Genomic DNA, 54,250 nt, shown 5'->3' on the forward strand with positions numbered 1-54,250 from the left:
GGCGTACCGGGACCGGGTGCTGCCGCCGGACGTCCGGGCGCGGGTCGGCATCGAGATGGCGTCGCCGCTCGGCTGGCGCGAGTTTGTCGGGACGGACGGGGCGCTGGTGACGATCGGCCGCTTCGGCGCGTCGGCGCCGGGCAGCCGCGTGACGGCGGAGTACGGCTTCACGCCGGAACATGTCGCGGAAACGATGAAAAGCCTTCTTTAAAAAATGATAAGATAAAACGGAATATTTGGCTGGAGCCGGAGAGTAAGAGCACGGCTTCTTCATTCAGACAGAAAAATCCGTCCGGGAAACACAACGATGTTTTCCGGACGGATTTTATTTGAAACAGCAGCTGCCGGGTTCAGAAGCCGTGACAATCGGTCTAATCGGATAACGGAAGATGACTGTTGCTGATCATGCTGACGATCCTGACGAGACGGTTATCTGATGCTGCGGTCCGGCAGAAAAGAAAAATGTTTCTGTTTATCCCTTTTCCTGAGCGACACACGAGATCTCAATGCTTGCCTGTTTCGGCAGAGCACCGATCTGAACGGCGGACCGTGCAGGCAGCACGCCTTCGGAAAAATAGCGGGCATAGACTTCATTAACAGCCGCGAAATCTCCGATGTCGGCGAGATAGACCGTGGCACTGACAACGTCCGGGAAACCGAGTCCCGCTTCATTCAGGATTGCGCGGATGTTCTGAAAAACCCGATCCGCCTGCTCTTCAATGGCACCCTCGACAATCTTTCCTGTTTCGGGATCAAGCGGGATCTGTCCGGAAACGAACAGAAAGCCGCCCGTGCTGACAGCCTGAGAATAAGGACCGACCGCTTTTGGCGCCCGGCCGGTGGCTATTTGCTTTTTCATCATTGCACCCCCAAAAGATGAAAATCGGACTTCAAAATAATCCGTCCGTCACGCTTGGTTTTATGAATAATCTTATTTTAACACATCGTGCAGCGGCCGGGGCCAAACTATTTCCGTTTCTCTTTTTTCGCAGGCCGGGCATCAAGACCGATCTGACCCGTATTCTGAAGTTTTCCGATCCGTCTCACCATCCAGGACTCTGCCTTGCTACTTATTGGATGTAGGAGGTGATAGAGAATGGCGACCAGTACAATCACGGAATCGGCCATGGTCCTGACATTCGACAACGGACTGAACGAAAAAGGCGAACCGGCTTATGTAACCAAATCATTCAGAAACATCAAGCCGAACGCCTCGTACGATGCGCTGCTTGCGATCGCGCAAAAGCTCGGACCGTTGCAGCAGCACGCGCTGATCTCGGTCGAACGCAACGATACGGCCAAGATTACGGCCTGACCCGGTAATCGGATCGAAAATTTTTAAGAATAGGAGGCAGCCTAATGAAAAGACTGAATCTGGTTTTTCTCAACCAGCAGGGCAGGAATGTGACACTGACGCTTAATGATCCGGTTGAACCGGCCGATCCTGCAGCCATCAAAGCCGCCATGGCTGAGATCCTTGCACAGAATGTTTTCATATCGGCAAGCGGTGAGCTGACTCAGGCGAAATCGGCACGAATCTCGGAAAGTATTACAACGCCTATCTCGATTGCCTGATCGAACGGGCAGAAAATCGGACATTATCCAAAGCCGGAGAGAAAAGCAAAAGTCTCTTCGGCTTTTTCTGAAACTGAAAGCAGGCGAAGGAGCTGTTCGCGACTTTTTCCTGAAAGGAGGACTGTCGGATGGACATGTGGTTCGCTATGATTAAAGATGTCGGTTTTCCTGCCGTTGTAACCTTTTATCTGCTGTACCGGATCGAAGGCAAGCTCGATGAACTGATTCAATCGGTCCGGACGCTGCCGCTCATGCAGGCTGCCGGACGGTCGGAAGAAAGCGATCTTCAGAAACTGAAAGTACAGGGATAAAGAAAACTTGCCGATTGGCAAGCCTTTAGGCGAAGCCAGAGGCCTAGTTTCACTTAGGATAAAGAAAAAAGCGTCCGGTCGGACGCTTTTTTAGCGGCAGAAGCGATCACGGGCACCGTGATTTTTTGAAGAAGGCCGCCTAAAAAAGCATGGCCGTTTTTTTAAGGATCGGCCAACTTCCGATCAATAGATTAAGTTTTGTCAGATGATCCGTGACAAAGTTATGATTAGTAAGTGTTGTGAACGCCGGGAGGGCGCCACTATAATGAAGACAGGGAGGAGGAATCAGGCAAGGATAGATAGAAAGATGAAAGCGCTGTTATCCGGGCGCCTGGCAACATTCCGGATCTGTATCCGATTTTACGGAGGGGAAAGGCAAGGGTCCCCTCCTTTACAGACAGCTTAAAATAATGCGGACCTGGATCGGAAAGAATAACGATGCAAACTTAGATCCGGAGAGAATGACGATTGGTCAACGTTCATACAAACGAAGGAGGTTGAATGTTATGCCGGAAGGCAACGGTATAAAAACAGGCGTTCAGAAATTCGGCAATTTTCTCAGCTCAATGATTCTGCCGAATATCGGCGCATTTCTTGCTTTTGGTATTGTTACAGCATTATTTATTCCGACGGGGTGGCTGCCCAATAAAGCACTGGCTGAACTGGTCAATCCTTTTGTCAATTATTTGCTTCCGTTATTAATCGGCTATACAGGAGGCAAGATTGTCAACGGCCATCGCGGAGGGGTTGTCGGCGCAATCGCAACGACGGGCATTATCGTCGGCACCGACGTTCCAATGTTCCTCGGTGCCATGATTATGGGACCGCTCGGCGGTTATCTGATTAAGAAATTCGATCAACTGGTTAAGGGAAAAATTAAAACGGGCTTTGAAATGCTCGTCGATAATTTCTCGGCAGGAATCTTAGGGGCTATTCTGGCAATTATCGGGTTCGTTGCGTTCGGCCCCATTGTCGATGTAGCGAGCAACGCTCTTGCCGGCGGCGTCGGCTGGCTGATTAATATGGGACTGCTCCCGCTGGCGAGCCTCTTCATTGAACCCGGCAAAGTCCTGTTCCTGAACAACGCGATTAATCACGGCGTTTTGACGCCGATCGGGCTGCAGCAGGTCAAAACGGCCGGCCATTCCGTATTGTTTTTGCTCGAAGCGAATCCCGGCCCCGGCATGGGCGTCCTGATGGCGTATTGGTTCTTCGGGAAAGGGAATGCCAAAGAAACGGCACCCGGCGCAGCCATTATCCATTTCTTCGGCGGTATTCATGAAATCTATTTCCCATATGTTCTGATGAAACCGCAGCTGATTATCGCAACGATTCTCGGCGGCATGAGCGGCGTCTTCACATTGGTGACGCTGCACGGCGGGCTGGTCGGACCGGCATCTCCGGGCAGCATCATCGCGGTCCTGATGGTTACGCCAAAATCTCTGCCGATTTTTCTGGCCAACATAGCCGATGTTCTGGTAGCCTTTGCTGTATCTTTCCTGATTTCTTCCTTTATACTGAAACTGGATAAAGGCGAAGCCGGCGATCTCAGCGAAGCAACCAGGAAGATGGAGAGTCTGAAAGGCAAAAAGAGCCGTGTATCAGGGATGCTGGCAAATGGTCAAACGATTGATCCGAATAAAATTGAAAAAATCGTTTTCGCTTGCGATGCCGGCATGGGCTCAAGTGCCATGGGTGCCTCTCTGCTGAGAAAAAAGGTGAAAGCCGCCGGGCTCAATATTGATGTAACGAATGCTTCGGTCAGTTCCATACCGGGAGATGCTCAGATCGTCATCACGCAGTCCGGACTGACGGATCGTGCCAAAGAAACCGCACCCGACGCATATCATGTGTCGGTAGACAATTTTCTGAGCAGTCCTGAATATGACGAACTGATTGATCGGCTGAAGAAAAGGACACAGAAGGAAGACATAAAGCAGGAAACAACTTCTGAAAATATATTGGCTGATGAAAATGTACTGAAAAAAGAAAACATCTTTTTGAACAAATCTTTTTCCAGCAAAGAGGAAGTCATCCGCTTTGCGGGGCAGGCACTGGTTGACGGCGGTTATGTCAATCCGTCCTATGTTCAGGGAATGCTTGAACGTGATCGGGAAATGTCCACTTATATGGGAAATGAAATTGCCATTCCCCACGGCACTGAAAAAGTGAAGAAAGAAGTGCTTTCTTCAGGAGTCATTATCGTTCAGGTCCCGGACGGCGTTGATTTTGACGGGAACAAGGTTCGTCTTGTTTTCGGAATAGCCGGGAAAAACAACGGCCATCTGAACATTCTCTCTAAAATTGCCGTTGCCTGTGCCGATATTGCCAGCGTCCGGAAAATGGCCGGGGCTAAGACGGCAGATGAACTGATAGCGGTCATTAATGATACAATCATGCAAAATGGCTGACTTTCGATGCATCAAAAAAGTGTGAGAGTAAAGGAAAAAGAAATGGGTTGGTCCGATGTTTATTACCAACAGAGAAAAAACGATTTTGGAACTGTTGATTAAAACGGGCGGAAGACACACATCATTATCTATTGCGACCTATCTTCAGGTCAGCGTTCGTACGATTCACCGCGACCTGAAAAAATTAGAAAGCAGTCTGGCGCATTTTGGCCTGAAACTGCAGGTAAGAGAGAACGGCAGTCTGTACATTGACGGATCCGACGAAGCCATTTTTAAACTTGTTCAGACGCTCTCGAAGGTTCAGCCGCTGGATCTTTCGGTTAAAGAACGGAAACTCCTGCTGCTGCTGAATCTGCTCGGGGCCCGCGGCCCGATGAAAACCGGACCGCTCGCCAAGGATCTGGGTGTGTCCGTCACAACGCTCCACGCTTATCTGGATGAACTTGCGGACTGGATCGGAGATTTTGATCTGGAAATCAGCAGGAAGCGTGGCGTCGGCGTTCAATTGGAAGGCTCCGAAAGTGCAAAAAGGAAAGCACTCGGCAGCTTCTTCCTGTTCTACTTTAATGAAGAATTGATTGAAGCGATCTTTCAGCTTTCCGGGACGGACCGGGAATCGGATAAACTGATTTTACATTACTTCAAAGCGGATTATCTGGTCGAAATCGAACGTGCGATTAAAGAGGATATCGGGAAAATGTATGCCGAGCTGGCGGACAGTGATTATGTGGGGTTCATGATTCAGGTGTGCATTGCTTTGCAAAGATTTGAATCGGGCTTTTTCCTGACAAAGGATGACGCTGAGCATGAACGGTCCGATGAGAGGGAAGCGCTGCCCCTGATAGAAAAAATCAGCCGTGTCTTTGCCGAGCGCTTGTCGATCACGCTTTCCGAACCGGAAAAAACTTTTCTTACGGTTATTCTGAAAGGCTCGCATCTGCAGGATGCGGAATCCGTCTATTACGACAGCGTAATCACGGGCAAAGCCGTAAAAAAACTGATTCAGCATGTTTCTCGGCAGCTAAACATAGATCTGACAGGCGATTTCTCGCTTTTCCAAGGATTGATGGCTCATCTTGAACCGTCGCTGTTCAGAATAAGAAAGAATCTCGGTTCGTTCAATCCGCTGACCGAACAGGTCAGAAAGCAATACCCCGCGCTGTTCTCTGTGACCGGCAGCTGCCTCGAAGAAGTTTTTAAACACATTGCCTTTCCGGATGATGAGGTTGCCTACGTGGTCCTTCATTTCGGATCGGCGCTGGAACAAAGAAAGCAGATCATGGAAGTCCGGACGCTGGTCGTTTGCCCGACCGGCATCGGCGCGTCGAAAATGCTGGCTACACGCCTGGAAAAGGAGATGCCCGAACTTCTATCGGTGACGATTGCTTCGATCAAGAAAATGGGGCAGATGGATCTAAAAAATTTTGATCTGATTCTCTCAACCGTGCATTTGCCGAGGCAGGAAATTCCCTGCATCTTTGTTAATCCGCTGCTGAGTAAAGAAAACATTGCCGAGATTCATGAGGCAATCGGACAATCGGCTAAAAAAAAGATTAGACCCGTCTATTTATCACAGAATAAAAAGGGGACTGCGTTTTCGCCGCAGAAAAAGCCGTCTTCTCTTTATGACCTGATCGATCAGATTGACGCGGCGGAACAGGCGATCAGAAAAATTTTAAAAAATTTTTCGGTGATGCGCATTCTGAATGCGGACAGCATGGAAACTGTCATAAAGCCGGCTGTGGATCAAATTTTTCGCAGCCATCTGATTCGTGACGCAGAGGCCGTGTATCAAAAATTACTGGCCCGGGAGAAAATGGCGGGGCTCGGCATTCCGGGCACCAATATGGCTCTGTTCCATTGCCGGGATCAGTCGATTCAAACGCTGTCCTTTCAAATTGCCCATTCGGACCGCCCCGTTACATTAAAAGGGATGGACGGCCGAAACGTCAATGTCAGCAATTTTCTGCTGCTTCTCGTTCCGGAACATTTGACGCTGGTCCAGCAGGAAGTGGTCAGCACGATCAGCTCATCATTGGTCGAAGACAGAGAAAGCACGCTGATTTTTGCCTCAGCCAATGAGAGGGTTATCCGTACAAAAATGGAAGAGACATTCTATCAATTTCTGCTCAATAAATTTACAAAGGACTGATGATTTTATGGACCGTGTTGTGCATTTTGGTGCCGGAAATATCGGAAGAGGGTTCATTGGAGCGCTCTTTGCTCAATCGGGCTATCATGTCACCTTCGTCGATATTGCCGAACCGATCATCGATGCATTGAATGAAAAGGGGACCTATAAGGTCAGAACGGCTGAGGAAAATCAGGAGACCTTCGATATCCGCAATGTCTCCGGTATTAATAATAAGACCGATCCGGAAAAGGTTGTCGCAGCGATCGGACAGGCAGTCTATATTACGACGGCGATCGGCCCTAAAGTTCTGCCTTTCATCGCTCCGCTGATCGCACGCGGGCTCACGGAACGGCTGAAAACGTCAGATGAGAAGGTCTATATCATTGCGTGCGAAAATCAGATCAATGCAACCGATCTTTTGAAGAAAGAAGTCCTGAAGGCTCTGGATATCGGGACTCTGGATAAGCTTGAAGGGCGGGTGTATTTTCTCAATTCCGCAGTTGACCGCATTGTTCCGATTCAGCATAATGAGGAACTGCTCGATGTCCTGGTCGAATCTTATCACGAGTGGATTGTCGAAACGGCGGAGAAAGTGCCTCCGGTAAAGGGGATGCAAATCGTTTCCGATCTTGCGCCTTATATCGAAAGAAAACTGTTTACCGTAAACACCGGACATGCGGTCACCGCCTATTTGGGCTATCTGGCCGGGAAGAAGAAGATTCATGAGGCGCTGCTCGATCCGACCATTTACGGGCAGGTCAAGGCAACCATCGAAGAAACCGGCGCCTATCTGATCAAACGTTATCGGTTTGAACCTGCAGTGCACGAAAAGTATATCGAAAAAATCCTTCAGCGCTTTCAGAACCCTAAACTCAATGATGATGTGACTCGTGTCGGGCGTTCGCCGATACGAAAACTCGGACCTGAAGACCGACTGGTTAAACCGGCAAGAGAGGCTGAGAAACTCGGGCTTTCTTTTGAACATCTTGCGGGAGCGATTGCCGCCTGTCTGCGATTCGATGCGGAGACGGACAGCGAAGCGGTTGAACTTCAGAAAGAGCTGAAAGAGCATGGCGTGCTCTGGGTTCTGCACGAAATCAGCCATCTGGATGAAACGGATGCCGTAACGAAAGCAGTTGTTCGCCTCTATCAGCAAAATCAATGAACAAATTCAGAATATCCGTATAAAAAGAGGCTGCCTCAAGGGCCAGTCTGCAATGAAAAATGAGTGCGCCGGGAAATCCTGTCGCACTTTTTTTATATACATACGCGGCGAAACGGGCTCGAACGCCCATATCAGGTCCGTCTTAAATGCGTGAAGCCATCTGGAAATTAGAAAGGACAAGTCCTTGGGCGGTCATCTTTGGACACGCAGTTGCTATATGTCCACCCTTGGAAATATGTTCAAAAATATCGTTGAAAAGTGTATCGAAGGGCAATATCTTAAAGAGGCGGGGGCTTACATCCACGGCTTGAAATCTGCGGCATTGCCTGTTTTCCGGCAGATTATTGCGGGAATTCGTAAAAGTTCTCGCGGGAGCGACTGATCTGCGGCGGCTCCGCGAAGAGCGTCGCCGTGATATGATGGTATAATCAGGGAAACGCCGCAGGCATTCAGGAAAGGCACTTTCGAATCGGCGGAAAACGGATCAGATTGAGCCTTCCGGTTTACGGAGCCATAGCGGCTACTAAGTGACCAGAGAGGGTGGAGCCTGATGCGGACTGTAAAAGTGAAAAACATAGAGATCGGTGCCGGAGTTCCAAAGATTGCCGTTCCGATCATCGGCCGGGATCTGCCGGATCTCCGGCGGGAAATCGCCATACTGAAAAGAGTGCCTGCGGATCTGGTTGAGTGGCGTGCCGATTTTCTCGATGCTGCGGGTGAAGAGAGCGAAGTAATGGACACGGCGTCGGCGATCCGTCGGCTGCTGCCGGATCTTCCGATTCTGTTTACGTTTCGTACAGCGAAAGAAGGAGGAAATCGGCAGGTTGGCTCCGACCGTTATGCTGCGTTGAATAAAAGGATGATCGGGAGCGGTCTGATTGATCTCGTCGATGTGGAGCTAAACAGCGGCGACACGGTGGTTCGTGAACTTGTCGAAACGGCTCACCGGTCCGGAGTAGCGGTGATTCTGTCCAATCACGAATTCCAGCGGACGCCGAGCGAAGAGACAATGATCCGCCGGCTCTGCGCGATGCAGGAAAGGGGTGCCGATATTTCGAAGATTGCCGTTATGCCGCAGACAAGCGCCGATGTTTTAAAACTTTTAAAAGTCACGAATCTGATGAAAACGACATTTGCCGATCGGCCGTTCATTACGGTTTCCATGTCGGGGAAGGGTGCCATCAGCCGGCTGACAGGGGAACTGTTCGGTTCGGCACTGACTTTCGGGTCCGCGGAGACAGCGTCCGCTCCGGGACAAATCGGTGCCGGGAAGCTGGCAGAATGGCTGGCGTTTGTCCATGACCAGCTGACGGAATAAAAGCTCAATCGGTTGGATCCTGAAAATGAGCCGCCTGTTGCCGGAACTATTTAAAGAGGAGAGCCGAGGCGCTCACTCGCTCAGCTTTCTTCTTATAAGCTGCCGTTCTGTGAAGTCGGCACGGCAGCACCGCGCTGGTTGGCCGGGAGAGCTGAATAGGCTGAAAACATTGGATTAAGAAAAGCCCAGGCAACATTGCCGCATCTAATTTCTATCGGTCACTATGCTATAGGCAATCAGCCTCCCGCTGCTATGTTATAATTGTTGAAAAAGAAATCATGATGCCGGGAGAATAGGATGCAGCCAGACCTAATACCGAATGTGCCGCCACAAAGAGTTCATCGATTATATTTCTCCATAACAGCTAAGTTCTGGATCAGCCATCTCTTATCTATATGCTGGGTCACTTTCTCTATTTATATCTCACTGCCATGGTTGGAAGATCTTTCACAGATTATCACATTTCCCGGTGCGCTCTTCGTCATTACCGGAATTGCGTATGTCCCGGGGTATATGAATGCGTTCCTGATTGCAAGTCTCCTGTTTGACCGCCAGCCGGCATTCAAAAATATTCATCCGGCCGATCCCGTGACTTTGCTGATTGCGGCGCATAACGAAGAAGACACGATATTGAATACGCTACGTTATGTAAGCAGACAGGACTATGACGGGGAAATGACCATCATTGTGATTAACAATAACTCCTCTGACCGTACTGATGACGAAGTATTACGTGCGGAGAAGGAACTGGGAATAAATGTATTGGTTCTTCACGAAAAGATACCGGGGAAATTTAATGCTTTGAATCATGGCCTTGTCCACGTGACGACGCCGCTTGTGATTACGCTGGACGCGGACACCCTGCTCCACCGTTCTGCCGTACGCTTCCTTGTTGCCCGCCTGGAAAGCAGCCCGCCCGAGGTTTGTGCTGTTGCAGGGTCCATGTTGGTCCGGAACAGTCGGGAAACAATTTGGACACGAATCCAAGAATGGGATTATTTTCTTGGCATAGCCTCAATCAAGCGTCTGCAGGGCCTCTATCAAGGAACGCTAGTTGCCCAGGGGGCTTTCAGTTTATACAGGACGGAATGTATCAGAGAGATTGGCGGCTGGCCCGATGCAATCGGTGAAGATATTGTTTTAACGTGGCGTTTGCTGCAGAAAAAATGGAAAGTGTACTTTGAACCGCTTGCAGTTGCGTTCACCGATGCTCCGACAAAACTGAAAGAGTTTGTGATACAACGGGCAAGGTGGGCTAGGGGAATGATTGAAGGCCTGAGGGAGATAAAACCCTGGCATCAACCGCAACTCTATACAAAATATTTGACGGGGATTAATTTGATCATGCCATATCTTGATTTTACGTACACTTTTTGCTGGATCCCTGGTCTGATTCTGGCCTGCTTCGGCTATTTCTGGATTGTCGGCCCATTAACCATTCTGGTCCTGCCCCTCACTCTGATCAGTTTTGGCCTTCTTTATTCCTATCAAAAATACGCTGTCTTTCGGAAACTTCATCTTTCTATCAGAAAAAATTTTCTCGGCTTTATTCTGTTTATCTTAATCTATCAACTTATTATGTCCCCCGTCTCTGTCTGGGGTTATCTTCAGGAATTTTTTGGATCCAAAAGGATTTGGTGAAAGAACCGCGTTCTTCCGGATCAATTTTACATTAAGTACCATTGTCTTATGGATGAATTTCTTACCGGAAAGCACTGACTTACCAACAATATGACGGTTTTGGGCCAGGCTAGCAGAAGACAGATCAGTATCCCCTGCGCGGCACGTCTGAGATCGTTTGTTTCAAACAGGCTGGCGCCGCTCAGCCAACCTGGATCACGCCGAATGAGATGTGAGCGGCCTCTGCAATAAACGATGTTTTTCAGAACGGCCGAATCCTGCCTGCACCCGGCTAAGGGTTGCCGGACCTGAAGCTACGATACATCAACGACACCATAACCGTATTCCTTCGCGATCCGATGTGTGACTGTCAGGAAAGAAATTTCGGGTACACCTGCTGCAGAGCCACTGATTGCAGATACTCTTCTGGCGATCTCTGATCTGCCGGGCAGCCTGGTCATGAGAATTTTCTATCCCAGCGGTCATCCCGCTGATTCGTTTTCATTCATTTTTCTGGACATCGCTCTTTATAAAATAAATAATAAAGAAAACGAATGAATGGGGTGGTGGGTGGACGTGCATTATCAAAATCTGGGCAACACCGGTCTGAAAATCTCAAATTTGGCTCTCGGAACGATGGCATTCGGCCGCTGGATTGACGAACAGGAGTCGGATAAAATCATCGATCTGGCACTGGACAGCGGAATTAATCTAATCGACACGGCTAATTTTTACGGGAAGGGGCAGGATGAACCGTTCCGATACGGCACCGGCGCTTCTGAAGAAATCATCGGAAGGGCGCTTAAAGGAAGACGGGACAAAGTTGTCCTTGCCACCAAAGTCGGACTGCCGATGGGGCGGGGCGTTAACGAGCAGGGACTGTCGAAGAAACATATTCTGCAGGCTGTCGACGACTCTCTGCGAAGACTTCAAACCGATTATCTCGATCTATACCAGGTGCATCTTTTTGATCAGCAGACGCCGTTGGAAGAAACGATGGAGGCTCTGACCAGTCTCGTCAGGCAGGGCAAAGTCAGATACATCGGCTGTTCCAATTTTGCCGCCTGGCAGATTGAAAAGTCGAAGAGGATTGCCGAATCCGGCGGCCTGTCATCATTTATTTCTTCTCAATCGCAGTATAATCTGCTCTCCCGAGAGATCGAACAGGAACTCATACCTTACTGTCTCTCGGAAAATGTCGGTTTGCTGGTCTACAGTCCCCTGGCAAGAGGCATGCTGACCGGGAAATATAGCCGTGACAGCAGCTATCCGCAGGGGAGCCGGGCCGCCCAGGGCGAGAAATTGATCTTTCAATACTTTAACGATCGCAGCTTCGAACGGGTAGAGAAGTATAAACGTATTGCAGAAAAATATAATCGAAAACTGGTTCAGTTTGCCTTCGCCTGGATTCTGAATCAGCCGGCTGTCACCTCGGCCATTCTCGGCGCGAGCAAACCGGATCATGTCACTGACGCCGTAGCCGTCAGCGACTGGAAGTGGGATGCCGATCTGCCGGAAGAGGTTAACCGTATCTGAGAAACAGTCTGTTTTCTATTTCAAACGAATAAATAATCCGTATTCAATAATGCCGGCATCAGGACCCTGTGCCGGCATTTTTACACAAAAAAGAACCGGAGAGCTTTTTTTTTTTCAAATTTCTCTCCGGTTCTTGAGTTTTAAGAAGGCCTGTGAAACAGCTTCATTTTAATACACGGGGAGGTCACCGTATGAGAGCTTTTTCAAAGTCCAGTGCGAACTTTCATCACGAAGCCGGCAATCGTTACACTTTTTTCAAAAGCGACTCGTCCATTGCATAAGTATGCTTTTTTTCCGGGAACTTCTGAGATTTGACGTCCTGAATGTATTCACCCACAGCATCTGTAATGGTCGCATTCAAATGTGCATATTGTTTGACAAATTTGGGAGTGAACTCGGAATACGCGCCGAGAATATCATTGATGACCAGAATCTGCCCGTCACAATAACGGCCCGCGCCTATTCCGATAGTCGGTACACTGACCTTCTCGGTGATTATCCGGGCGAGCTCTTCAGGAACGGCTTCAAGGACAATGCTGAAGACTCCGGCCTCTTCTAAAGCGAGGGCATCTTCAATCAGGGCCCTGGCCTTTGCCTCCTGTTTGCCCTGGACCTTGAAGCCGCCGAAAATATTGACAGACTGAGGAGTGAGGCCGATGTGCCCCATCACCGGAATCTGGGCGTTAACAATTGCCTTAACTGTCCCCGCCATATTTTTTCCGCCCTCGAGCTTGACGGCTCCCGCTTTTCCTTCCTGAATCAGCCGGCCTGCATTGCGGACTGCCTCCTCCGTGCTGACATGATAGGATAAAAAAGGCATGTCGCCGACCACTAAGGCATGCTTAACTCCCCGCGACACACATGCGCAATGGTAAACCATATGATCCATCGTCACTTCCAGCGTCGAGTCATGCCCCTGCATAACCATTCCGAGAGAATCTCCGACAAGAATGGCGTCTATTCCGCTTCCGTCGATGATCTGTGCCATCGAATAATCATAGGCTGTCAACATGGTAATCTTTTCTTCCTTCTGCTTCGCCTTAGAAAAAGATTGTGTGGTGAATTTACTGTTCATTATGACCGCTCCCTCTCAATAATTTCTGAAATATTTTTGCCTGCTTCTCGTTTAATCTCTGATTCTGAATCATTTGAACCGTACTGAGTGCGAGGCTTCTGTAAAATCGCTCCTCGTCCGGCAACTCTTTTGCGATCGCTTCCAGATGAACGGATAGGGTATTGTAATCTGCACGAACGATCGGACCGGTCAGTGCATTCACTGCCCCTTCGCCTTCAATATTTTTCAGAGTCGCGTCGATCAGCGGCCGGACAGCCTGGAAAAGGGTCTTTTCGTCCATTCCGGCAGCCTGCATCAATTTCATGCCGCAGTCAAGCAGCGTTACCAGATAATTGGAAATGACGCAGGCGCCCGCATGATAAAGCGCTTTCTTTTCAGCCGCTATCATGTTGTATACTCCGCCGGTTTTATTGAGTATGTTTTTGACGGCTTCCATGGCTTCCCCCATTCCTTCGATACTGAACCATGTCTCCTCAAGCCGCCTGGCGTTTTGTGCCGGGTCATCGCCGAAACTGAGCAATGGATGCATACTGCCCACAGAGCCGCCCGCCGCTTTGATTCCCGACAGGCAATCGGACGCCAGTGCTCCGCTGACATGAAGCCATATTTTATGAGCGCCTGTCGATTGATTATTCAATAAGGAGGCGGAAACCTGCCTGTCGATATCCTCGAGAGCATGGTCGGTTGTCGTGATCAGGAGCAGATCACAAGCTTTCGCGAGGCCGTCGATGGTTTTAAAGTCATTCGTGCCGGTAATTTGAGCCGCTTTTTGTGCGGACTGAGAAGTCCGGCTGTAATAACCGGCTAAAGTCAGATCGTGATTTTTGAAATATAAACCGAGTGCTTTTCCGACCTTGCCGGCACCGATAAATCCGATTTTCATACCGATCATCTCCGGACAGATAAATAGACAAGCCTGATTTTTGCGATCCATTTCACAAAATCAAAAACGATGAAAATAAAAATGCCTTTTCCATTTGCCCGCAGTCCCGACCATTCAGGACGTGCCTCCTTTTACAAACGAAAAAGACATCATTTCTCGGAAATGATTTATTAAGAGTCTTTGTCACAAAGGATCAAAGCAAATTGTATGGTGCGGCATTCCTGCCTCATTGTAAGTCTGCAGCAAGCATTTCCCGCCCGCCGTTCATGGTGCCGTCATGTGTACAGTTCATAAAGATACTGCCACAAATAGTGACGGCACGATTTTCTTAAATGACAAAATATTCAGGGCACCCTTTAAAACTGAGTATAGGCCATCCATATTTGGAATTCAAGAGCTAATTACAGGAAAAAATTTCTTGCTGATGAAATAAATAAATGATGGCAGGACCCGGATGATAACGTTGCCGATCCGGCTTGTCCGATCGCGCACATCGGCAGCATCTGTATTCCCGTTATACATTGCATCGTTTGCCGGCCGCTGCTTCGCCGTTCACACTTATCACAATCAGATACAACGGACAAGAGGATATCTTCCTTTGTTTTCTTCGTCAATGGATGGTCCAAATTCTATTTTTCCCTGTGTCATTACGATTCTAAAGTGATTGTTTTCTTTCAAAACATCAACAGGTAAAATGCCGGCTCCGATTTTCTGGTATTATTCTTGAGCTGCCCAGTTTATTTTTCAAAGCACGTGCATAATGAGCCGCTATCGTTGCGTGACCGCACGAGGGCACTTCTCTTAATGGGGTAAAGAAGCGCAGATGAACGTCATAAGTGTCATTATTCGATGAGAATATAAACGCTGTTTCAGAATTATTCAGTTCACGGGCAATCCTTTGCATATCGTTTTCGGATAATCCATCGGCATTGGTTATGACGCCTGCCGGATTCCCTTTAAATTTCTCTTTTGTAAAAGAATCGATCTGATATAAATGGTATTTTTTCATGTTCTTCTCTACCGCTTATTTTGAAAGATTATGGCTTTTATGCTGTTGTTATATAGTCATTAAAGGTAGGCTGAACAAGAGTACAAGTACGCACTTCTTGATAAGTCACTAACCGATTGGAAAGAGAGATAAAGAATGAGCAAAGATTTTTCAGAGACTGATAAAAACAAAAGGCAGAGAGACTTTCAGTGCTCTATCGGATTTTCAATAACGGTAATTGGAAGCAAATGGAGAACGATCATTCTATGGCACATATTGAAATCGCAGCCGATAAGATATGGACAGCTCAAAAAATCAATTCCCAATATCAGTCATAAAGTCTTATCTGAGGAACTGCATCATCTTAAAATGGATGGATTAATTGAGAGAATCGCTTACGCAACCATCCCGCCAAAAGTTGAATACATACCGACGCCAAGGGGTAAATCGTTGAAAAATATTCTTCGGGAATTATGCAATTGGGGGAAAGAATACTTTTAATAATGTCTATAAATTTTGGAATAATGTTTCATAGGGTTTCCTTATCGAACGCTCTGTTTGCAGCTGGCAGCCGGTGCGGACTTGTTTATGAGCCGCTCACATCTGAAGCTGAGGAAAAGGAGAGATAATACCGGATGCAAACGGAACACAATCAGAAAAAAGGGCGGCAGAAAAGAAGAATCATCAGCCGGTTAATTGGAAGGTGGCAGTATAAAAATCTGATGATTACAAAGGCAAGAAATGCAGTCATTGTCATTTTAATTTAAAGCGCCTGTTCTTGTGAAGATTATCGATTTTCGTATAGATTTACACCTGGCAAAAATCAAAAAATTCCACAGATCAAACTGATATGAAAGCTGATGGCGGCAATTAGAAATTTCTAGTCCATTGGGAAGATTGTCCTATCCCATTCTGATATTCCGGTTTTATATAATGAGTTATCCGAGGAACGACCGCTTCAATGGAATTATCTGACACGTTCCCGCCTCGCTGTTTATTGAAAGCATTTTCCAGAAGCTGTCGCGTACTATCTCTTTGCCGATCAAAGGTACGTGCTAAAATAAAATTTATCATTTTTACCTGAGCCTGATCCGTGTGCTTGTGTCCGGAATGAATGGCGGAATAATGATCCTCTTTAATGCAAATCATCAAGAGTGCAAAATCAATCTTTTCACGTTGTCCTATTAATTTTTCTTTTTGTCTCTGAATGATTCGCTGCCGTTCCATAATTAAATTTTTTTCGCTAAACGGGGTTTCAGCAGCTTCGACAGTTCATCATTTTGCGGAAATTCAATTAACAGCTCCATTTTTCTAACAAAGTAGCGATTCCGCTGATTAAATCATGTCCTTCTGCCTTGCTTAAAAGGCTTCCGATCATGCAGAAGCTCAGTGTGCACTTCTGAGCATAAGTTGCAACGGCAACCTGAAACTGGGGGATGCTCCGAAAACTTCCGGTCAGCAGGCAATGGAGAATGGTGTTGTCTTCAAAATGAAAGCGCTGGTCGAGAATGCCAAAATTAGTATACGAAACGGTTTGAACATGATAGTGTCTTGAAATCAGCCGGCGAAGGAAGAAAACCGGTAATTTGCGATAAAGGAATTGCAGCATCGGCGCGGCTTGCAGAAAAGCCTTCTGCTTTCTTAAATCGGCTATCTGATGATGAATTTTTCGGGCAATAACTGATACGTCATCTTTCCGGTCAACTGAAATCAACAGGCTGTACTCACCTGTTAAATTTGCGATGCGCAGCGAACGGCCGGGAAGGAACTGTCTGAGATCTGTCGGACACGGCAGCGGTATTTCTCTTAAATTTGTCTTTTTCGATAATTGAATGATGTACGCAGCCATAATCACGTCATTAATTGTAAGATGATCTGTTTTTGCTTTCTGACGAATCTTTATAAACTGTTCTTCCGGTATGTCGACATAGTCAATAAACTTTTTTGAAACCTGTTCATCGGTAAAAGGAATTGTTAAGGCACGATCAGGCAGGCTCATCTTCGATTTATATTTCGAGCCATGACTCAGTAACGCATTAACCAGAGATTCGCTTGAACGCTCATTATGAATACCGGCTGTTTCTTGCTGATTGTAACTGTCGGCCAATAAATAAAGAAATTCCTTGAAACCTGATCCATCGGTGAATATATGACTCATTACCATATAAACGATAGGTTCGGGGGCACTCTTTATAAAAATTTTAAGCTGTGCATCTTTAAGAAAATCAACGGGCTGTGATAACGGATCTTGACTTTCTTCAAGTTGAACAATCACCGTATGGGGTACTTTTGCAGCACGCCAACGATTTTTTACCGGCTGGTAATGGCAGAAAATTTCCGGCAGCTGTCTGCCCACGCGATCAACGGCCCATTGAAGGCGATCAACATTAATCGGCAATGACAACTGAATCAGGCAGGAAACAATGGGGTACATTTCCTCAAAAGCAACTGTATGAAGCAAATCCATGGGTTCGCCTTGATAATAATGTTCCTTAACCAACCGGCATTCCTCTTTTGTACTCAATTTTTTGGTTCGGCTGGCGCTCGCCATACAATAAGAGCCGGCTTTCCCCGTTATTGGCCGCTTTCAAATTATCCCTATGAATTTTTCCAAAATAGCCATTGACGGAACGACGGCTCTCTCATCGACACATCGTATTTTCCTATGCCGGGCTCTGTCGCCGCAACTGATTCTCCGGCGGTCCCGGAGAGCTATTATTGATCGCCTTTTTAAACAGTCTGTGGCCGGTTTTACAAGATCAAAGAGAAGCGGCGGCTCCACACAAAGGTTGTCTCTTTTAAAAGTATATCATGAAAGCATGGGTTATCTATTTATGGCACAGTATGCGAAGGAACCGGCTGTTCATAAATACGGCCTCTAAGCGATCAATATGTGCCTATGAAATGCCTGGTATGGAAGCTCTCGCTTATGCTCAATACTTTTGCAGCAATACTTATAAACCGCACAATGAAAAGATTGAGGCTCAGCATATTGAAGAACCCGGGGACATAGAGTCATGCCAATTGTTCCAAAGGTTCCTTCAAATGAACAATTGCAAGCCCGGGCGCCATTCCTCTGCGATGATGCTTTCAGCCAACCTGCCGCCGGGGGCTATGAATTAGCCTCCGGCTTTTATGAATTGTGCTCCACAGAATTAAAAAGCGGGCAGCCCGCCGGAAGATTCATGATGACTGCCCACGCCTGATGTGCCTAGTCGTTTAATTTTGTTTTAATCATTGCATTGTTTCATTGAAGTAGATTCAATGGCTTCATGACTGAGCGGTTCCGGCCTTCCTTACTTAGTGTGTCCTGATGTCTTTGCGGCGCACCAGCAATAGTACCGAAATACAGCCGATCAGGAGCATTCCGCCCGCAAGCCAGACGACATCGGCTGTAGAAGAGAGGAATGCACCTTTGGCGGCAGTCTGCAAAGACGGAAACAATGGACTATGAATGTAAGGATTAGTCTGTCCGGAACTCCCTTTTAATCCCAGACTGCCGGCCATGGGGCCTGCCTGCTGGATGCCGGAGATGATGCTGCGCCGAACGCTGCTCCCGAGTCCTGCCAGATGCAGTGCAGATATTTTAGCTGCGATCAAAGTATTATAACGCTGGTTCAGAAGCGCACCGAGCAGGGCGATGCCGAATGCTGTGCCCACCTGCCTGCATAGGTTATTGGCACCCGATGCCATGCCCGCCAGTCTTGGCTCTGCCGTTCCCATTGCAACGGCGGACATGGGGGGATTGACAATCCCGATTCCGATACCGGACAGGATCAGGCCTGGCAACAGAACGATCCATTGATTCGGTTCACTGGCGCCGCCGAGCCTGGTCATCAGAAGGACCCCTGCGCAGCAGAAGGACATTCCGATGAACATCATCCACTTCGCGCCGACTCTGTCGGTCAGGCGTCCGGCCAGCGGTGCGCCGACCAGAACAAGCAATGACAAGGGCAGAAGACGCAGCCCGGCCCCGAGAGCATCAAAACCGAGCAGGTTCTGCAGATACAGGCTCAAGTAGAAGAACAAGGCGTACATGCCGCTGCTGACCGTGAAGCCGGCAATGGCTGCTCCCGTAAAGCTTGGCACCTTGAACAAACGCGGGTCAACCATCGGATGTTTTATTTGAGGTTCAATCAGTATGAATGCCAGCAGGGCCAGCCCCGAAATTACGAACAGTGTCAGGATGTAGCCGGATGTCCATCCTTTCGAACTGCCCTCCATCAATGCAAGGATCAGGCAGAACATGCTTGCTGTAATGGTCAATAAGCCGAAAATGTCGATTCGACGGGGAGCGGCTTCGTCTCTGGAATCATGAATGGCCCAGGCAGCGATGGCGATGCCGATAATGCCGATCGGAATATTGATATCGAAGATCGACTGCCAGTTAATGTTCTGTACCAAGATGCCTCCGAGCAAAGGCCCGATCGCGGTGGCCAGTCCCGCAACGCCTCCCCAGATTCCAAAGGCTGTCCCGCGTTCGCGCCCGTGAAATGTGCTTGATATCAGCGCCAGGGAGAGCGGCATCATTGCCGAGCTGCCTAACCCCTGAATGCCTCGGGCAATGTTTAACACCTCAGCGGGTGTGAGCGTTCCTATATGGATGTCACCGGCTACGGCGCATAGAAAGGAGCCGATTGTAAAAACGGCCACACCAAAGATGAATACTTTTTTTCTGCCGAAAATATCACCCAGCCTGCTGGAAGTTACCAGCAATGCAGCAAAAACCAGCGAGTAGGCATTCATGATCCATTCGAGATTGGAAATCGACTCATTCAGATCATGCTGAATACTGGGCAAAGCAACATTGACGATCGTTACGTCCAGTAATGACATGAACAGACCGAAACAAATTGCGCCGAGTGCCCACCAGCGCCTCCGCTGATTTTGAACTTCATTGTTTGAACCCATATCACCTGCTAGCTCCTTCACTGTTTATTTATTTTTTTCAGCCTCGACAGATGCCAAACGCTTCTCAACCCACGTCAGTTTGGCCTGCATGACATTCATGTCGTAGTCTGAGACGGTCAGAATGTTGGGACGTTCACCTTCATCTATGTTTGGATTTTTCCTGATTCGTTCCGTTAATTCTTCAACGCCGCTCAGCAGCATTTCCAGGAAGATCTTGTACTGGAGCAGAATGTCCCGCTGCAGCTCTTTAGACACATATTGAAACTTGCTCAATTTCACACGAAACAAATCTTCTGTATCGTTGTTGTGTTCAAAAGGTTTCTGCATCAGCCGCTCAAATTCGCTGCTGCCTGACGGGGTAAGCTCATACACCTTTCGCGGCCTCCCTTGTCCCGTCCCCGTTTCGCCCGGAATTTGGCGGATGAATCCGTCGTCTTCCATGCGCCGTAAAACGGGGTATAATGTGCCCCAGCTAATCGGACGCAGCGGTCCCAGCACCGCTGAAATGTTGCTGTGTAACAGATACCCGTGCATCGGTTTTTGTTTCAGTTCGCCCAGTATGAACAATTCATACAATCCGGATCGCCTCCCAAAACGTAAAATCAGATCTAACGAACTGATATAACTAAATATATATCGCAACGTTATAAAAAGCAAATATAAAATTTTATTCGAATGATTTTGCGAATGACAGATCTCGGGCGAAAGCAGGGGTGAAATACGGAGCCTATTATTTTCCGGCTGTTTTTAATAAAGGGAAGATTTTAGAAAGAAATTTTTATTTCATAATTTGCATGTGCGGTTAAAACAGACAGAGGTATCAATGCAAAAACGCTGTGGGAGGGAGCGTGATATTGTGCTGAATCTTGCAATTGATAATGAGTGAAGACTCTGCTACTCTAAATTCGTGCAAAATCCGTTCTACAATGTATACAGATCTTAAGTAGAGGATAAGAGCTTGGATAGCAGCATTCAAAATAAAAGATCGGCAGTTGCCTTCTACTTGTTGGTTTTCATGCTTTCAATACTCTTCTGGCTGTTCGGTGCTTTTGCCGGATTCCTGTCGAAAGAGCTGCGATGGATTTACCGGTGAGCTCTCTCATGACTTTCTTGACCTCTTTTGGCGGCCGTGACTCTTGTCTATGGAAAGGAAAAATCCCAAGGAATCGGAAAATTATTTAAGAAGGTTTTTAAAATCAGGGGAATTAAACGACTTCGGACACTGCCCACCTTATTCCTAATGCCGGCCATACTGCTGCTGTCTTATTGGGTGATGGTATTTTTAAGACTGCCGCTTCCCAAAGCACATCTTTCATTTCCGCAGTGCCCATCCTTTTGATTGAGTTTTTTATTGCTTGGTGAAGAAACAGGCTGGATGGGATTATGTCATTGAATCATTCAGCAGCCGATGGAGCGCATTAAGAATCGGCATAGTTATGGGCGCAATATTGGGAATATGGCACGTAATCCGCTCAGGCCGGACATGGCCTGTCATGGATTGTGTGGCAGTGTCTGTTTTCCGTTACGGCCCGCATACTCATGATCTGGTTATATAACAACAACGGAAAATGCGTACTGACTGCCGTTTTCTTTCATGCCACGATCAATGTCAGTGACACACTGTTTCCGAATAATGGATCCTATTATAACCCTCTGGACAGTCAAAAGTTTTAAGTGACTATGAAATCAGTAATTCGTCCTCTAATCCAGATGTTTGCTGCTTTTCCTGAATTATTTGCGTTAGGGTTAAATGCTGATTTCCGGCAAACCAGTGAAAAATAGAACGGTGTAAAAAAGCCATCATTGTTGCTTCTGAGACAACTCCCTTTGACGAAGTGCGTAAATAGCGAAAGCACCTTTTCGAAGTCTTGGTTGAGTAGCGTAAAGCGAGCATTTGGAGCAGACCCATTGCGATACAGCTGCACATCATGTAGCCTTCTACCGCCTTTATGGTTTGAAGAATTCGTGTTTGTTCGCTCGTCTTCGTTACATGTTCAAGTGCTTGTGGTTCATCTTTTTTACGGTAGCGATTCAACTTCGGCATCGACCGACTCCAAAAATGATAGGAGAAGGCCCCAATGGTCTGTTTCAATGCCCGAAACGTTGTTTCGGTTGTGAAGCGACGGGCATAGAGTTGGATGATGGTTTCTGGAGACAAACTCCTGTCCGTGCTGACCAAGATGGATTGCCGCTCTCCCATCACGACGAGTACGAAGCGAAGTTCCTGATACAATCCTTGCCCCCAAAGCAGATCCCGACATAAATAGGAGACCGTTTCTTCCTTGTCATAAAGCGATAGGGTTACCGTTTCAAACAACTGAGCTTGTGAAGAAAACAGATCTTTGAGTTTGAGACGTGCTCCTTTTTTCCGTGGTCGTCCACGTCCTCCTTTTTGAACGGGAGGTTCATAAGCGACACAAGAGGATTTAGCTTTGGTAACGAGATCCAACCGAGTTGTTCCTTCCTGATTGCGTTGATTGAGACGCTGAAGTGCGGGAACGGACAGAAAGTATCGATCAAGCAGAAATAACGCATGGCCTAAAATTTTGGCTGCCGCAAAGCCTTGATCAATCATCTGTACCACATGTGACTCTTGACGCTCATTCGCTCCATTCCAATGAAAAGGGGTTTTCACTCCGTCTTGAAGATTGAGAAACAGTGGTAGGCAGAACGTTTTCTTAGTGTTGCCAATCAGGACGCCAACGGCGCCCCAGAGGTGACCAAAGATAAAACTTGATTTGGAAACATCTTCGGATTCCTGGTAAAGCTTCTTTACACCCGGCATAAACCGTGCTTCTTTAGCCTGTTTGACACCGTCACCAACGAGAATCACAGCATCACCTTCACATCGGAGCGGTGCGTGTTTGAGAACGACACGCAGCCATTGTTGACGCAGATCATCTAGAGACCAAGCGCTTGAACGAAAAAAGTGAATAAGCGTTTCGTAACAACCCGGATTAAGTGATAAGTCACGGATGATTGAGGTCACACCAAGACAATCAGAACGAACCATCATTCCAGTAATAATAACAACAAACCATTTGAAAGCAGCGAATCTATGGAAACAGGAACGGAATAACAAAAAAAAAGAATCCATAAATTTTAACATGGCACTAGTCAATCACCATACGACGGGTTAAACTAGAAACGCGATAACCCTTGGTGATTTTTTCTCCTCGCTTGTGGTAAAGAGAGGATACCATAAAATCCCATTTAAGGGTTATCCTTTTGTATTATTTACACAGAACTTTTCACTCTCCAGTAACCCTGCTGTTACCGCAATCATTACTATTATCTTTACTGTGATCATCATATCTATATGAGGATCAAAAAATTTATCGCGGTTTAGATACGCACAAAATTAAATAGTCATTTTGTAATACTCAACTAAGTAAAACGGGACCCGGATCCGGATGGATGGAACAGCAGTTCGGCCGGTAGCCCCCCCGAATTTGGCCGGAAGGAGGCCCGATTCGGCCGATAGCCCCGCGGATCCGGCCGGAAGGAGGCCTGATTCGGCCGATAGCCCCCTGAATTTGGCCGGAAGGAAACCCGATTTGGCCGATAGGCCCCTGAATTTGGCCGGAAGGAAGCCCGATTTGGCTGGTAGCCCCCTGGATTTGGCCGGAAGGAGGCTCGATTCGGCCGATAGAACTCCGAATTTGGCCGGAAGGAAGCCCAATTTGGCCGATAGCCCCCTGAATTTGGCCGGAAGGAGGCTCGATTCGGCCGATAGCCCCGCGAGTCCGGCCGATATTCGCTATTCTGCTTGTGATATTTCACAAAGCAGGATTGCCTGCCATTTTAAAGGAGGAAACTCAGATTATTGCAGATCGGGCCGGCTTGAAACTGTGCAAGGGTACACCCATCATTTTTTATATCGCTCTTAAATAATCAGGCCTTCATAAGCATCATGTCATTATTACTGGAATGATCGTTTTATTCGAGTTAGGGATACTTTATTCGTATAACCTTGATTAGCCTGATTGAATGGTTTTAATCAGGAATTATCCGTTAGCGAATTTGGCCGCTGATTATGACAAATGAACCGATTAAGAAATATTTTTGATATGTAAGCGTTGACACATAGCTATATTGATGTTTTAATAGATGTAGTTGTTATAACAACATAACAAGTTAAGAAAGCCGGGTTAACCCTCATGGCTAATATTGTTCCACTTTATCAAAGCATGCTTAATGATTTGATTCGGCAAATTGAATCTGGGGAGCTTCCGGAGGATAGTAAATTACCTTCGGAACAAAAACTGGGTGAGATTTACCACGTCAGCCGGATTACTGTTAGACGCGCACTAACAGAACTGGAAAATAAGCAATATATCTCTAAAAAACAGGGGCAAGGTTCGTTTGTTTTACGAAGAGAGGATGAGAATCTAGGAGTACGTTATCTGAATGTCCGTCAAATCATTGAACAAACGGAAGCGATCGCTAAGATGAAACTATTGTCTTACCAATTGCTTGTGAATGAAGAACTGCCTGACATGCGGGAAAAGCTAGATCTGACGAGCGATGATTATATGTATGCAATTGAAAATATGTTCTATGCCGATGATCATCCGGTTTTTCATCAGAAGATATATTTACCGTATGAACGTTTTCCAAGTATTTATCATAGTGAACTGGCTAATAATGGTGATGTAATTCCGTTTCTTATTAAGAAATATAACTTAGACGTTCAATTTTTTACTCACTCAAAAGCAGGTCTAATCAGCAAAAAGAATCGAAAATTGTTTAATCTGAACGTCGGTGACCCGCTCGTTGATGTGTATACACATGGAATTGAACAGCGAAAAGTTGTTTATTACAGTGAAGCTACAGTTGTGGGCAACCTGATCATGTACATCACTGGGTAAGAAGAATTGAGAGGATGAATGATTGTGGCTTCTCCGGATATAGTTTTGACACGAATTGATAATCGATTGGTCCATGGACAAGTCGGTGTAGTTTGGACGTCATCGGTTGGCGCTAACTTATTGCTGGTCGCAAATGATGACACGGCGAATGATGATCTGCAACAGCAATTAATGGCTGCGACTGCTGAAACCTCGGGTGTTGGTATCCGTTTTTGGACCATTGATAAAACGATAAAAAATATTAGTCGCGCAAGTGCAAGCCAACACATCTTTTTAATTGTGCGTAATCCGCAGGATGCCCGCCGTCTGGTTGAAGGCGGTGTTCCGATTAGAAATTTGAATATTGGCAATATGCACTTTTCGAGCGGGAAAAAACAAGTGACAAAGTATACGTATATGGACGAACAGGATAAAGCTGATTTGAAAGCTTGTGCTGAAAGCGGTGTAAATGTGTATATTCAGGAAACACCGGAGGATAAAAAAATTCCTGTGGAAGAAGTGATCTAGAATGCAAGTGACGCTTATTCAGGGGCTCCTGATTGGTCTTTTTGCCATTATTGCCGGGGTTGACTTCTGGCTGGAAGGTTTATATCTGTTCCGGCCAATGATTGTATGTACGGTGACTGGCATCATTCTGGGTGATCCGACCTTAGGGATCATTGCAGGAGGTTTAACAGAGCTGGCATTTGCAGGACTGACTCCAGTCGGCGGAACTCAACCGCCTAACCCAATTATGGCTGGTGTAATGACTGTTGTGCTTGCTTATACAACCGGCAAGACACCCGCTGCGGCCATTGGCCTGGCGTTACCCTTTAGTATTTTGATGCAATATATCATTCTGTTCTACTATTCAGCTTTTTCCGTTTTGACAAAGAAATTAGATGACTATGCAGCACATGCAGAAACGCGGAAATTTTCAATGCTTGCATTACTGCCGACTGTCATTGTTGCCTTATCATACGGAATCATTGCGTTCCTCTGTGTCTATGGTGCCCAGGAACCCATGAGGGCATTGGTTAATGCAATGCCTGTCTGGCTGAGCCATGGTTTTGAAATTGCAGGCAGTATTTTACCGGCGGTTGGGTTTGGCCTCTTACTGAAGAGCATGTTGAAAACAGAATATGTGCCTTACTTGTTATTGGGATTTACGGCTGCCTGCTTCATTAAATTCGGCAATTTAATGCCGGTCGCCGTGATCGGTGTCGCATTAGCTCTGATTGAATTCTATCGTGATCAGAAAGATAAGAAGATGAAAGATATGATTAGTAATGCAAGCGGAAACGGGGATGATGGCGGTGGCATCTGATACATCTGCAATGACGGAACGACATAGTCTTACACGTCGTGATATTACGAAACTAGCCATTCGTTCGATTTTTAATCAGTCCGCAATGAACTATGAACGCATGCAAGCCGATGGCTGGACACTGGCTATGACTCCAACACTGAAGAAAATTTATGGCAAAGATAAAGACGGCCTGGCTACTGCTATGAAATCCAATCTAGAATTCATTAATACGAATAATTATGCAGCGCCGCTATTAATGGGGCTGGAGGCCTCACTGGAGGAACATGGTGAAAAGCGATCAACCATTGATGGTTTAAGAATTGCACTATTTGGTCCATTGGCTGGCATTGGCGATGCAATTACCTGGTTTACGATTTTACCAATCGTTGCCGGTATTACCGCATCATTTGCCAAACAGGGCAGTATCCTTGGCCCTTTGGTTTTCTTCATAGTTTATGTTGCCATGTTTCTTGCCCGGATACCTATTGCGCATTTAGGTTATAGTGCCGGGACACGGGCCATTTCTAAAATTCGGGAGAATTCCGCGATTGTGTCGCGGGCTGCCAGTATCCTGGGCTGCTCGGTTATCGGCGGATTAATTGCAACATATGTTCAAATTTCAGTAAAGACGAATATTCCGGTGACAGCCGGACACACGATTTCACTGCAGACACAATTTCTTGACCGGATCTTTCCGAACCTGCTGCCGTTAGGCTATACATTCTTACTTTATTGGTTATCAAAAAAGAAAAACGTCAGCCCGGTTATCCTAATTCTTGTTACATTTGTTTTGGCCATTGTTCTTTCGTGGATGGGGGTTCTTTGAGCGTGAAAGTCATTGTAACCGGTCACGGTCACTTTGCAACCGGACTGGAATCAACCGTTAAATTGCTGGCCGGTCGTCTGCCGAACGTCGGGTTTATCGATTTTACCGGTGATATGGATGAAACTTCGCTGCGGAAAAAGTTTGAGCAGGCAATCCGTGACACAGATCAAATCGTATTCTTTTGCGATCTGCTGGGGGGCACACCCTTTAAGGAAGCGGTAAAAATCAGCAGTACGATTGCTGATAAAAAGATTGCCGTAATAACCGGTTGTAATATTGGATCACTAATGGAACTCGGATTGCAATTAAGCGGCTACAATGGTACGGCCGATGAATTAGCACAAAAGTTTGTGGACATCAGCCGTGCACAGACACAGGTATTCCATCGGCGGAAAATTGAGACAGATACAAATGGCGACAGTGACGGGATATAATATCTTATATTATGTAAACGTCAAAGTAAAACTAACCTTTTAGGGTGCGGAGAGTGTAACAATACTTTCTGCACCTTTTTTAATTTTATAGTGATGCTGGTGTCACTCAGCGGCAACAATCATTCAAATGCGGGTATCCACTATTCTCATGATTCGCAAACGCCTGACAAGCTTCATTTTTACAGCGCGTTTCAGTATCTTTTTAGCGAGACGAGTTAACTTCAGAAATTTTTAGAAGAAATCCTAAGATTTTCAGAATCAAAAAATTTTTCCGGTCAAATTGACGTCAAAATTTATAGGTTTCAGAGCGCTTTTCAGACCCTTGAAATTTGCATCCTTACGAAGGACCGTAACTGCTCCCTTCGTGAATCTTACCGATGCAGCTTTTATTCTATTATTTCCCGGGAAAACGAGATAAATCGTTGCCGGATCTGCGCAAAATAGGGCACGTATTGTATTTTAATGCACTTTTTAGTTGTAAAATAGATAAGAGTCATGGCACAGTGAAGGATTGCGGCGTCAAATCACTTAGTACTGTATCGCAAAGTTGACGGGAGTGCGCGAGCGGAATGATAGATTCTGAAAAACAAGGGGCTGTTCATGTTCCCGGTTACTGGTGGCTTAATGCCAAGCCGGGCATTTGGAGCTTCTCTGATGTTGGCATCGGAGAGGTACAGAGCTATACATTGTATAACGAAAATGGTCATAAACGGCGAGTATTTCAAAACTTTCTGGATGCAAAAGCCGGCGATCTTGTGATCGGCTATGAGTCTTATCCGGTAAAACAGGTTGTAGCCCTTGCGAAAATCATTCGGGAAAATGATGGAGAAAAACTATATTTCGAAAAGATTGAAAATGTATCTGTGCCAATCGATTACGCGACACTAAGGGCGTGCCCGGAATTGGAACACATGGAGTATTTTGTCAACCCGCAGGGGAGTCTGTTCAAACTGACTGAGGACGAATATGATTTTATTATGGATTTGATCCGCGAAGCTAATCCGGCAGAACGGAAACAGGCTGTTGCCCCCTTTTCTAAAGAAGATTTTCTGAAAGAGGTTTATATGAGCGGTGATCAATATGATACATTGATTTCATTGCTCGAGCACAGGCAGAATCTTATTTTACAGGGGGCGCCGGGTGTCGGCAAGACCTTTGCGGCGAGACGTCTGGCTTACGCCATGATGGGAGAAAAGGATGACAGCCGTATCGAATTCATCCAGTTCCATCAGAGTTACTCTTATGAAGATTTCATCATGGGCTATAGGCCGCGCTTGCTTATAGCGGCCTGCCATTCTCCGTACCGAAGAACCTGTACCTGATCGGTATGATGAATACGGCGGATCGCAGCCTGGCCCTGATCGATTACGCTTTACGCAGGCGCTTCAGCTTTTTTGAGATGGAACCGGCATTTAATTCCGAAGGCTTCCAAACCTATCAGCAGGCTCTTAATAATGATACGTTCACGACTTTGATTGAGCGGATTAAAGAGTTAAATAAGGTCATTGCCGCCGATGATTCTCTCGGCAGAGGATTCTGCATCGGCCATAGCTATTTCTGCGGTCAGAAAGAATGCACAGACGCATGGATGTCTGAAGTCGTTGAGTATGATCTTATTCCCATGCTGTCCGAATACTGGTTCGATGAGCCGGCGAAAGTAAAGAAATGGACGCATATTCTGCGTGGTGTGTTCCGTGACTAACGACAAAGGCATTCTCATCAAAAATATATATTACATGCTTACATATGCCTTCCAAGTGCTCAGACAATCAAACTATGAGAGCATCGCTGCGGAGAAGTTTAATAAGATAGAGGATCTTTTTGCCGCTATTCTGTCTAAAGGCATCGCCCGGCAATTGAAACAGGGGCTGTACCGCGAATATATACCTCAATGTGAAGATCTGACTATAATGAGAGGCAAACTTGATCTTTTCGGAACGATCCATCATAAATTGCAGAAAAAGCCGATGCTGTCATGCGAATACGATGAGCTGTCAGAGAACAATATTTTTAATCAGGTATTGAAGACGACCGCTCTGATTTTATTACACCAGCCGTCCGTTCGTTCCGAACGCAGAAAAAGCTTAAAAAAGATCATGCTTTTCTTTGAAAACGTTGAGACTATGGATTCGCTCAGAATCAAATGGAGTATGTTCCACTTTCAAAAGAGCAATCGCAGCTATAAGATGCTCCTGAACATCTGCCGGTTTGTTCTGAACGGGCTGCTGCTGACCACCGAGAAGGGCAATTATAAAATGGCCGCGTTTCTGGACGAACAGAACATGGCTCGTTTATATGAGAAGTTTGTGCTGGGATATTTTCGGTACCACTATCCGGAACTCAACGCTCATCCTGCACAGATCGCATGGAATCTGGATCGCGGCGTTGCGAATTTTCTTCCGAGGATGCAGACAGATATCACGATGAAGCATAACGAGAAAACGCTGATTATCGATACAAAGTACTATGCCCGTACGATGCAGTTGCAGGCGCGGTATGACAGCCGCACACTGCATTCGAACAACATGTACCAAATTTTTTCATACGTCAAGAATCAGGATGCCGGCAACACAGGAAATGTAGCCGGTCTGCTTCTCTATGCCAAGACAGGCGAAAGCTTGACGCCGGATTGCGACTTCCTGATGGGCGGGAATAAAATTAGTGTAAAAACACTGGATTTAAATGCGGCTTTCTCTGAAATCGCCGCCCAGCTAAATAACATAGCGGAATCTTATTTTGGAGAGACAGCTAAAGATTGAATCAGAGAAGGAAGCCTGCGGGTGAACACATTGTCTGGCCGGATACGTTCCCTTGCAGCCGGCCCCGGAATTCCGGGGGCAAGATCACCTCATGTTAAGCTGGATCTTTAAGAATAAAAGTGGGCTTTGACGTATTTTTAAAATCAGAGGAGTGTCCGGTGGTAACATCCAGTGATGGTTAACCTAATAGAAGCCATGCAGAGTCGCTGAGCCCCTGATGCCGGCCGCCGGATTCCTGATCGCGGCTAAAAGACTTGCAGCAGGCGGCGGTTTGATGTTATTCAAATGGTTTTCCTACTAAAATATCTAAATCAATGGTTATTTTCATTGATTCCATTTCGGAAAAAGATTTTACTTTTTCTTGTGTCATTGACCAGGTTAAAGGGGTCATGCGAATCAACGATTGAATGGACGGTTTTTCAAGAATTCTGGAATAATGCAATCTTGAAGTACTGACAACTTGAAAATTCTCTTTAAAACGTTCCCTTGTATTTGCATTGGAATAAGATTGTTTGGCAGGTTCATCGAAAACAACCTCTCTTAATTCCTTTAAGTAATCACTCTCAGGAATGACTTTTATTAACAAACCGTCTGCCTTCAATAATCTGTTGAATTCTCCATAATTTGCAGGAGATAAAATGTTTAGAATAACATCGAACTGTTTATCCTTAAACGGAACGTTGGCCAGGTCTGCTACAGCCCACACCTTGCCGGCATAATTCTTAGCTGCAATGGAGATGCCTTCCTTGGATATATCAATTCCAACTCCTGCTATTTGACTGTTTAAATCCGTACAGATACTATCGCAAATATTATATAAATGCGATCCTTCGCCGCATCCCGTATCAAGAATAAATGTTGTCCCCTTTTTCGATCTCAGCTGCTTTTTTATCGTTTCGGCAATGGACTGTTCGAGTGGGCCAAAAAAACCTTCCTTCTCAATAAGTTTCCGACGTGCTTCAAAAAGCTCTTTGTCATATTTTGTTTTCAAGGAGTGAGTCATCAGATTCACGTATCCTTGTTTCGTGAAGTCAAATGTATGGCGGTTTGAACAAATTAGACTTTTTGACTCAAAAACTTTCATCGATGAGCCGCAAACAGGACATTTAAAAATAGAGTCAAGGCCGCTTACAAATGCTGCGCTTTCCACTCTTTTCGTCATTTTAAGCAAAGAGGACACCCCATCATTTAATTGGTAGACAAATATGCTCTCACCGTTATTCAGAATACAATCTGGGTTTTAAAAAATCTATACCGTCCATTGCCTAAAAAATGAACGGAATAATCAGGATATAGTTCCTTTGCCGATGCGGGTAATGAAAACAAAACTCAGAGATAATTTATCACAAAATAATTCGGGTTGCAAAAATTTTTACAGATCTGCAGAGCAAAGCCTTATCTTTAAGTATAGACGCTCTTTTGCAGCTTTTCGCTGATATTTCTCCCCCACTTCTGATTTACCGAGATAATAGAGGCAAAATGAGCCCTTCTGCTGCATTGACAACAGGAAAAGCAGAATATCTTGCACTGTGACTTTTTATGTGAGATCATTACTAATGAACCGTGCCGATCATCATGGCATCGACCGCGAATTAAAACTCAAATTAAGAGATAACAAAAACTATTAATTAAGAAAATCTTTCTGAAATTCTTCCGGATCAATGAATTTCGAGAGAATACCATGGCTCATAGAATCATAGCCATATCATCGACAAAATCGATTCATACAGTCTGCGGTCTTGCATTGAAAAGCCCATGAATCAGAAGTCTCCAATCCCGTTTTCCCCGTATTCAGCTTGATCACCGGGACGGCAGCCGGATGAGCAGCGAAATTTAACCCTTTTGAGACATTGTTGTGATGAATCTTTCAATAAACATTAAGCTAAAATTAATGTCTATCTTTTAATATCGAAAGTTAGGATTATATCTTAAGTCTTAGGAGCATGATCATTAGCGAGGAAGGCCAACTAAATAAGCTGGACCGAAGGCACAGGCTGATCTCTAAACCAACCTGCATGGGACCGAACTTTTGATATGTCGCATGAGACGCATCAAAGGAGATCAGGATCAATGTCAGAAAATGGAGAGAAAAAGAATGCATCAGCTAGAATCGGGTATCTGGGAAAACCGCTGCTGATTTTATCGGCCATGACAACCTTGTCCGTTCCGGGGGTAGCCCTTGCCGCCGGCAGTCAGCAGAAAACTACCCAGACGGTTGCAACAGGGAAAGTGACCACGGATTCGGACGGATCGGATGATGTGCAAAATCAGAAAACAACAACATCGGCCACCGGAACGGAAACGTCTGCAGCAGCTAACTCAGGGGAGACAGCGGCTTCCTCCTCTTCAACTGCTTCCGAGGGGTCATCGGCAACGAATGCGTCATCCGAAAAGGCCGCCGCCGGCTCTTCCACTGCGACTTCTGCAAATAGCGGTACGGCTGCTTCAACGACCGGATCGACTGCTTCAAGTGCGGCTGCGGCTGTGCAGAATAACGTGGATCCGACAGAACCGAATAAAGTCACGAATAATGTCGGAAGCAGTGAAAAAACAGTCAGCCAGAGTACTGTGGCCAATACCAATATTCAAACCATTCAGGCACCTCAAGCCAATTTCACGGCCGTCCAGAGTCTTGCTTCGACGAGCAGTGTGACACAACAGTTTATTTCCGAGATCGGGAGCGAGGCGCAGCAGATTGCTTCGGCAAACAATTTGTATGCCTCAGTGATGATTGCCCAGGCGATACTGGAAAGCGGGTCCGGTCAGAGCGGACTTGCCACACAGGCGAATAATCTGTTCGGAATCAAGGGTACATATAACGGTCAGTACGTGACGATGAATACCGCTGAATATGTGAACGGCCAGTATGTGGAAGTTGCGGCGTATTTCAGAAAATACCCGTCGCTTTCCGCGTCGCTCGAGGATTATGCCAGTCTCTTGAAAAACGGTCTGTCCTACAATTCGAGTTATTATGCCAAGGTCTGGAAGTCCAATGCGCCGACTTATCAGGATGCGACTCAGGCGCTGCAGGGAACGTATGCCACCGATCCAACGTACGCTTCCAAGCTTGATGCACTGATCTCGGAATACGATCTGACAAAATATGATAGCAACTCTTCAGCATCGGGTACTTCCGGCTCCTCCGCGTCCGGATCGACCTCATCGACAAGCTCAACCGGCAGCAGTTCAACAGGTTCGTCCGCTTCCGCTTCGACAACGGGTACGGTAGGTTCGACGGTTTCAACGAACGGAATCCTCTACGTCTCATCGGATGCCTCGACGCCGGTCAAAACGAGCCTGACCACGGTGACGATCAGCAGAATTTATTCATCGGCAGTAAATAAATATCAGGTCAGCCACAATGGAGTGATTGTCGGCTATCTGCGGACGCTGTCATCATCGGGCACGAGCGGCAGCAGTTCAACAGGTTCGTCCGCTTCCGCTTCGACAACGGGTACGGTAGGTTCGACGGTTTCAACGAACGGAATCCTTTACGCCTCGTCGGATGCCTCGACGCCGGTCAAAACGAGCCTGACCACGGTGACGATCAGCAGAATCTATTCGTCGGCAGTGAATAAATATCAGGTCAGCCACAATGGAGTGATCGTCGGCTATCTGCGGACACTGTCGTCGGGCACGAGCGGCAGTACAACGAGCTCCTCTGCTTCAACCACTACAACGGGGAAAGTAGGTTCGACGGTCTCGACGAATGGGATTCTCTACGTTTCTTCGGACGCCTCGACGCCGGTCAAAACGAGCCTGACCACGGTGACGATCAGCAGAATTTATTCATCGGCAGTAAATAAATATCAGGTCAGCCACAATGGAGTGATTGTCGGCTATCTGCGGACGCTGTCATCATCGGGCACGAGCGGCAGCAGTTCAACAGGCTCGTCTGCGTCCGCTTCGACAACGGGTACGGTAGGTTCGACGGTTTCAACGAACGGAATCCTTTACGCCTCGTCGGACGCCTCGACGCCGGTCAAAACGAGCCTGACCACGGTGACGATCAGCAGAATCTATTCGTCGGCAGTGAATAAATATCAGGTCAGCCGCAACGGAGTGATCGTCGGCTATCTGCGGAAGCTGTCATCGTCGGGCACGAGCGGCAGCAGTTCAACAGGTTCGTCTGCGTCCGCTTCGACAACGGGTACGGTAGGTTCGACGGTCTCGACGAATGGGATTCTCTACGCCTCGTCGGACGCCTCGACGTCGGTCAAAACGAGCCTGACCACGGTGACGATCAGCAGAATTTATTCATCGGCAGCGAATAAATATCAGGTCAGCCACAATGGAGTGATCGTCGGCTACTTACGGACATTATCCTCGTCCGGCTCGGGAACGGCAGCGGCCACATCTTCGGCGACATCTCAGTCCAGTTCTTCTGCCGTAAAAGTCGGCACAACAGTGAATACAAATGGAGTCATCTATCTGTCTTCCACATCAACTGCACCGCTGATCACGTACCTGACCAAAGTGCAGGTCAGCAAGATTTTCCCCTCTGCGCTGAATAAATATCAGGTTGAAATTAACGGAGTGATTGTCGGCTATCTGCGATTTGCCTCGGCCTCATCATCATCTTCAGCCGGTTCAATTACGGGAAGAACAGTCGGCACAAAGATTGCGACCAACGGCATCCTTTATGTGTCTTCAGACGCCTCGACGCCGGTTAAAACAAGTTTGACTGCAGCGACGATCAGTAAGATCTTTGCAAATACGCCGAATCCTTATCAGGTGGAAGTAAACGGCACGATTGTCGGTTATCTGCAATGAAACAGATCAAATCCGTGGGACCAGGTGAATGTCCCTGAATTCGAGGCCGGTCAGCTAAGAAAAAAAAGAAAACGGCTTTGAGACGGGTGTTTTTCATAATGATCCGTTTCTGAATGACGACCGGTTCGGGCATTCAAATGTGAAAGATCACGCTGGGGATTTACGGCATCCATAACGGGATAAGAAAATCTTCTGGATCAGAGAGTTAGCATTATTGCCGATGTCCGATGAGCAAAAAACGATTCAATCGTCGGATCAGACAAAAAGCAGTCAAAAAAAGACGGCAACAAAGGCACACAACGAATCATCAGCAGTTCGCTGAAAAAGCGGAGGGTAGGACATAAGATGGCAGAGAAAAGTGGCACAGGAGTAAAAAATACCCTCTATGCTTTAATAGGAAGGGGAGCAGCCGCTAACAATTTACTCGTCATGATGTGACTTGAAACTTTCCTCTTTCTCGCGGATCAGATCTTTTAATTCGTCAAGATCTTCCTGACTGGCCTTGATCCTTGTAAACGACTTAGCCGTTGACTTTTTGGACATATACCGTTTGCGTTCGTGATTTTTCGCTTCCCAGTTCCAAGAGGCTTTTATTTGTGCTTCACGGGTCTTTTTTCCCGGCCTAGTGAATCAGTTCCTTTCGTTCAAAAGAGTTATAGACCAAACCAATCATGCAAACGCGGCAGGGGGGATCCGGGAAATCGGCGAGAACATTTGCGGCTCAGTATGGCCTGCATAAAAGTTATCAAAGGAGCAGTCAAAAACGGCCGGGAGCCTGGCTTAAAGATAACATACTTAATCATTTAATCCCTTTCCATTAAGAATTTGCTGCATATATTTTTCAATTCTTGACTCGCGGGTCTGGGATTTTTTTGCGCTAGAAAAATAAAGAATGTACGCTCTCTGCCGTCCCGGTGTCAAGGCTTCAAAAGCAGTTTTCAAAGCAGGCATTGCATCGAATTTGTTTTGAAGTTCTTCAGGAAGGGCGTATTCTGTATGCTTTTTAAAATTCACTTCCAAACCGGCTTTTTCAACCTTGATCGCTTCATAAATATAGGCTTTCAGGGTGTTTTCCAATTCAGTGATTTCCTGAACATGGGTGAAACGGATCTGGCGCGCCGCTTGTACATGTTCCGTTTGCTGGGTCAGAATCCCATGGGTATCCTGCAACAAGGCGCCTTTTGGAAACAGAAGCGCACAATATTCTTTAAATCCATGTATTAAAACGATGTTTTTCTTCTCAAAGGTGTAACAAGGGCGCATCCACTTGAATTCTTCGGTCAACCCGCAGTCGAGAACGATCATCCTCAGCTTTTCATATTCCGCCCTCCATTTTTTAGCTTTGCTTAGAAATTCATCAACTTTAGAATTCATTCTCCTATCGGTCATCAAGAAACACTCCTCTTCAATCAGATCAGGTTCAATAAAAATCTGCCTGAGCGATGTCACAGAAAAGTCTTTTTCCTGTCATTGCTGCGAGCAGATATTTCCTTTATTGACTGGCTATTAAGCTGTTTTGAATCTGATTCATGAACTGCACAATCTGATCATCTTTGCCGTTGACCAATGTCCATGTGATAAAAGTCATTGCATTGGAAACATAAAGATTAGTCAAATACTGAGCAGGCACTTGAATCCGGACTTCCAGCTGCTGTTCATTGATTAATTGTAAGATACTTTTTCCTAAAATGGTACGGAATGCCTTGCCTAAATCCGCACATTGTTCGTGTACATCGAGTAAAGGCAAAATAGCTTTCCGGTTATTCACTAAGTGGTGGGCGAGCTGCCGGACAGCGGCAATGATATTTTTCTGATGCATCCGTTCGGCAATATATTTTTCGAAATCATCGGCACAGTGTTTCACCATTTCTTCAATTAATGCGTATTTATCCGGATAATGCCGGTAGAAAGTGCTGCGGGAAGTCAGCGATTCATCACATAACTGCTGAATCGTCACATCCTTAAAGCTTTCTCGCTGCAGCAAAGTGATCATGGTTTCGCTCAGCAGCCGTTTGGTTTTAATCACCCGTAAATCTGATGGGTCCATTGGAAAACTCCTTTGACACCATTGAACAATGTGTCGCTTATGGTTCGTATTGTACTATAAATGTGACTTATGTGCCATTCATCCTGTTTTTAACTCTGGCTATTCGGCCGATGAGGTTCAATAATAGCATTGTTGAAGGAGAAATCACGATGTTTCAAAAGTTATGAGCAACGAACCGTTGATTTTAATCACTCGATTTATGACAGAGAACATCATGTGCAGCAAGCGATCCGTGCGGCGGCGGCTAAAATCGATGATACCGAGAGCCGGCTCCCGGCTAAATGGTATTGGGGCGCCGGCTGCACCATCGGGCAGTTTTAAACACAAGATAGCCGGATACGGGGAGGTAAGTGTGTTGAGGGAAATAAGGACAGAAATAAAAATTGAAGCGCCCGCAGATAGGGTATGGGAAGTGCTGACGGACTTCGCCCATTATCCTGACTGGAACCCGTTTATTAAATATTTAAAAGGAACACCGGCGGAAGGGGCAAGGATAGAAGTAAAAATGGTTCCGCCTGAGTCAAAAGGTATGGTTTTCAAACCAAAGGTGCTGAAATATCAAAGGTGCAAAGAATTTACCTGGCTGGGACATGTCGTGATCCCCGGTTTATTTGACGGTGAGCATACATTTGAACTAAAAACCGCACCGGACAATATGACTCTTTTTATTCAGCAAGAAAAATTTTACGGTATATTGTTACCCTTTCTTAAAAATGCACTTGATCAAGGTACTCAGGCGGGGTTTGAGGCAATGAATAAAGATCTTAAAAATATTTGTGAATCTAAAAGAGAAAGTTTCAGGAATAGTTAATGACAAAAGAGTGGGTGAAACACACAAGTAGGCTGCTCAACAGTTTTTTTCCGCAATTTGATCTGCAGTTGGGTAGCGGTCCGTTTTGGAATGGAGTCGATCAAGGATGTGCTCTATTCCAGCAGCGGGTCGGACTTTGAACGAATGATCTTTATTTTTTGCTGGATCGGCCTTGGCGCTCTGCTGCTCATCCTTGTTTCCGGCTGGTTTCAGCGAAGCCGGGAACCGGAAAAAGCTTGAAAAAGAGAAAGTACTTGGTGTCGAGTATCGTTTGAAATAATAGATAAGGGAACATCTTACTATGAAAATTCTTTGCGGCACACAGTACCGCAACAGAAAGGGGATATCGATCATTTTTGAGTGAAATAATCAATGATTTTATCGCGCAGCGGCGTTGTATTATGCATTAAATCGATAGCAATGAAGTTAAGAGCCGAAAAAATATAAAATGGATGTTTTTTATCACGTTGACTCAGCCGGATTCAATTCAAATTTCAGCTTTTTTTACCCAAAGAACAGATGCTTCTCAAAGGGAAACATTCTGTGTGTTTCCTTCTTAAGTGACATTTTTCCAGAACATGCCGGCCCAAAGAAGGGTAAATCAAAAAGCTTCATGAAATCAGCATGAATTCATGAAGCTTATAAGCTTATGTCAAAAAAATTTTAACTTTGATCCAGCTTGCTTTATTGTTTGCTAAATATTCTGGCGAAGTCACTGGCGAAATCCACCATCTTGATTTTGCCCAATTTTGGGTGATGACGCTGATAGTCCTCATAGAAGGCAGGGGTTCGTTGATTTGCCGACATCTGAACGAGACCGGCTGCAATCGTTTTGTTAATTCCTGCTTTTTCCAATGTTTCGAGCCGCTGTTGATCGCTGATTTCGACCCATTTCAAATCAGGCACAGCGATTGCTTTGCCTAAAATCTGCGCAGTTTCCTGTCCCGTCAATTCATCACTGGCAACATAGCGTACTTTGGTTCCGGTCAGCGGTGTCATTAATTCTACGGCAACGACGTTTGCTACCCAGGATTGCGTGACGTTGCCGCCATAATTGGCCGCAATAACCCTTTGTGTTTTAATTGTATTGAGAAAGCCGAATAAATTGTAATACATGCTACATGCTCGTTGGGCGTACAAAAGTGATTCCCGCGCCGTCCAGACTGCTTAGAATGCCTTCAATAATATTGTAAATATAGAGCGTGCCCGCTTCTTTGCCTAAATTAGCTCCGACACTGCTTAAATTAACGACGCGTTCAACGCCGGAGCGTCTGACGGCATTTGCATAGACAGCTGCCTGCTGACGGCCAAGATCCATAACACCGACATTTTTGCCAAACGAAGAACTCATGGCAATCATTAGATAGACGGCGTCCGCTCCCGCGAAAGAATCACTTTAACCTCAGGAAGAAGGCGGGACAAAAGTCCCGTCTTTCTTCTTTTCTTATTGTTTAGGAAATTATAAAATATCGGCTTGTGGATAATTTGTCCGTTAAACTAGCAAAAGAATGTTCAGGGAGAGTCCGAATCATGGAGAAACGGAAAAACAGTGTGGTACATACGAATGTGACGGGCAGGGAGATATTAGAGATGCCTGCTCAAATCTGAAACTGGTTTATCCAGTCATCGGTTCTGCACGCTATCGCCGTTGAATATGAAGATGATCCTTGAATAATTGACTTTTATGAAAATTTTATTATATTCATGATCATCTAGTGGCCTAAAATCGTCTGGCTCTTATGATTTTAAATCTATATCTGATTCTGATGGGTAAATTTTCTTCTATATTTTTCCTCAATTAATTATTCCTTCTTCCATCTGATTGCAGTATTTTGAGCAATATTTTAATAGGATAAAAAACATCTTTATTGTTGACAGGTAATCTCATTCTTTCCTTAATTTTTCCGTCCCGGCTATATGAACTTAAAGGAAAAAGATTTTGTGTTACCGGATTTCGGCATTTATTAAAGGCTCTCTGCCGGACAATGCCGGCAAAGAGCCTTTTCTTTTTTTATGTTTCTTAATCCGAAAATTAGTCAGCGGACAGAGCGTCAATCGGATTAAGCCGTGAAGCCCGTCTTGCCGGTAGAAGAGCGGCAAGAAATGAGATCGCCAGAGCGATGATTACTGTTGATATGATGTTGGCCGGTGTAATCTGGACGATGTTAAACTTGACGATTTTATACAGCACATGATTGAGCAGTACGCTTGAGCCGTAAGCCAGAATAAGAGCGAGTGCTGCCGAAAATAGGCCGATCAGGATCGACTCGGCGGTAAATAGCCGGCGTATATCCTTCCTTCGTTCACCCAGCGCACGCAGGATGCCGATTTCTTTAGTCCGTTCAGATACTGACATGTACATAGTCACGATGATCATCAAGGCGGAAACCACGATCGATATGCCGGCGATCGCTGCGAGAACAATCGATGCAACCTGGACGTACTGATTGACCGTATCCAGAATATCGCCGACCGTGATGGCCCCGTAGCTGTATTTACCATGATCCTTTAGTCCCTGAATGGTGTTCGCAACCTGTTTGACGTAAGTGGGTCCGGTGACGTTGACGGAGACAAAGTTTGCGCCCGCAATGCCGTGATATTTCTCGATCAGCTGATGCATAGTATTGTAGTTTGTTGCTGCCGGGAGGACCTGGGCGCTGTCTGAAAATCCGACAACTTTATACTTACCGGTCATCTGAATCGGCTGGTTTTGCTTATTGATCCATGGCAGGGTCAGTGTTATCGTTTTCCCCTGAAGCTGTTTGTAGGTTTTGGCACTCATCAGAGCGATCGCCTGGTTCTTGTTAATGACAATCTCGTTATCCCCCGGTGCATGGCCGGTTTTAATTGTGTTGCCGGAGAACGCTTTCGTCCAGGTCTGGATGCCTGTCCCGTTAGAGTTTTTCTTGTTATAAGACACTGTGTATGTGCTTAACTGGTAACCTGGTTCCACTCTGTTGACGTGCTTCAGGCCGCGCAGGCGGTCCACCTGGCTGCTGGTGAGCAGCAGCCTGGATGGATCATTGGCGAACTGCTGCATCGACTGCTGCAGTTCTGTGCTGCTCATTTTTTTGCCGCTGGGATTCTTTAATACCGTAATCGAATCGGGGTTGACCATCGAGTTGATTTGATTCTGGATGAAGGCATTGATACCGTTACCCAGTCCGCTGAAGAGCAGGACGGCAAAAAGTCCGATGGCCGTTCCGAGCATAATGATCGAATTGCGCCAGAAATTAAAGGTGAGGTGCTTGAACGCATTCTTGTAACTTGCTCCGGCGGAAAGCGGCTTTGCCCGAAAGTCCTTCGCGGTATCCTGCGGCATTGGGTAGGCTTGCTTAATCCGAGTGTCGCCATCAATTTTTCCATCCGTAAGATGGACAATCCGTGTTCCGTGGTTGGCGACTTCCTGGGAATGGGTGACGGCGATCACCAGTTTACCCTCTGCTGCGATCTCCTCCAGAAGTTTGAGAACCTCTGCGGTGTTCCCGGAGTCCAGAGCGCCTGTCGGTTCATCGGCAAGGATGATTTCAGGATTGCCGGCCAGCGCCCGTGCAATTGCTACCCGTTGTTTTTGCCCGCCGGAGAGTTGATTCGGGCGTTTCTTTAATTGATCGCCGAGACCGACCTTTTTAAGTAACGCGACGGCCCGTTCTTTTCGCTGGCTCCCGGTAAGCGTCGTCATGTCCAGAGAGGCCAGAACATTTTCAACGATGTTCAGATGGCTGATTAAATTATACGATTGATAAATGTAGCCAATGGTACTGCGGCGGTAGTCATCCAGCTGCTTCTGCCGGGTATGGTCGAGCGGATGCCCGTCGACCATGACCTGACCGGTGAATTCACGATCCAGTCCGCCAATAATATTCATCAGGGTTGATTTGCCGCCCCCTGATTCTCCCAGGATCGAGACAAATTCGCCCCGCTCCAATCGAAGATCAATGCCTTTCAGGACGGGAAATTCTTCTTTTCCTAAAAAGTACGACTTGTGAATGGCTTGTAATTCGAGAAAGGCCATGACATCTTCTCCTTTACTAGTTCAATGTCAGGGCTAAATATATAAAAAGTAAAACAAAATGTCAACATTGTTTTATCTTTTTTGACAAAAAAATGCTAGTGTTAAAAGCCCCGAAGGAAGCTATCCAACGAGACTTCCCTTAACTGAAGATTCGCTGCATCCGTCAAGCGGAGAATGTGGACGAAATCTTCCTTATTCAGCTGTCCTTTCAAAATCCGTTCGTTTTTGGCCCGTATGGTGTGCCGGGGTATGAAATAGAAACACTGGTACAGCGTTTCGAGGACGTCTTTCATAACGTTCACCTTTCTCAACGACACACAGTACCAGAGGAGAGGGGGGATATCTATCATTTTCAACGGATCAAATAACCTTTTTCTCAGCAGAACTGTATAATGAAAGATTCATGTTGAAAATGGAATTTCAATTGAATCTATCCATTTGTTCCCATACGACAGCAGCTTGTTGGGGTTCAAAACCATGAGCGGCCTTTACGCCAATAAAACTTCCAGTGAATTCGTCACTGATTTCCATGCTGAAGACGACGGATCGATGAGTTTAAAATGCTCTATTCCCGGGAGAACAATCAATCTGACTTTATCCTCCAGTGCCATCGCCCGACGATGATATGCAACACTCAATTCGATCGGAACATCACAGTCACGGTCTCCATGGATTAAAATTTGCTCAACATACAAAGGCAACCATTCACTGGGTGAAGCTAAATGGTAACGAGCCGGAACTTCCCGCGGTGTTCCGCCTAGAAAAGATTCAACTGGACTGCTCATTCCTTTTTCAAGATCAATTTCCCACATCTTTTGCAAATCGGAAACACCGGCCAGGCTTAGAATACCCCGTACATGTATTGCCAATGGACTGCCCATTTCATCCGTTTGATCTTTGAAACGGGAAGCTAACCAGAGAGCCAAATGCCCACCCGCCGAATGCCCGAGAATCACTACACGAGAAAGATCAAGCGGAAAATATTTCCCGAGTTCAGACAAGTGATTAACGGCATCTATAACATCATGAAAGGTCCCCGGCCACCCTCCTCCATCTTCTCCGACACGGCGGTATTCGATATTCCAGGCGGCGTAACCACGGCGAACCAAATCTTCATTAAGCGGATCCATTTCCTCAAGGCCGTACTTCGCTTTCCAAAACCCGCCATGAATCGTCACAACTACCGGACAACTATCAGCCGACTTAGGCATCCGCAGTACTCCGAATTGTGACGGATGTTCTCCATAAGCCGAGCGGCTCAAAGAAATAGATGCCAATGTAAAAATCCCCTTTTAAAGTTTTTTATCTAGCCTGCTTTTAAAACTCCGTTTAGCTTTCTGGCATTTCGGATCGACTTATGGATCCAATTGAACCGCTCCGCAGTATCCGTTATTTTTGCAACAAAATCATTTTCTTCATTATAGCTAATTCCGAGTGATCTGACGCAATTTCTCATCGTTCTTTCCATTTGGATATTGCATTGACTCATCAGGATTTCATCGCTTTGTTTTCTATCGTATTAATGTTCATCCATGGGCCTTCACGCTGGCCTTTTCACTCTCCAGCCCTTAATTTCCAGCCATTTCCTCTCGATCTGCCACCAAGCTTATTTCTTCTGAATTCACTGAGACCCTTGAACAGAACGCCTTTTTGAAGCCTTTCTGAAGAATTATTCGTCTCGCCTAGAATCCTCAAGAAATTTGTTCAGAAAGCTCTACTGATTTTATTTGGAAAATTGAAGTTGAAGTATTAAACAGAAGTTAATTATCTTATAATAAATTGAAATTATACTACTCCGAGATGAATCTTACAGGGAGGAGATTTTATTGCCGTTCTCAATACTATTAGCTCAGTCTAAAAAACCTGAGGGATGGGTGGGAAAGATAATGATGAAACTTTGGAATAAAGCTTATTTTCCAATGGTTAAATGGGGCCTTGGGTTTGCCAATATACCTCAAAACGGAACGATACTTGATGTAGGTGCAGGGAATGGATTGACAACAAAATATCTTTCTCAGAGAGCACCTTCAAGTCTTGTAACGGGTATTGATATTTCTGAAACAGCAATAACAATGGCAAGAAAGAATAATGCTGCCGATGATATCTCCTTTTCAGTGATGAGTGTAGAGAAAATGTCATTTCCAGATAATAGTTTTGACTTAGTCACGGCATTTCAAACCCACTTCCATTGGCCTTCATATGTACGTGGGTTAGAGGAGATCTATCGTGTTTTAAAGTACAATGGACAAGTGATAATCGCTTGTGAAAAAGTGAAACTTAATTATTTTATGAGCAACGATAAAAACGGTGAGTACACACAAGTGATCACAAAAGATATAGGTTTTAATAAATGCAGCCAATATTATTATCACGGATGGCTGTGCTATTATTTTATAAAATAGAATTTTGCCACTATCAAGCTCTTAATCAGATTTGATTACCGTATCATGCGCGTCTTCCGAAGTAAAGGCATAAAAGAGGCGTCCCTTTTCCGCTCTCGTGCTGGAAGCGACGGCCTGAACGTCTGCAGTGAACTCATTCACATCAGACGGATTTAGGTGAACATAACTCATAAGTATTAATCATTGTTGTTCATCCTTTTTTTCTTAATTAAGTTAGCAAATTTCTTCAAAACTCATTTGTGTTTCAAGAGGACTGCGATAATCATTCATGCTGTCGTCCTACACGACCGTGAGCACAATCTTGCCTTGAATGTGTCCACTGGCGGCTCGTTCATGGGCCTTGCGAGCATCGGAAAGTGGAAACGTGCTGTCGATGGCGACGCGAACCGTCCCGGCATCAAGCAAGCGGACTAATTCCGCCAGCTGCGGGCCGTTTGAGCGCACTTGGGTCATCGATACCGTGACGCCCAGCTTCGCGGCCTCCTCGGCGTCGGAGAAGCCTAAGAACACTGGGAATAAGGCGCCGCCACGCTTGAGTGTACGCAAGAAACGACCGGTAGTAGGACCGCCGAGGGCATCGAGGACGAGATCAACGTCATGGGCGACGTCCTCGGGAGGACTCTTGGTGTAGTCGATGAATTCGTCGACACCGAGCCCGCTCAGAAACGACTCATGCGTGCCCGATGCCACCGCAATGACGTGCGCCCCCCTCCATTTAGCCAGTTGCACCGCGAAGTGCCCCACGCCACCCGCGGCACCATTGACGAGCACCGTCTTGCCGTTGAGCGGCACCGGACGATGCATCTCCGGTTGAAGCGGATTCGGTTCATTGTGCCCCAGTTCGATCAGGAACTGCCACGCGGTGAGGCTTGCCATCGGCGCCCCAGCGGCGTGCACATAATCGATACTAGCCGGCTTGATTGCAAGGTCCGAAGCTGGCGCGGCGACGTACTCGGCATAAGCAGCGCTCTCCCCAAAGCTAGGGAAGCGAACCATGCCATAAACTTCATCGCCGACGGAGAAACCTTGCACATCCGCAGCTACCGCCACGACGACGCCCGCCACGTCCGAGCCCAGAATGACGGGAAAGGGCACCGGCGGCCGCCACTCAGGAGGGAGATCCTTATACCCCTCGCGCAGGTACCAGTCGGGGGGGTTGATGCCAACCGCGTGAACGCGGACAAGCACCTCACCTGGCTTCAGCACGGGAATCGGCGCCTCCTCGTAACGCATTACCTCAGGGCCGCCGAATTCATGCAGACGAATCGCCTTCATTGTATCTGTAGACATCTTACTTTCTCCTTTCATGCAAATGAGTTATACTTATCGGAGCAGTGCTTCGCTTAATCGGATCACTGTTCCGCTTATCATTATACGGAGCACCGCTCCATATGTCAAGGAGGAATTTTATGCGGGCTGATGCGAAGAAAAACTATGAGCACATACTCGCAGTCGCGAGCGTCGTTGTAGCTGAGCACGGCGTCGATGCATCGCTGCGCGAAATTGCTCGCAAAGCTGGTGTCGGGCTTGGCACACTGTATCGTCATTTCCCGACGAGAGAGGCGCTGCTCGAAGCTTTGCTCCGCGCAAATTTCGACGAGTTTACGACAAAGGCACGTGAGCTCGAAACTGCGGGTTCACCCGATGATGCACTCGTGTCGTGGCTGCGCGACGTCGTTGCATTCACGGGCAACTATCAAGGTGTTGTGGACGCGATGATGGCAGCCAAGGATGACACGGAGTCCGCACTCCACGCTTCATGCGTCACGATGCGCATGGCAGGCACGCGACTTCTCGCTCGCGCTCAGGCCGAGGGTCTGGCGCGTACCGACATGGATGGTGATGACCTGTTCTCACTAGCTGCTGCGCTTGCGTGGCTCAGCAACCAGCCCTCGTCCGCCCCACGAGCTGAGCATCTCTTCAGTATTATCGCGAGCGCTATCCTGATAGGGGCTGCAGCACAACGATATGATTGAACTAACGAGTAATGTTAGTTCAATGAAAACAGCGACAGTCTAGGACTTTATTTTCTCGTCCATGGCAGTCGCTGTAGTTGTAACAGTAATTATTGTGTAAAAGAGGTTGGGGGAGGCAAACACTCCGGGAGGAGGGACGCCACTTGGGGCGGGGGGCGGCCGCCCCACCGAGAATGGATACCTATGAATCGTTTAAGTATTCAGCCACTCCATTGATGGACAGACGGTTCATTTCAAAGATTATCATGACTCATTTGGATGAAAAGGGGAACCCATTTTTCTGAGCACTTTGAACGCTCATCAGAAAATCCTTCATAATCCCTCATTTGATAAAATAAGGCCGACCCCAGTTGAAATCCTCGAATGAAACTATCCAGCGAGACTTCGCTTAAGCGCAGATCCTTTTCATCTAAGATGTGACGCATCCTTTTCAGATCTTCCTTGTCTAAATGTTGAACGAGCGTTTGGCAATTTTCTTCAATCCGCTGAACGTGTACGGTGTTGCTGGGGTATCAAATAAAACTGCCGGTACAAGCGTTCCAAGACGTCCCTTATGAAGTTCACCCTCCCTACTGACACACAGAGGGGGAATATCTATCATTTTCAACAGATCAAAAACCTTGTTGCGGAGTAGCGTCGTACTGTGAAACATCAATAGGAATGAAGCGAAAATCTGTTAAAATGTGGAACAAATGAATTTTTGCCATGCTGATTCAGCCGGATTCAGGGTGAGTCCGGCGCCATTTGGACACGCCGACCGATAAACGAGGTACATTGACCGATAAAATTGCCGTAAAGACCGATAAACGAGGCATGTCGACCGATAAAGTTACTGCGCCGACCGATAAACCGGATATGTTGACCGATACACATTCCTGAAACCGGCTGTTTAACGTTTCGGTGCAAGTTCAGCTGTATTCGGTGCGGCTTTCTCCCATTTAGGTGCGATTCAAACCCGATTCGGTGCGAGTTAGGCCTAATTCAGAGCAACCGCTCTTTTTCGGTGCAAGTTCAGCTGCATTCGGTGCGGCTTTCTCCCATTTAGGTGCGGCTTTCCCTCATTTCGGTGCGACTGATAAGTTTTTCTCAGTTCCGACTCTACTTTTTTTGATTGGGTGCAGCCTCCTAAATCCGATCGACGGTTGCATGGTACCCGTCAACGGCGCAACAGAACTATTTTTCCCATTATAACTGATTCCGGGGTACCTGAATGAGTTTTTCATGAACCTTTTTGTTTGAGTATCGTGGTTCATCAGCTCATCTGCATTTTATCGATTTTTCAGCGATCTGTCTCCATGTTTATAAATGTTCATGAACAGGCCTTCACGTTGTGCTTTTCTCCCTAAGCCCTTAATATCCGGCCATTTTCTTTCAGATCCCAATACGTCTGGCATCGAGTTATCGAGGGGGGGATGAGGACACCAGAAGAGGTTCACCAATCCCTTTCTTCAAGGATTAAATGCAGGTATTTCTTAAATTAAACACACGAATCATTAAGCTTTGATTAACTGTCGAGGCGGTTCAAATGATGAGCAGCATACCTGATCCGTCTCTTTTCTTTGAAGATCATATGGTATTCACACAGTAGAATAAGTATCATTCCATTAAAACCGAAGCAATTATTTTGCTAAATTATTATTGCAATTTAGCGTTAAAATAGAAATAATGACTTGAATAATTTTTAATGGAACCTTAAAATTTCAGAGGTCTATAATTCGTATTTTAAGTAGATTGTGAATTAACTTAGTTCCATATCAAATCATCATTGTTTTGTCTTAACTAAAATCCAAATATGTAATAATGACATGAATGATGCCAAAAAGTGCAGTTGGTATAATAGACAGATAATTATTAAGCCATATTTCTGCTAATATAAAATATATTACTGGCAGAACTGCCATTGCCAATAGAATAATTATATTTGATTCACCAGTAAAACAGAAAATCCAAAATACATAATAAAACAATAGCATGATTGCCATACCAACTGTATAAGGACATATATTCTTATATATCTGTTTCCTTATTACAAATATTATCATAAAGAAAAACAATGCCTGGCTTCCGTGTTCCAAAACATCTAAAACGATATGACTATTAATATTACTTCTCGATGCACCTGATGTAGGAATTAGAAAATAAAATATATTTGGTATCATTGGTAATAAAAAAACCATAAAGCCTTTAAATGAAAACCCCAAATGATAATTCAATGTTATTGTCTCCGTATATGAACTATTTTTTCTTCGCCATTTTTCAAGGCCTATAATAAGCAATTAACCCTGCACAGCGTTAGCATAATAGTCTTTCGGCCTGTCCTACTCTATTAGGAGTCCAAAGCAATAAGTATATCAGGCTCGCATGAGAGAACCCTGAATGACCTAACAAAATAATATCACTTAAAAAAGATTACAATTATTATAAAATTGTTTTAATACTTTAGCTGTGTCAGGAATTAACCGTGCATATAGATTCACTTCGTTTTAGGACAGTTTTTTAGTCTATTTCCCATTTCCTGCCACACTTACAAAAAGTGAATTTGCTCGGTAAACCGGTGCCGGTCCTGATCGATCTATCATCGAAATTCTTGAGCTGCCGGATGGATTTGGGTCCCGATAGATCAGACCATAGGTCTAAGCCAGATGGAGCTTCTTCACGGCATAGCGATCTTGATCAACTTCTCCATCAGCCATCCTGTGCCTCACCCTACTTTCCGAATCATAGCAGAAACTCTCTTCAGCCAACTATGCAACACAACTGTTATCCCCATTATAACTGATTCCGGGGTATCTAAATGGATTTTTCATGAACCTCTCTCATCGGGTATCGGGGTTCATTAGTCCATCAGCATTTCCTCCAGTTTAGATATCCGGCAAGGCCGCGGAGGTGGGGATACCGCGCATTCGGGTTCATGACCTGCGCCATTCCCATGCGAGCCTTTTGATCCATCGAAAGGCCGATCCCCTGCTTATCCGAGACCGACTCGGGCATTCCGATGTGAAGATCACGCTGGGGATCTACGGGCACCTGTATCCGAACCGGGATCAGGAGGTGGCAGAGGATCTGGATGGACTGGTCCAGCTGTCGGCTGGTGAAACAAAGGAAGAGAATTTGTAACCCGATGAAAAATCGTCACAAAAAGCGGGCAACTCGGATGAGGAATCGCCCACAACTCGTGCTGCTTCAGACAGTGGAAAAATTGGATCGTGACACACGCGTGACACAGCCCGTGACATTCTTATAGAGAAAGGGCCCGTAATCCTTAATACAGTTAGGATTACGGACCCTTGTGTGATTACCCCATCTGGATTCGAACCAGAACATCGCGGCCCCAGAAACCGCTGCCTTACCGTTTGGCCATGGGGTAATGAATCAGAACAAGAAATATTATACCCAGTTATGAAGAAATATGCAAGAGGAAATTCAAAAAAATTTTTAGGCTGATTGGGAGCGAAATAGAACCCTACTCAAAAACATGCTTTATTCCGGGCTTTTTCACTGGGAAAATTTTCGCGGAGTGAAAACATTTTTTAAGGGCAGGCAAGCTTCTGCCTTATTTATCTTGAATGGTATTAAAATCACGAAATCAGAAGTGGATACTTTCGATGCGGTGTATCGTCATTTTTTGTTACAATTATTTTTATGAAAGGGATTCCAGAATGAACAATAAATAATTCAGAATGAAGATGTTCAAAGTGTTAATCGATTAACCCTTGGGGAGGGTCCGGAAAATCCGGCCAGTTGCAGATTTCAGACGCTCGGCAGCAGGGAGACGCGCAAAATATGAAATAGGGAATGATGAAAATGATGTAATTGGCTTGATTTTACTAATGAAAGCGCTATAATGATTACATTAGCAATCGATTAACAAGGTTCTGGAAATTGAAGAAAGACGCCAGGTGGTCGCCGATGAAGAAAAATGAAATAGCAAAACATGCAACCATATCCGCTGTAGCCGAAGCGGCGGGTGTCTCAACAACGACGGTGTCACGATACTTGAATAAAAAGTATGAATACATGTCGCTGAAAACAAAAAAACGAATCGGGCAGGTTATTGATGAGCTGAACTACCGGCCCAGCAGCATCGCCAGAGGCCTGAAATCTAAGAGGACGAACCTCCTTGGTGTCGTTGTGGCAGATATCGAGAACCCCTTTTCGTCTATTTTAATGAAGGGTGTTAATGACATTTGTAAGCAGCGCGATTACCACATATTGATTCTGAACACGGATAACAGTCAGCAAGAGGAGGAAGAGGGTATTCTGTCATTGATTGATCATAATGTGGATGCGCTGTTGATCAATCCGACTGGTTATTCCAGCACGATTTATACTGAAATGAATAAAGAAGGGATACCGGTTGTGCTCATCGACCGTCAGATTGAGGAATTTTTGTTTGATTGCGTGACGTCGAACAACTACGATGTAACTTTCCAGGCGACGGCCTATCTGATAAAAAATCATTACACACGGATATTTTTTGTCTCCGAAGCTATTAACAGCATCAGCACCCGGTCGATCCGTCAACGGGCGGTTGAGGATGCGCTGCATCAGAGCGGCGACAGTACGCTGATTATTGATAAAAATAATCGTCCTGCAATAAAAGAAAAATTAATGCGGCTGAAAAGGCTTTATCCGGATGAAAAGATGGCGCTGTTTGCGGTGAACGGACAGGTGCTGCTCATTCTCCTGCAGATTCTGCACGAACTTCGCTGGTCCGTTCCGGAAGAAATCGGCATCTACGGTTACGATGACTGGGGATGGGGTGAATTGATTCCGCCGGGCATCACGGTCATTCAACAGGATCCTTACGAGATGGGCAGAAAATCGGCGGAACTGCTGATTGACCGCCTGGAAGGCAAACGAACCGGAGCGCCTGAATTGTTCGAACTTCCGGCCAATTTAGTGATCAGGGGGTCGACGGAATGACAAATTAATTTTTGCCATTTTTTGAAACCGATTTCGTTAATCGATACACATGAAGGAGGATTCCAGGTGAGAGATCTCTACGTCAATACACTCGTTTATAAGAAACTGCTGGACACCGGTGTGAAAAAGCAATCTGAACTGTTTGCGGATGTAAAAAGGCTCGGTGCGTCCGGCATTGAATGCCGCAGAGAGTATTTTTCAGAAAACGTTAAACCTGAAGATATACAGCGATGCGGGAAGCAAGCGGTGCAGACCGGACTGAGCGTGCTCTATTCCGTTCCTGAAAAACTGTTTATAGACGGCATCGTTTCACCGGACCTGGAGAAATACTTACAGGAAGGCGGAATGATCGGCGCACGGAGCGTAAAGCTGAACATCGGCGAACCTGACGGAATTGACAAGAATGGTGCCTGTGAGATCGCACGTCTGGTTGATTCATATCGGATAGAACTGACTATTGAAAATGATCAGACGTTGGCAAACGGACGACTGAATTTTGTTTCGGATACTCTTGAACTCTTACACAAGTTAAGCATACCTGTCGGCTATACTTTTGATCTCGGAAACTGGCTCTGGCTGCATGAAGATCCGCAGAATGCTTTAAAAAAAGTCGGTGCTCGGGCGACTGTTTTCCATCTGAAAAATGTATCCTCATCAGACGGCCCGCATACCGTACCTCTGGATGACGGCGAGATTGACTGGCGCCGGGCAATACGCGCATGTCCGGAAGACATTCCGCTGGTTATGGAGTACCCGATAGATGGTGCCGAGGTTATTAGAAGGGAGTTTAATAAAGTACTAAATGCTTTAATCTGTGAGGAGGCAAAAACATGAGTGAAGTAATCACGATCGGTGAACCGATGGTTATGTTTGTTGCGGATCAGAAGGGCGAGTTGAGCGAGGTACAGCATTATACGAGATATATCGCAGGCGCCGAAGTCAATGTAGCAATCGGTGTTTCACGGCTTAGACACAGTGTGTCGCTGATCAGCCGGGTCGGTGATGATCCGTTTGGCCGATATATCAGGTCTTTCTTGAAACATGAAGGTGTCGGAACTGGGGAAGTTTCGGTTCTCTCCGGCCGTCCGACGGGATTTCAGTTAAAAAGCAAGAACGATGCCGGGGATCCGGAAGTCGTCTATTTCAGAAAAGGATCAGCCGCCTCAGGAATGTCTCCAGATGACATTGATCGAATTGACTTTTCGGGAGTAAAAGTGCTTCATATGACGGGCATCTTTCCGGCTCTCAGCCCTGAAACCTTCGAGGCCGCTCTGGAGCTGATCCAAAAAGCGCGTGAATATCACCTGCTGACCACGTTTGACCCGAACCTTCGCCCGGCCCTTTGGAAAGGCGAAGCGGCCATGACGGCGAGAATCAATCAGCTGGCCGGTCTATGCGACGTCGTTCTTCCGGGATTCAGAGAAGGCAAACGGCTCACCGGAAAAAAGACAAAAGAGGAAATTGCCGATTTTTATCTAAAAAAGGGGACCAAAGATGTGATTATCAAGCTGGGGGATTCCGGCTCGTACCGCAAAAAGAGACATCGGGACGGCGCATTCGCTGAAACCATTGTCCCGAGTTTTAAAATCGATCACGTTGTTGACACAGTCGGCGCGGGCGATGGATTTGCGGTTGGCGTGATTACCGGGCTGCTCGAACATCTCCCGGACCGCGAACTTTTGCAGCGCAGCAATGCGATCGGTGCGATTCAGGTGCAGCATATCAGTGATAATGAGGGACTTCCAGACCGCGGGCAGCTTGACAGATTCATAAAGGGAAACGTGACAAAATCTATCATACCCGTAAAATCAAACGACGAGGAGACCTTTGACGTTATCTGAAACTGGCTTCGTCAGGAAAAACCATGACATGTGTAGAGAAGGTGAAAGACCGTTGAAACTACAAGTTGCAATTGACCGCGTTTCCCTTGATCAGGCTGAATCATTGATTAAAAAACTGGCCCCCTATTCAGATATTCTTGAAGCCGGGACCTCTTTAATCAAGGACTATGGTGTTCAGGCGCTTGCCGTGCTGAAAAAGGCGGCGCCGGGTACCCCCCTGCTGGGAGACATGAAGACGATTGACGAAGGCGACTATGAATTTACCGGGGCTATCAAAGCGGTGCGGATATCCTGACCGTGATGGGAGCGTCATCAGTCGCGACAATTGAAAAATGTTATCGGGTTGCAGAGCAGACCGGCCATGAAATGATGATCGATCTTCTCGAGTGTGCGCCTGAAACGATCGATCGGATCACCGATTTTCCAAATGCGATTTACTGTCTGCACGCTTCGGTGGATAAAGGCGCAACTGCCGATCCGAACGGAGACATTCTGGCTTTTAAAAAGCATTTTCCGTCTATCCGGAGAATTGCGATTGCCGGAGGCATTAATTTAGAGGGCATCGAAAAAATGAGGGAGTCTTCTCCCGAAATCGTGATTGTCGGTTCGGGGATCACGAAGGCCGGTGATATGGCTTTAGCCGCACAAAATTTCAGAAAGGCGATGGCATAAAATTGAGAACACTTGATTTAATTGTGAATGAAATTAAAGATGTGATTCGTCAGGTGGATGAAAGCCAATTAGAGCAGGCAATGACTTTTCTGAATAAGAACAGGCGGATTTTTGTCGACGGCTCCGGCCGGAGCGGATTCCAGGCCAAGGGATTCGCGATGAGGCTGATGCACATCGGCTATACCTCATACGCAATCGGTGAGACGATTTCACCCGCCATCGCGAAGGGAGATGTTTACTTTGCGGTTTCCGGTTCCGGGAAGACGAAAAACATTGTCAATGACACAAAAGCGGCGAAAGCAAAAGGCCTGACGATCATCGCTGCGACAAGCAAGCCGGATTCTCCGCTTGCCGAACTGGCCGACTGTACGATCGTTGTTCCCGGTGCAACGAAAAACGACCGGGACCGAAAATCGATCCAGCTGCTCAGCTCGCTTTTTGATCAGGCAGTTCACATTACGCTTGACGCACTTTGCCTGAAGCTGAGCCGGCGCGATCATACGTCCGAGGAAGACGCCGCCAGAATGCACACCAACGTCGAATAAAGCGATTGGTTTTCACTATACAATTTCTGTGTTTTTCCAATAGAAACAGGCTTTATTTTGGGAGGAACTGATCATGGACAATAATCTGAAAGTGAAAATTTACGCGGACGGAGCCGTGCTGGACGATATGCTTTCCG

The 54,250-nt window shown here is 46.3% G+C and carries 50 protein-coding genes, 1 tRNA gene and 3 pseudogenes; 34 read left to right on the plus strand and 20 right to left on the minus strand.

The window, feature by feature from the left end:
- A partial coding sequence (locus Q6A92_RS12400) for a transketolase-like TK C-terminal-containing protein (RefSeq protein ID WP_443029730.1) occupies positions 1–211 on the plus strand: 211 nt, incomplete at its 5' end.
- A gap of 261 nt (positions 212–472) precedes the next feature.
- On the opposite strand, the gene Q6A92_RS12405 is transcribed toward Q6A92_RS12400, so the two are convergent.
- The gene (locus tag Q6A92_RS12405) at positions 473–862 is read right to left on the minus strand and encodes a RidA family protein (protein ID WP_274398325.1); all 390 of its coding nucleotides are present in this window, start codon (positions 860–862) and stop codon (positions 473–475) included.
- A gap of 234 nt (positions 863–1,096) precedes the next feature.
- Here Q6A92_RS12405 and Q6A92_RS12410 point away from each other — a divergent pair, with 234 nt between their 5' ends.
- The 10 genes and pseudogenes from Q6A92_RS12410 (at position 1,097) to Q6A92_RS12455 (ending at position 12,070) form a co-directional block, all read left to right on the plus strand.
- On the plus strand, positions 1,097–1,315 hold the full coding sequence (locus Q6A92_RS12410) for a DUF1659 domain-containing protein (RefSeq protein ID WP_274398327.1): 219 nt from the start codon (positions 1,097–1,099) through the stop codon (positions 1,313–1,315).
- 44 nt (positions 1,316–1,359) lie between these two features.
- Positions 1,360–1,575, plus strand: coding sequence for a DUF2922 domain-containing protein (locus Q6A92_RS12415; protein ID WP_332238312.1), 216 nt, complete (start codon positions 1,360–1,362; stop codon positions 1,573–1,575).
- Positions 1,576–1,703: 128 nt separating this feature from the next.
- Positions 1,704–1,823, plus strand: a pseudogene (locus tag Q6A92_RS12420) (YvrJ family protein); the annotation flags it as partial.
- A 569-nt stretch (positions 1,824–2,392) separates the two neighbouring features.
- Positions 2,393–4,297 carry a PTS mannitol transporter subunit IICBA gene (locus Q6A92_RS12425; RefSeq protein WP_274398331.1) on the plus strand — a complete coding sequence of 635 codons (1,905 nt, stop codon included), beginning with the start codon at positions 2,393–2,395 and terminating at the stop codon, positions 4,295–4,297.
- Positions 4,298–4,352: 55 nt separating this feature from the next.
- Positions 4,353–6,449, plus strand: coding sequence for a BglG family transcription antiterminator (locus tag Q6A92_RS12430; RefSeq protein ID WP_332238314.1), 2,097 nt, complete (start codon positions 4,353–4,355; stop codon positions 6,447–6,449).
- 7 nt (positions 6,450–6,456) lie between these two features.
- Positions 6,457–7,596, plus strand: a complete 1,140-nt coding sequence (locus tag Q6A92_RS12435; protein ID WP_274398334.1) for a mannitol-1-phosphate 5-dehydrogenase — start codon at positions 6,457–6,459, stop codon at positions 7,594–7,596.
- Positions 7,597–7,753: 157 nt separating this feature from the next.
- Positions 7,754–7,879: pseudogene (locus tag Q6A92_RS12440) on the plus strand (IS200/IS605 family transposase); the annotation flags it as partial.
- 264 nt (positions 7,880–8,143) lie between these two features.
- Positions 8,144–8,914 (plus strand): type I 3-dehydroquinate dehydratase, encoded by a 771-nt coding sequence (gene aroD, locus Q6A92_RS12445; RefSeq protein ID WP_274398748.1) that lies wholly within the window; start codon positions 8,144–8,146, stop codon positions 8,912–8,914.
- A gap of 297 nt (positions 8,915–9,211) precedes the next feature.
- Entirely contained in the window at positions 9,212–10,555 is a 1,344-nt protein-coding gene (locus Q6A92_RS12450; RefSeq protein ID WP_332238315.1) for a glycosyltransferase family 2 protein, read from the plus strand.
- Between the two features lie 555 nt (positions 10,556–11,110).
- A complete protein-coding gene (locus Q6A92_RS12455) occupies positions 11,111–12,070 on the plus strand; it encodes an aldo/keto reductase (RefSeq protein WP_332238316.1) in 960 nt (319 codons plus the stop codon).
- 244 nt (positions 12,071–12,314) lie between these two features.
- Here Q6A92_RS12455 and panB read toward each other — a convergent pair whose 3' ends face one another.
- From panB to Q6A92_RS12470, 3 genes are all read right to left on the minus strand, one after another.
- Positions 12,315–13,145 (minus strand): 3-methyl-2-oxobutanoate hydroxymethyltransferase, encoded by an 831-nt coding sequence (gene panB / locus Q6A92_RS12460; protein ID WP_332238317.1) that lies wholly within the window; start codon positions 13,143–13,145, stop codon positions 12,315–12,317.
- A complete protein-coding gene (locus Q6A92_RS12465) occupies positions 13,135–14,028 on the minus strand; it encodes a Rossmann-like and DUF2520 domain-containing protein (protein ID WP_274398338.1) in 894 nt (297 codons plus the stop codon). The genes panB and Q6A92_RS12465 overlap by 11 nt, the downstream gene beginning before the upstream one ends.
- Positions 14,029–14,710: 682 nt before the next feature.
- Positions 14,711–15,037, minus strand: coding sequence for a PhzF family phenazine biosynthesis isomerase (locus tag Q6A92_RS12470; RefSeq protein ID WP_274398339.1), 327 nt, complete (start codon positions 15,035–15,037; stop codon positions 14,711–14,713).
- Positions 15,038–15,172: 135 nt separating this feature from the next.
- On the opposite strand from Q6A92_RS12470, the gene Q6A92_RS12475 reads away from it, so the two are divergent.
- Both Q6A92_RS12475 and Q6A92_RS12480 read left to right on the plus strand, forming a co-directional pair.
- Positions 15,173–15,517 carry a winged helix-turn-helix transcriptional regulator gene (locus Q6A92_RS12475; protein ID WP_332238318.1) on the plus strand — a complete coding sequence of 115 codons (345 nt, stop codon included), beginning with the start codon at positions 15,173–15,175 and terminating at the stop codon, positions 15,515–15,517.
- A gap of 134 nt (positions 15,518–15,651) precedes the next feature.
- The gene (locus Q6A92_RS12480) at positions 15,652–15,783 is read left to right on the plus strand and encodes a hypothetical protein (RefSeq protein WP_274398342.1); all 132 of its coding nucleotides are present in this window, start codon (positions 15,652–15,654) and stop codon (positions 15,781–15,783) included.
- A gap of 103 nt (positions 15,784–15,886) precedes the next feature.
- Here Q6A92_RS12480 and Q6A92_RS12485 read toward each other — a convergent pair whose 3' ends face one another.
- Both Q6A92_RS12485 and Q6A92_RS12490 read right to left on the minus strand, forming a co-directional pair.
- On the minus strand, positions 15,887–16,243 hold the full coding sequence (locus Q6A92_RS12485) for a hypothetical protein (RefSeq protein WP_274398343.1): 357 nt from the start codon (positions 16,241–16,243) through the stop codon (positions 15,887–15,889).
- Between the two features lie 67 nt (positions 16,244–16,310).
- The gene (locus Q6A92_RS12490; RefSeq protein WP_332238319.1) at positions 16,311–17,516 is read right to left on the minus strand and encodes a hypothetical protein; all 1,206 of its coding nucleotides are present in this window, start codon (positions 17,514–17,516) and stop codon (positions 16,311–16,313) included.
- Positions 17,517–18,033: 517 nt separating this feature from the next.
- Between Q6A92_RS12490 and Q6A92_RS12495 the strand changes: the two genes are divergently transcribed.
- Positions 18,034–18,222, plus strand: coding sequence for a hypothetical protein (locus Q6A92_RS12495; RefSeq protein ID WP_332238320.1), 189 nt, complete (start codon positions 18,034–18,036; stop codon positions 18,220–18,222).
- 94 nt (positions 18,223–18,316) lie between these two features.
- Here Q6A92_RS12495 and Q6A92_RS12500 read toward each other — a convergent pair whose 3' ends face one another.
- The 3 genes from Q6A92_RS12500 to Q6A92_RS12510 all read right to left on the minus strand — a co-directional run bounded on the left by Q6A92_RS12500 (position 18,317) and on the right by Q6A92_RS12510 (position 23,036).
- Complete coding sequence (locus tag Q6A92_RS12500; protein ID WP_332238321.1) at positions 18,317–19,927, minus strand: MFS transporter; 1,611 nt, start codon at positions 19,925–19,927, stop codon at positions 18,317–18,319.
- Between the two features lie 24 nt (positions 19,928–19,951).
- Positions 19,952–20,503: a PadR family transcriptional regulator gene (locus tag Q6A92_RS12505; protein WP_332238322.1), complete on the minus strand. Its 552-nt coding sequence runs from the start codon at positions 20,501–20,503 to the stop codon at positions 19,952–19,954.
- Positions 20,504–21,605: 1,102 nt separating this feature from the next.
- Positions 21,606–23,036 carry a transposase gene (locus Q6A92_RS12510; RefSeq protein ID WP_332238323.1) on the minus strand — a complete coding sequence of 477 codons (1,431 nt, stop codon included), beginning with the start codon at positions 23,034–23,036 and terminating at the stop codon, positions 21,606–21,608.
- A 1,051-nt stretch (positions 23,037–24,087) separates the two neighbouring features.
- Between Q6A92_RS12510 and Q6A92_RS12515 the strand changes: the two genes are divergently transcribed.
- The 8 genes from Q6A92_RS12515 to mcrC all read left to right on the plus strand — a co-directional run bounded on the left by Q6A92_RS12515 (position 24,088) and on the right by mcrC (position 30,105).
- Positions 24,088–24,798 carry a GntR family transcriptional regulator gene (locus Q6A92_RS12515; RefSeq protein ID WP_274398349.1) on the plus strand — a complete coding sequence of 237 codons (711 nt, stop codon included), beginning with the start codon at positions 24,088–24,090 and terminating at the stop codon, positions 24,796–24,798.
- Positions 24,799–24,822: 24 nt separating this feature from the next.
- On the plus strand, positions 24,823–25,305 hold the full coding sequence (gene agaB / locus Q6A92_RS12520; RefSeq protein WP_332238324.1) for a PTS galactosamine transporter subunit IIB: 483 nt from the start codon (positions 24,823–24,825) through the stop codon (positions 25,303–25,305).
- A 1-nt stretch (position 25,306) separates the two neighbouring features.
- Complete coding sequence (agaC, locus tag Q6A92_RS12525) at positions 25,307–26,104, plus strand: PTS galactosamine transporter subunit IIC (protein WP_274398351.1); 798 nt, start codon at positions 25,307–25,309, stop codon at positions 26,102–26,104.
- On the plus strand, positions 26,067–26,912 hold the full coding sequence (gene agaD / locus Q6A92_RS12530; protein WP_274398352.1) for a PTS galactosamine transporter subunit IID: 846 nt from the start codon (positions 26,067–26,069) through the stop codon (positions 26,910–26,912). Before agaC ends, agaD begins: the two co-directional genes overlap by 38 nt.
- A gap of 2 nt (positions 26,913–26,914) precedes the next feature.
- Positions 26,915–27,346 (plus strand): PTS sugar transporter subunit IIA, encoded by a 432-nt coding sequence (locus tag Q6A92_RS12535; protein WP_274398353.1) that lies wholly within the window; start codon positions 26,915–26,917, stop codon positions 27,344–27,346.
- Between the two features lie 569 nt (positions 27,347–27,915).
- Positions 27,916–28,668, plus strand: a complete 753-nt coding sequence (locus Q6A92_RS12540; protein ID WP_332238325.1) for an AAA family ATPase — start codon at positions 27,916–27,918, stop codon at positions 28,666–28,668.
- 8 nt (positions 28,669–28,676) lie between these two features.
- Positions 28,677–29,048, plus strand: coding sequence for a hypothetical protein (locus Q6A92_RS12545; RefSeq protein ID WP_332238326.1), 372 nt, complete (start codon positions 28,677–28,679; stop codon positions 29,046–29,048).
- Positions 29,041–30,105, plus strand: a complete 1,065-nt coding sequence (gene mcrC, locus Q6A92_RS12550; RefSeq protein WP_332238327.1) for a 5-methylcytosine-specific restriction endonuclease system specificity protein McrC — start codon at positions 29,041–29,043, stop codon at positions 30,103–30,105. Before Q6A92_RS12545 ends, mcrC begins: the two co-directional genes overlap by 8 nt.
- Positions 30,106–30,382: 277 nt before the next feature.
- Here the strand turns inward: mcrC and Q6A92_RS12555 are convergent, their stop codons facing one another.
- Entirely contained in the window at positions 30,383–31,267 is an 885-nt protein-coding gene (locus Q6A92_RS12555; RefSeq protein ID WP_332238343.1) for a putative RNA methyltransferase, read from the minus strand.
- Between the two features lie 908 nt (positions 31,268–32,175).
- On the opposite strand from Q6A92_RS12555, the gene Q6A92_RS12560 reads away from it, so the two are divergent.
- A complete protein-coding gene (locus Q6A92_RS12560; RefSeq protein ID WP_332238328.1) occupies positions 32,176–34,878 on the plus strand; it encodes a glycoside hydrolase family 73 protein in 2,703 nt (900 codons plus the stop codon).
- Positions 34,879–35,298: 420 nt separating this feature from the next.
- Here Q6A92_RS12560 and Q6A92_RS12565 read toward each other — a convergent pair whose 3' ends face one another.
- From Q6A92_RS12565 to Q6A92_RS12575, 3 genes are all read right to left on the minus strand, one after another.
- Positions 35,299–35,421 carry a hypothetical protein gene (locus Q6A92_RS12565; RefSeq protein ID WP_274398357.1) on the minus strand — a complete coding sequence of 41 codons (123 nt, stop codon included), beginning with the start codon at positions 35,419–35,421 and terminating at the stop codon, positions 35,299–35,301.
- Positions 35,422–35,673: 252 nt separating this feature from the next.
- The gene (locus tag Q6A92_RS12570; protein ID WP_332238329.1) at positions 35,674–36,267 is read right to left on the minus strand and encodes a YdeI/OmpD-associated family protein; all 594 of its coding nucleotides are present in this window, start codon (positions 36,265–36,267) and stop codon (positions 35,674–35,676) included.
- A gap of 103 nt (positions 36,268–36,370) precedes the next feature.
- Positions 36,371–36,925, minus strand: coding sequence for a TetR/AcrR family transcriptional regulator (locus Q6A92_RS12575; RefSeq protein WP_332238330.1), 555 nt, complete (start codon positions 36,923–36,925; stop codon positions 36,371–36,373).
- A 355-nt stretch (positions 36,926–37,280) separates the two neighbouring features.
- Here Q6A92_RS12575 and Q6A92_RS12580 point away from each other — a divergent pair, with 355 nt between their 5' ends.
- Together Q6A92_RS12580 and Q6A92_RS12585 are read left to right on the plus strand one after the other, a co-directional pair.
- Positions 37,281–37,736, plus strand: coding sequence for an SRPBCC domain-containing protein (locus Q6A92_RS12580; RefSeq protein WP_332238331.1), 456 nt, complete (start codon positions 37,281–37,283; stop codon positions 37,734–37,736).
- Positions 37,737–37,826: 90 nt separating this feature from the next.
- Positions 37,827–37,976 carry a hypothetical protein gene (locus tag Q6A92_RS12585; protein ID WP_332238332.1) on the plus strand — a complete coding sequence of 50 codons (150 nt, stop codon included), beginning with the start codon at positions 37,827–37,829 and terminating at the stop codon, positions 37,974–37,976.
- 444 nt (positions 37,977–38,420) lie between these two features.
- Here the strand turns inward: Q6A92_RS12585 and Q6A92_RS12590 are convergent, their stop codons facing one another.
- The 4 genes from Q6A92_RS12590 to Q6A92_RS12605 all read right to left on the minus strand — a co-directional run bounded on the left by Q6A92_RS12590 (position 38,421) and on the right by Q6A92_RS12605 (position 43,028).
- A complete protein-coding gene (locus tag Q6A92_RS12590) occupies positions 38,421–38,852 on the minus strand; it encodes a hypothetical protein (protein ID WP_332238333.1) in 432 nt (143 codons plus the stop codon).
- 1 nt (position 38,853) lies between these two features.
- On the minus strand, positions 38,854–39,096 hold the full coding sequence (locus Q6A92_RS12595) for a hypothetical protein (protein WP_332238334.1): 243 nt from the start codon (positions 39,094–39,096) through the stop codon (positions 38,854–38,856).
- Between the two features lie 672 nt (positions 39,097–39,768).
- Positions 39,769–41,751, minus strand: a complete 1,983-nt coding sequence (locus tag Q6A92_RS12600; RefSeq protein ID WP_332238335.1) for an ABC transporter ATP-binding protein/permease — start codon at positions 41,749–41,751, stop codon at positions 39,769–39,771.
- 488 nt (positions 41,752–42,239) lie between these two features.
- Complete coding sequence (locus Q6A92_RS12605; RefSeq protein WP_274398367.1) at positions 42,240–43,028, minus strand: alpha/beta hydrolase family protein; 789 nt, start codon at positions 43,026–43,028, stop codon at positions 42,240–42,242.
- A 549-nt stretch (positions 43,029–43,577) separates the two neighbouring features.
- Between Q6A92_RS12605 and Q6A92_RS12610 the strand changes: the two genes are divergently transcribed.
- Positions 43,578–44,153 (plus strand): class I SAM-dependent methyltransferase, encoded by a 576-nt coding sequence (locus Q6A92_RS12610; RefSeq protein ID WP_332238336.1) that lies wholly within the window; start codon positions 43,578–43,580, stop codon positions 44,151–44,153.
- A 279-nt stretch (positions 44,154–44,432) separates the two neighbouring features.
- Here Q6A92_RS12610 and Q6A92_RS12615 read toward each other — a convergent pair whose 3' ends face one another.
- On the minus strand, positions 44,433–45,443 hold the full coding sequence (locus Q6A92_RS12615; protein WP_332238337.1) for an NADP-dependent oxidoreductase: 1,011 nt from the start codon (positions 45,441–45,443) through the stop codon (positions 44,433–44,435).
- Between the two features lie 119 nt (positions 45,444–45,562).
- Between Q6A92_RS12615 and Q6A92_RS12620 the strand changes: the two genes are divergently transcribed.
- Positions 45,563–46,129, plus strand: coding sequence for a TetR/AcrR family transcriptional regulator (locus Q6A92_RS12620; protein ID WP_274398370.1), 567 nt, complete (start codon positions 45,563–45,565; stop codon positions 46,127–46,129).
- A gap of 1,775 nt (positions 46,130–47,904) precedes the next feature.
- Here the strand turns inward: Q6A92_RS12620 and Q6A92_RS12625 are convergent.
- Entirely contained in the window at positions 47,905–48,342 is a 438-nt protein-coding gene (locus tag Q6A92_RS12625; protein ID WP_332238338.1) for a hypothetical protein, read from the minus strand.
- Between the two features lie 676 nt (positions 48,343–49,018).
- Between Q6A92_RS12625 and Q6A92_RS12630 the strand changes: the two are divergent.
- Positions 49,019–49,207, plus strand: a pseudogene (locus tag Q6A92_RS12630) (tyrosine-type recombinase/integrase); the annotation flags it as partial.
- Positions 49,208–49,424: 217 nt separating this feature from the next.
- Here Q6A92_RS12630 and Q6A92_RS12635 read toward each other — a convergent pair.
- Positions 49,425–49,496 (minus strand) — tRNA-Gln (locus Q6A92_RS12635).
- A 542-nt stretch (positions 49,497–50,038) separates the two neighbouring features.
- Between Q6A92_RS12635 and Q6A92_RS12640 the strand changes: the two genes are divergently transcribed.
- The 6 genes from Q6A92_RS12640 to hxlB all read left to right on the plus strand — a co-directional run bounded on the left by Q6A92_RS12640 (position 50,039) and on the right by hxlB (position 54,113).
- Positions 50,039–51,055: a LacI family DNA-binding transcriptional regulator gene (locus Q6A92_RS12640; RefSeq protein WP_274398374.1), complete on the plus strand. Its 1,017-nt coding sequence runs from the start codon at positions 50,039–50,041 to the stop codon at positions 51,053–51,055.
- Between the two features lie 66 nt (positions 51,056–51,121).
- On the plus strand, positions 51,122–51,889 hold the full coding sequence (locus Q6A92_RS12645) for a sugar phosphate isomerase/epimerase family protein (protein ID WP_332238339.1): 768 nt from the start codon (positions 51,122–51,124) through the stop codon (positions 51,887–51,889).
- Positions 51,886–52,896, plus strand: coding sequence for a sugar kinase (locus Q6A92_RS12650; protein ID WP_274398376.1), 1,011 nt, complete (start codon positions 51,886–51,888; stop codon positions 52,894–52,896). The genes Q6A92_RS12645 and Q6A92_RS12650 overlap by 4 nt, the downstream gene beginning before the upstream one ends.
- A 52-nt stretch (positions 52,897–52,948) precedes the next feature.
- Positions 52,949–53,191, plus strand: a complete 243-nt coding sequence (locus tag Q6A92_RS12655; protein ID WP_332238340.1) for an orotidine 5'-phosphate decarboxylase / HUMPS family protein — start codon at positions 52,949–52,951, stop codon at positions 53,189–53,191.
- Between the two features lie 5 nt (positions 53,192–53,196).
- Complete coding sequence (locus Q6A92_RS12660) at positions 53,197–53,568, plus strand: hypothetical protein (RefSeq protein ID WP_332238341.1); 372 nt, start codon at positions 53,197–53,199, stop codon at positions 53,566–53,568.
- A 2-nt stretch (positions 53,569–53,570) separates the two neighbouring features.
- Positions 53,571–54,113 carry a 6-phospho-3-hexuloisomerase gene (hxlB, locus tag Q6A92_RS12665; protein WP_332238342.1) on the plus strand — a complete coding sequence of 181 codons (543 nt, stop codon included), beginning with the start codon at positions 53,571–53,573 and terminating at the stop codon, positions 54,111–54,113.
- The last annotated feature ends 137 nt before the right edge of the window (positions 54,114–54,250 follow it).

Source organism: Sporolactobacillus sp. KGMB 08714 (assembly GCF_036598985.1).
Taxonomy (GTDB): Bacteria; Bacillota; Bacilli; order Bacillales; family Sporolactobacillaceae; genus Sporolactobacillus.

What these genes read in the sequence shown, in the direction of transcription:
- Q6A92_RS12430 (WP_332238314.1), top strand. Translation starts at nt 4,353, where the DNA reads ATGTTTATTACCAACAGAGAAAAAACGATTTTGGAACTGTTGATTAAA.
- Q6A92_RS12545 (WP_332238326.1), top strand. Translation starts at nt 28,677, where the DNA reads ATGAATACGGCGGATCGCAGCCTGGCCCTGATCGATTACGCTTTACGC.
- Q6A92_RS12595 (WP_332238334.1), bottom strand. Translation starts at nt 39,096, where the DNA reads ATGATTGCCATGAGTTCTTCGTTTGGCAAAAATGTCGGTGTTATGGAT.
- Q6A92_RS12485 (WP_274398343.1), bottom strand. Translation starts at nt 16,243, where the DNA reads ATGGAACGGCAGCGAATCATTCAGAGACAAAAAGAAAAATTAATAGGA.
- Q6A92_RS12500 (WP_332238321.1), bottom strand. Translation starts at nt 19,927, where the DNA reads ATGGGTTCAAACAATGAAGTTCAAAATCAGCGGAGGCGCTGGTGGGCA.
- Q6A92_RS12575 (WP_332238330.1), bottom strand. Translation starts at nt 36,925, where the DNA reads ATGGACCCATCAGATTTACGGGTGATTAAAACCAAACGGCTGCTGAGC.
- Q6A92_RS12495 (WP_332238320.1), top strand. Translation starts at nt 18,034, where the DNA reads ATGCCAATTGTTCCAAAGGTTCCTTCAAATGAACAATTGCAAGCCCGG.
- agaC (WP_274398351.1), top strand. Translation starts at nt 25,307, where the DNA reads ATGCAAGTGACGCTTATTCAGGGGCTCCTGATTGGTCTTTTTGCCATT.
- Q6A92_RS12615 (WP_332238337.1), bottom strand. Translation starts at nt 45,443, where the DNA reads ATGTCTACAGATACAATGAAGGCGATTCGTCTGCATGAATTCGGCGGC.
- Q6A92_RS12640 (WP_274398374.1), top strand. Translation starts at nt 50,039, where the DNA reads ATGAAGAAAAATGAAATAGCAAAACATGCAACCATATCCGCTGTAGCC.
- Q6A92_RS12565 (WP_274398357.1), bottom strand. Translation starts at nt 35,421, where the DNA reads ATGTCCAAAAAGTCAACGGCTAAGTCGTTTACAAGGATCAAGGCCAGT.
- Q6A92_RS12435 (WP_274398334.1), top strand. Translation starts at nt 6,457, where the DNA reads ATGGACCGTGTTGTGCATTTTGGTGCCGGAAATATCGGAAGAGGGTTC.
- Q6A92_RS12540 (WP_332238325.1), top strand. Translation starts at nt 27,916, where the DNA reads ATGATAGATTCTGAAAAACAAGGGGCTGTTCATGTTCCCGGTTACTGG.
- panB (WP_332238317.1), bottom strand. Translation starts at nt 13,145, where the DNA reads ATGAACAGTAAATTCACCACACAATCTTTTTCTAAGGCGAAGCAGAAG.
- Q6A92_RS12510 (WP_332238323.1), bottom strand. Translation starts at nt 23,036, where the DNA reads ATGTTAAAATTTATGGATTCTTTTTTTTTGTTATTCCGTTCCTGTTTC.
- Q6A92_RS12415 (WP_332238312.1), top strand. Translation starts at nt 1,360, where the DNA reads ATGAAAAGACTGAATCTGGTTTTTCTCAACCAGCAGGGCAGGAATGTG.
- Q6A92_RS12425 (WP_274398331.1), top strand. Translation starts at nt 2,393, where the DNA reads ATGCCGGAAGGCAACGGTATAAAAACAGGCGTTCAGAAATTCGGCAAT.
- Q6A92_RS12585 (WP_332238332.1), top strand. Translation starts at nt 37,827, where the DNA reads ATGGAGTCGATCAAGGATGTGCTCTATTCCAGCAGCGGGTCGGACTTT.
- Q6A92_RS12480 (WP_274398342.1), top strand. Translation starts at nt 15,652, where the DNA reads ATGCAAACGGAACACAATCAGAAAAAAGGGCGGCAGAAAAGAAGAATC.
- Q6A92_RS12465 (WP_274398338.1), bottom strand. Translation starts at nt 14,028, where the DNA reads ATGAAAATCGGATTTATCGGTGCCGGCAAGGTCGGAAAAGCACTCGGT.
- Q6A92_RS12620 (WP_274398370.1), top strand. Translation starts at nt 45,563, where the DNA reads ATGCGGGCTGATGCGAAGAAAAACTATGAGCACATACTCGCAGTCGCG.
- Q6A92_RS12470 (WP_274398339.1), bottom strand. Translation starts at nt 15,037, where the DNA reads ATGAAAAAATACCATTTATATCAGATCGATTCTTTTACAAAAGAGAAA.
- Q6A92_RS12650 (WP_274398376.1), top strand. Translation starts at nt 51,886, where the DNA reads ATGAGTGAAGTAATCACGATCGGTGAACCGATGGTTATGTTTGTTGCG.
- Q6A92_RS12515 (WP_274398349.1), top strand. Translation starts at nt 24,088, where the DNA reads ATGGCTAATATTGTTCCACTTTATCAAAGCATGCTTAATGATTTGATT.
- Q6A92_RS12570 (WP_332238329.1), bottom strand. Translation starts at nt 36,267, where the DNA reads ATGACCGATAGGAGAATGAATTCTAAAGTTGATGAATTTCTAAGCAAA.
- Q6A92_RS12410 (WP_274398327.1), top strand. Translation starts at nt 1,097, where the DNA reads ATGGCGACCAGTACAATCACGGAATCGGCCATGGTCCTGACATTCGAC.
- Q6A92_RS12450 (WP_332238315.1), top strand. Translation starts at nt 9,212, where the DNA reads ATGCAGCCAGACCTAATACCGAATGTGCCGCCACAAAGAGTTCATCGA.
- Q6A92_RS12475 (WP_332238318.1), top strand. Translation starts at nt 15,173, where the DNA reads ATGAGCAAAGATTTTTCAGAGACTGATAAAAACAAAAGGCAGAGAGAC.
- Q6A92_RS12590 (WP_332238333.1), bottom strand. Translation starts at nt 38,852, where the DNA reads ATGTATTACAATTTATTCGGCTTTCTCAATACAATTAAAACACAAAGG.
- agaD (WP_274398352.1), top strand. Translation starts at nt 26,067, where the DNA reads ATGCAAGCGGAAACGGGGATGATGGCGGTGGCATCTGATACATCTGCA.
- Q6A92_RS12555 (WP_332238343.1), bottom strand. Translation starts at nt 31,267, where the DNA reads ATGACGAAAAGAGTGGAAAGCGCAGCATTTGTAAGCGGCCTTGACTCT.
- Q6A92_RS12560 (WP_332238328.1), top strand. Translation starts at nt 32,176, where the DNA reads ATGTCAGAAAATGGAGAGAAAAAGAATGCATCAGCTAGAATCGGGTAT.
- Q6A92_RS12600 (WP_332238335.1), bottom strand. Translation starts at nt 41,751, where the DNA reads ATGGCCTTTCTCGAATTACAAGCCATTCACAAGTCGTACTTTTTAGGA.
- Q6A92_RS12405 (WP_274398325.1), bottom strand. Translation starts at nt 862, where the DNA reads ATGATGAAAAAGCAAATAGCCACCGGCCGGGCGCCAAAAGCGGTCGGT.
- Q6A92_RS12660 (WP_332238341.1), top strand. Translation starts at nt 53,197, where the DNA reads ATGGGAGCGTCATCAGTCGCGACAATTGAAAAATGTTATCGGGTTGCA.